This window comes from Pragia fontium DSM 5563 = ATCC 49100 (genome assembly GCF_900112475.1).
GTDB lineage: Bacteria > Pseudomonadota > Gammaproteobacteria > Enterobacterales > Enterobacteriaceae > Pragia > Pragia fontium.
In genome coordinates, this window is the sequence record NZ_FOLW01000001.1 from 57,672 (window position 1) to 115,342 (window position 57,671).

53 protein-coding genes and 1 pseudogene (2 of these 54 cut by a window edge) are annotated in these 57,671 nt (G+C 45.2%); 14 read left to right on the forward strand and 40 right to left on the reverse strand.

The window, feature by feature from the left end; genetic code table 11:
• Positions 1-60, reverse strand: partial view of a recombinase family protein gene (locus BMZ28_RS00275; RefSeq protein WP_047780243.1) — the 5' portion only. 504 nt of this gene lie to the left of the window's left edge; 60 of the gene's 564 nt are visible here — the first part of the coding sequence; it begins with the start codon at positions 58-60; its stop codon lies off the left edge, out of view.
• 82 nt (positions 61-142) lie between these two features.
• Between BMZ28_RS00275 and BMZ28_RS17270 the strand changes: the two genes are divergently transcribed.
• Positions 143-499 carry a hypothetical protein gene (locus tag BMZ28_RS17270; protein WP_136655861.1) on the forward strand — a complete coding sequence of 119 codons (357 nt, stop codon included), beginning with the start codon at positions 143-145 and terminating at the stop codon, positions 497-499.
• A 447-nt stretch (positions 500-946) separates the two neighbouring features.
• On the opposite strand, the gene BMZ28_RS00280 is transcribed toward BMZ28_RS17270, so the two are convergent.
• From BMZ28_RS00280 to BMZ28_RS00375, 20 genes and pseudogenes are all read right to left on the reverse strand, one after another.
• Complete coding sequence (locus tag BMZ28_RS00280) at positions 947-1,963, reverse strand: phage tail protein (RefSeq protein WP_074819984.1); 1,017 nt, start codon at positions 1,961-1,963, stop codon at positions 947-949.
• A gap of 126 nt (positions 1,964-2,089) precedes the next feature.
• On the reverse strand, positions 2,090-2,680 hold the full coding sequence (locus tag BMZ28_RS00285) for a tail fiber assembly protein (RefSeq protein ID WP_083399602.1): 591 nt from the start codon (positions 2,678-2,680) through the stop codon (positions 2,090-2,092).
• Positions 2,680-3,087, reverse strand: a pseudogene (locus tag BMZ28_RS17700) (phage tail protein); the annotation flags it as partial. The gene BMZ28_RS00285 and the pseudogene BMZ28_RS17700, both read right to left, overlap by 1 nt.
• A 245-nt stretch (positions 3,088-3,332) precedes the next feature.
• Positions 3,333-4,076: a baseplate wedge 1 family protein gene (locus tag BMZ28_RS00295; protein ID WP_074819988.1), complete on the reverse strand. Its 744-nt coding sequence runs from the start codon at positions 4,074-4,076 to the stop codon at positions 3,333-3,335.
• Positions 4,073-5,494, reverse strand: a complete 1,422-nt coding sequence (locus BMZ28_RS00300) for a baseplate J/gp47 family protein (RefSeq protein WP_074819990.1) — start codon at positions 5,492-5,494, stop codon at positions 4,073-4,075. Before BMZ28_RS00300 ends, BMZ28_RS00295 begins: the two co-directional genes overlap by 4 nt.
• Positions 5,494-5,847, reverse strand: a complete 354-nt coding sequence (locus BMZ28_RS00305; protein WP_047780239.1) for a contractile injection system sheath initiator — start codon at positions 5,845-5,847, stop codon at positions 5,494-5,496. Before BMZ28_RS00305 ends, BMZ28_RS00300 begins: the two co-directional genes overlap by 1 nt.
• A complete protein-coding gene (locus BMZ28_RS00310; protein ID WP_047780238.1) occupies positions 5,844-6,509 on the reverse strand; it encodes a Gp138 family membrane-puncturing spike protein in 666 nt (221 codons plus the stop codon). Before BMZ28_RS00310 ends, BMZ28_RS00305 begins: the two co-directional genes overlap by 4 nt.
• Positions 6,496-7,461 carry a phage protein gene (locus tag BMZ28_RS00315; protein WP_074819993.1) on the reverse strand — a complete coding sequence of 322 codons (966 nt, stop codon included), beginning with the start codon at positions 7,459-7,461 and terminating at the stop codon, positions 6,496-6,498. The genes BMZ28_RS00310 and BMZ28_RS00315 overlap by 14 nt, the downstream gene beginning before the upstream one ends.
• A gap of 46 nt (positions 7,462-7,507) precedes the next feature.
• Positions 7,508-7,828 (reverse strand): phage baseplate plug family protein, encoded by a 321-nt coding sequence (locus BMZ28_RS00320; protein WP_074819995.1) that lies wholly within the window; start codon positions 7,826-7,828, stop codon positions 7,508-7,510.
• Positions 7,829-7,869: 41 nt separating this feature from the next.
• A complete protein-coding gene (locus tag BMZ28_RS00325) occupies positions 7,870-8,538 on the reverse strand; it encodes a phage baseplate protein (protein WP_074819997.1) in 669 nt (222 codons plus the stop codon).
• Positions 8,538-10,322, reverse strand: a complete 1,785-nt coding sequence (locus BMZ28_RS00330; protein ID WP_074819999.1) for a phage tail family protein — start codon at positions 10,320-10,322, stop codon at positions 8,538-8,540. Before BMZ28_RS00330 ends, BMZ28_RS00325 begins: the two co-directional genes overlap by 1 nt.
• 193 nt (positions 10,323-10,515) lie before the next feature.
• On the reverse strand, positions 10,516-10,932 hold the full coding sequence (locus BMZ28_RS00335; RefSeq protein WP_083399604.1) for a phage tail assembly chaperone: 417 nt from the start codon (positions 10,930-10,932) through the stop codon (positions 10,516-10,518).
• A gap of 113 nt (positions 10,933-11,045) precedes the next feature.
• Positions 11,046-11,483, reverse strand: coding sequence for a phage structural protein (locus BMZ28_RS00340; protein WP_074820003.1), 438 nt, complete (start codon positions 11,481-11,483; stop codon positions 11,046-11,048).
• Positions 11,484-11,500: 17 nt separating this feature from the next.
• The gene (locus tag BMZ28_RS00345; protein ID WP_074820005.1) at positions 11,501-12,583 is read right to left on the reverse strand and encodes a DUF3383 family protein; all 1,083 of its coding nucleotides are present in this window, start codon (positions 12,581-12,583) and stop codon (positions 11,501-11,503) included.
• 4 nt (positions 12,584-12,587) lie between these two features.
• A complete protein-coding gene (locus BMZ28_RS00350) occupies positions 12,588-13,085 on the reverse strand; it encodes a phage neck terminator protein (protein WP_074820007.1) in 498 nt (165 codons plus the stop codon).
• Between the two features lie 361 nt (positions 13,086-13,446).
• The gene (gene lysC / locus BMZ28_RS00355; protein WP_428480387.1) at positions 13,447-13,725 is read right to left on the reverse strand and encodes an Rz1-like lysis system protein LysC; all 279 of its coding nucleotides are present in this window, start codon (positions 13,723-13,725) and stop codon (positions 13,447-13,449) included.
• Positions 13,631-14,032, reverse strand: a complete 402-nt coding sequence (locus BMZ28_RS00360; RefSeq protein WP_047780216.1) for a hypothetical protein — start codon at positions 14,030-14,032, stop codon at positions 13,631-13,633. The genes lysC and BMZ28_RS00360 overlap by 95 nt, the downstream gene beginning before the upstream one ends.
• The gene (locus BMZ28_RS00365; RefSeq protein WP_047780215.1) at positions 14,029-14,454 is read right to left on the reverse strand and encodes a lysozyme; all 426 of its coding nucleotides are present in this window, start codon (positions 14,452-14,454) and stop codon (positions 14,029-14,031) included. The genes BMZ28_RS00360 and BMZ28_RS00365 overlap by 4 nt, the downstream gene beginning before the upstream one ends.
• Positions 14,444-14,761, reverse strand: a complete 318-nt coding sequence (locus BMZ28_RS00370; protein WP_047780214.1) for a phage holin family protein — start codon at positions 14,759-14,761, stop codon at positions 14,444-14,446. The genes BMZ28_RS00365 and BMZ28_RS00370 overlap by 11 nt, the downstream gene beginning before the upstream one ends.
• 451 nt (positions 14,762-15,212) lie before the next feature.
• The gene (locus BMZ28_RS00375; protein WP_047780213.1) at positions 15,213-15,572 is read right to left on the reverse strand and encodes an antiterminator Q family protein; all 360 of its coding nucleotides are present in this window, start codon (positions 15,570-15,572) and stop codon (positions 15,213-15,215) included.
• 139 nt (positions 15,573-15,711) lie between these two features.
• On the opposite strand from BMZ28_RS00375, the gene BMZ28_RS00380 reads away from it, so the two are divergent.
• The 4 genes from BMZ28_RS00380 (at position 15,712) to emrB (ending at position 20,120) form a co-directional block, all read left to right on the forward strand.
• Positions 15,712-16,428 carry an XRE family transcriptional regulator gene (locus BMZ28_RS00380; protein WP_047780212.1) on the forward strand — a complete coding sequence of 239 codons (717 nt, stop codon included), beginning with the start codon at positions 15,712-15,714 and terminating at the stop codon, positions 16,426-16,428.
• A gap of 282 nt (positions 16,429-16,710) precedes the next feature.
• Positions 16,711-17,217: a transcriptional repressor MprA gene (mprA, locus tag BMZ28_RS00385; RefSeq protein WP_047780211.1), complete on the forward strand. Its 507-nt coding sequence runs from the start codon at positions 16,711-16,713 to the stop codon at positions 17,215-17,217.
• 178 nt (positions 17,218-17,395) lie between these two features.
• Positions 17,396-18,562 (forward strand): multidrug efflux MFS transporter periplasmic adaptor subunit EmrA, encoded by a 1,167-nt coding sequence (emrA, locus tag BMZ28_RS00390; RefSeq protein WP_047780210.1) that lies wholly within the window; start codon positions 17,396-17,398, stop codon positions 18,560-18,562.
• A gap of 7 nt (positions 18,563-18,569) precedes the next feature.
• Positions 18,570-20,120: a multidrug efflux MFS transporter permease subunit EmrB gene (emrB, locus tag BMZ28_RS00395; RefSeq protein ID WP_047780209.1), complete on the forward strand. Its 1,551-nt coding sequence runs from the start codon at positions 18,570-18,572 to the stop codon at positions 20,118-20,120.
• Between the two features lie 225 nt (positions 20,121-20,345).
• Here the strand turns inward: emrB and BMZ28_RS00400 are convergent, their stop codons facing one another.
• From BMZ28_RS00400 to BMZ28_RS00420, 5 genes are all read right to left on the reverse strand, one after another.
• Positions 20,346-21,485 (reverse strand): glycerate kinase, encoded by a 1,140-nt coding sequence (locus BMZ28_RS00400; protein WP_074820011.1) that lies wholly within the window; start codon positions 21,483-21,485, stop codon positions 20,346-20,348.
• Positions 21,486-21,574: 89 nt separating this feature from the next.
• Positions 21,575-22,459: a 2-hydroxy-3-oxopropionate reductase gene (gene garR / locus BMZ28_RS00405; RefSeq protein WP_074820014.1), complete on the reverse strand. Its 885-nt coding sequence runs from the start codon at positions 22,457-22,459 to the stop codon at positions 21,575-21,577.
• A gap of 98 nt (positions 22,460-22,557) precedes the next feature.
• On the reverse strand, positions 22,558-23,325 hold the full coding sequence (gene garL / locus BMZ28_RS00410) for a 2-dehydro-3-deoxyglucarate aldolase (RefSeq protein WP_047780206.1): 768 nt from the start codon (positions 23,323-23,325) through the stop codon (positions 22,558-22,560).
• Positions 23,326-23,428: 103 nt separating this feature from the next.
• Complete coding sequence (gudD, locus tag BMZ28_RS00415; protein WP_047780205.1) at positions 23,429-24,766, reverse strand: glucarate dehydratase; 1,338 nt, start codon at positions 24,764-24,766, stop codon at positions 23,429-23,431.
• Between the two features lie 114 nt (positions 24,767-24,880).
• Positions 24,881-26,221 carry an MFS transporter gene (locus BMZ28_RS00420; protein WP_047780204.1) on the reverse strand — a complete coding sequence of 447 codons (1,341 nt, stop codon included), beginning with the start codon at positions 26,219-26,221 and terminating at the stop codon, positions 24,881-24,883.
• 558 nt (positions 26,222-26,779) lie between these two features.
• Between BMZ28_RS00420 and garD the strand changes: the two genes are divergently transcribed.
• On the forward strand, positions 26,780-28,342 hold the full coding sequence (gene garD / locus BMZ28_RS00425) for a galactarate dehydratase (protein WP_074820017.1): 1,563 nt from the start codon (positions 26,780-26,782) through the stop codon (positions 28,340-28,342).
• Positions 28,343-28,437: 95 nt separating this feature from the next.
• Here garD and BMZ28_RS00430 read toward each other — a convergent pair whose 3' ends face one another.
• From BMZ28_RS00430 to dgt, 3 genes are all read right to left on the reverse strand, one after another.
• Positions 28,438-29,436, reverse strand: coding sequence for a reverse transcriptase family protein (locus BMZ28_RS00430; protein ID WP_074820020.1), 999 nt, complete (start codon positions 29,434-29,436; stop codon positions 28,438-28,440).
• A 323-nt stretch (positions 29,437-29,759) separates the two neighbouring features.
• Positions 29,760-30,914 carry a CdaR family transcriptional regulator gene (locus BMZ28_RS00435; protein ID WP_074820022.1) on the reverse strand — a complete coding sequence of 385 codons (1,155 nt, stop codon included), beginning with the start codon at positions 30,912-30,914 and terminating at the stop codon, positions 29,760-29,762.
• A 296-nt stretch (positions 30,915-31,210) separates the two neighbouring features.
• A complete protein-coding gene (gene dgt / locus BMZ28_RS00440; RefSeq protein WP_074820024.1) occupies positions 31,211-32,707 on the reverse strand; it encodes a dGTPase in 1,497 nt (498 codons plus the stop codon).
• 262 nt (positions 32,708-32,969) lie between these two features.
• Here dgt and mtnN point away from each other — a divergent pair, with 262 nt between their 5' ends.
• Genes mtnN through BMZ28_RS00455 form a run of 3 tightly spaced genes read left to right on the forward strand, consistent with a single transcriptional unit; the run spans position 32,970 to position 35,161 of the window.
• On the forward strand, positions 32,970-33,671 hold the full coding sequence (gene mtnN / locus BMZ28_RS00445; protein ID WP_047780199.1) for a 5'-methylthioadenosine/S-adenosylhomocysteine nucleosidase: 702 nt from the start codon (positions 32,970-32,972) through the stop codon (positions 33,669-33,671).
• 17 nt (positions 33,672-33,688) lie between these two features.
• On the forward strand, positions 33,689-34,525 hold the full coding sequence (btuF, locus tag BMZ28_RS00450; protein ID WP_074820582.1) for a vitamin B12 ABC transporter substrate-binding protein BtuF: 837 nt from the start codon (positions 33,689-33,691) through the stop codon (positions 34,523-34,525).
• A gap of 21 nt (positions 34,526-34,546) precedes the next feature.
• Entirely contained in the window at positions 34,547-35,161 is a 615-nt protein-coding gene (locus BMZ28_RS00455) for a TRIC cation channel family protein (protein ID WP_047780198.1), read from the forward strand.
• Positions 35,162-35,291: 130 nt separating this feature from the next.
• Here the strand turns inward: BMZ28_RS00455 and erpA are convergent, their stop codons facing one another.
• Entirely contained in the window at positions 35,292-35,636 is a 345-nt protein-coding gene (erpA, locus tag BMZ28_RS00460; RefSeq protein WP_074820028.1) for an iron-sulfur cluster insertion protein ErpA, read from the reverse strand.
• A 375-nt stretch (positions 35,637-36,011) separates the two neighbouring features.
• Between erpA and hemL the strand changes: the two genes are divergently transcribed.
• Together hemL and yddG are read left to right on the forward strand one after the other, a co-directional pair.
• On the forward strand, positions 36,012-37,295 hold the full coding sequence (gene hemL, locus BMZ28_RS00465) for a glutamate-1-semialdehyde 2,1-aminomutase (RefSeq protein WP_074820030.1): 1,284 nt from the start codon (positions 36,012-36,014) through the stop codon (positions 37,293-37,295).
• Positions 37,296-37,567: 272 nt separating this feature from the next.
• Positions 37,568-38,455 carry an aromatic amino acid DMT transporter YddG gene (yddG, locus tag BMZ28_RS00470; RefSeq protein ID WP_074820031.1) on the forward strand — a complete coding sequence of 296 codons (888 nt, stop codon included), beginning with the start codon at positions 37,568-37,570 and terminating at the stop codon, positions 38,453-38,455.
• Here the strand turns inward: yddG and yacL are convergent.
• The gene (gene yacL / locus BMZ28_RS00475) at positions 38,452-38,814 is read right to left on the reverse strand and encodes a protein YacL (protein WP_074820033.1); all 363 of its coding nucleotides are present in this window, start codon (positions 38,812-38,814) and stop codon (positions 38,452-38,454) included. The two genes, yddG and yacL, sit on opposite strands and share 4 nt — an antisense overlap.
• A gap of 211 nt (positions 38,815-39,025) precedes the next feature.
• Positions 39,026-41,626 carry a bifunctional aconitate hydratase 2/2-methylisocitrate dehydratase gene (gene acnB, locus BMZ28_RS00480; protein WP_047782516.1) on the reverse strand — a complete coding sequence of 867 codons (2,601 nt, stop codon included), beginning with the start codon at positions 41,624-41,626 and terminating at the stop codon, positions 39,026-39,028.
• A gap of 352 nt (positions 41,627-41,978) precedes the next feature.
• Between acnB and BMZ28_RS00485 the strand changes: the two genes are divergently transcribed.
• A complete protein-coding gene (locus tag BMZ28_RS00485) occupies positions 41,979-42,254 on the forward strand; it encodes a hypothetical protein (RefSeq protein WP_047780193.1) in 276 nt (91 codons plus the stop codon).
• Between the two features lie 334 nt (positions 42,255-42,588).
• Here BMZ28_RS00485 and BMZ28_RS00490 read toward each other — a convergent pair whose 3' ends face one another.
• The 7 genes from BMZ28_RS00490 to pdhR all read right to left on the reverse strand — a co-directional run bounded on the left by BMZ28_RS00490 (position 42,589) and on the right by pdhR (position 54,596).
• Positions 42,589-45,273, reverse strand: a complete 2,685-nt coding sequence (locus BMZ28_RS00490; RefSeq protein ID WP_047780192.1) for a beta-N-acetylhexosaminidase — start codon at positions 45,271-45,273, stop codon at positions 42,589-42,591.
• A 21-nt stretch (positions 45,274-45,294) separates the two neighbouring features.
• On the reverse strand, positions 45,295-45,624 hold the full coding sequence (chiQ, locus tag BMZ28_RS00495) for a ChiQ/YbfN family lipoprotein (RefSeq protein WP_074820035.1): 330 nt from the start codon (positions 45,622-45,624) through the stop codon (positions 45,295-45,297).
• A gap of 57 nt (positions 45,625-45,681) precedes the next feature.
• Entirely contained in the window at positions 45,682-47,076 is a 1,395-nt protein-coding gene (gene chiP / locus BMZ28_RS00500; RefSeq protein ID WP_373876075.1) for a chitoporin ChiP, read from the reverse strand.
• 486 nt (positions 47,077-47,562) lie between these two features.
• On the reverse strand, positions 47,563-48,987 hold the full coding sequence (gene lpdA / locus BMZ28_RS00505; protein WP_047780190.1) for a dihydrolipoyl dehydrogenase: 1,425 nt from the start codon (positions 48,985-48,987) through the stop codon (positions 47,563-47,565).
• A 180-nt stretch (positions 48,988-49,167) separates the two neighbouring features.
• Entirely contained in the window at positions 49,168-51,024 is a 1,857-nt protein-coding gene (gene aceF, locus BMZ28_RS00510) for a pyruvate dehydrogenase complex dihydrolipoyllysine-residue acetyltransferase (protein WP_074820037.1), read from the reverse strand.
• A 14-nt stretch (positions 51,025-51,038) separates the two neighbouring features.
• Complete coding sequence (gene aceE, locus BMZ28_RS00515) at positions 51,039-53,708, reverse strand: pyruvate dehydrogenase (acetyl-transferring), homodimeric type (protein ID WP_047780188.1); 2,670 nt, start codon at positions 53,706-53,708, stop codon at positions 51,039-51,041.
• Positions 53,709-53,831: 123 nt separating this feature from the next.
• Complete coding sequence (gene pdhR / locus BMZ28_RS00520) at positions 53,832-54,596, reverse strand: pyruvate dehydrogenase complex transcriptional repressor PdhR (protein WP_047780187.1); 765 nt, start codon at positions 54,594-54,596, stop codon at positions 53,832-53,834.
• 783 nt (positions 54,597-55,379) lie between these two features.
• On the opposite strand from pdhR, the gene BMZ28_RS00525 reads away from it, so the two are divergent.
• On the forward strand, positions 55,380-56,720 hold the full coding sequence (locus BMZ28_RS00525; RefSeq protein WP_047780186.1) for an amino acid permease: 1,341 nt from the start codon (positions 55,380-55,382) through the stop codon (positions 56,718-56,720).
• A gap of 67 nt (positions 56,721-56,787) precedes the next feature.
• Here BMZ28_RS00525 and ampD read toward each other — a convergent pair whose 3' ends face one another.
• A complete protein-coding gene (gene ampD / locus BMZ28_RS00530; RefSeq protein ID WP_074820039.1) occupies positions 56,788-57,330 on the reverse strand; it encodes a 1,6-anhydro-N-acetylmuramyl-L-alanine amidase AmpD in 543 nt (180 codons plus the stop codon).
• Positions 57,331-57,588: 258 nt separating this feature from the next.
• Here ampD and ppdD point away from each other — a divergent pair, with 258 nt between their 5' ends.
• Positions 57,589-57,671 carry the start of a prepilin peptidase-dependent pilin gene (ppdD, locus tag BMZ28_RS00535; protein ID WP_074820042.1) on the forward strand. The gene runs 367 nt beyond the window's last position, so only the first 83 of its 450 coding nucleotides appear in the window; it begins with the start codon at positions 57,589-57,591; the stop codon falls past the right edge of the window.

A 57,671-nucleotide genomic window follows, 5' to 3' on the forward strand; every position in this document is an offset into this window, starting at 1 on the left:
TTCTCGCTGTAAATCCGTCTGCTGGTCATTTGTTGACACTCTAACATAGCCAATTAACACCCTGTTTTCTCCCTTCTCTTTTTAGAGTAGATAGTCTCAAAGAACTATTGGGATAAATAGAGGGGCTCTTAAAAACCTTGGTTTGTTAGGATTACAAAAATCCCCTCGTTTCTTAATAAGTAGAGGCGAGAATGCCAACGGTTGGTATGAAATTTATAGTGATGGATTTAAACGAATTGGACAAATTTATGGTGATAATAATCCATTGATTGCATCAAATCCTGGATATGGTGCCAATGTTTCATATCCTATTCCATTAACAAGTCGAATCTTATCCATAACTACATCCATTAATGGCAGGCTAACTGGTGGGGCAGAAGTGCTTAATTATGCAGAACCACAACTATCTAGTATTACACTTGCAGCCGCGTCTTCACATGCAACAAAACTAGAACCGTTATCTCCAATAAAAGGTTCTTGGGTAGTTGAAGGATATTAATAGCACAATAATATACATGGTAAATGTTGGGTGCAGCTAAATTATATAAATATATTGACCTTACCCAAGATAAAAAAATTTTATTCTACGGATTAAGCGAGCGATATTTTTATTGCTCGCCTAATATTACTTTATCTACTCATTAAAAATAATGTCATATACATCATTTTTCTTACTATGTTCACTACTCAGAGAGTAGTGCAGCTGCCAATCGAAAAAAAATAGCTCATAACAGTGATTAGTTAATAATGAAAATAGGCCTTCCAAGTGAGTACTCAGACACATCTCTGATGCTAATTGTCTATCACTATGGAGAATCTGGTATTCTAAAAATTGCTTTTAGAAACATAATTAATTTTTAATTAAATAGATTAATGATCAAGCATAAGATCAAATTCGATTTTCTAAGAAATAAAGTTATTTAAACAATATTGCACCATTCTTTTATTATGCATATTCCCAAACAATAACACGACCTGGTTTACCAGAAACCCCAGCTTGAGCTGAAGAGTTTTGCAACATGTATACTGAATTCCCGGCAGCCCCTTTGTTACCTCCCATATGTGTAAATGGAGGATAACATAACATTGCGGCACCATAACCGAGAGATATTGCACATGTTACAGTTGTTGATGGTGTCATCGTCATTATCATCGTTCCATCTTTTACGGTTGGCTGTGGAGCCTCATGAGGGTTTGTTGCTGTCGCTCCAAATTGATTTTCTGGAGATAGTACTCTCCCCATAGGGGCACCGCGACCTCCTGGACATATTAAATTCGAACCAAAGTATGTTGTGCCACCATTTTCTCCCTGAGAATTCAAAACTCCAGCACCTCCGACACCAATTGTAATTTCTGTTGTTGAGGCATAATCAAATAATGCTTTTGCATACGCACCATTTGTACCACATCCTGAAATAGATAATTGACCCACCCCTGTAGCTCCAACCCCTCCAGAAGCCCCACCACCACCAATAGCCTCAACAATGATTTTGGTCGTTCCTTTCGTGGGGATGTAGATTCCTGACTCATTAAAAATTTGTATATTCAAAAAGCGCCCAAACTGCCATTCCAACAAACCAAGGTTTTTAAGAACCTGCTCCTTATCCGCTACATCCGATAAATTAGCACTTTTACTTAATGCTTGCTCCGCTACGCTTTGGCTAGCATTTAGGGCGATATTATGGGCAGATTTAACCGCTTTAGAGGTGGCCGCGATATATTCATCATCACTGTTGATGGCATTACTTAACTTAACAATACCCGATTCAATCAATGATGACTCAGGAGGAGTAAAGTATGCCTTTAATACATCATTATTAACCGATTTATCGAGAATTCCCTGACGAATTAACATTAGGTCATCTACCGCCAGTTCTGTGGCGGCGGGTAATTCTGATAGGGTAATTTTCTTTTCATTGAGCAGTGCTAATAGCGCCTGTTCCTGTTCAATCGTGAAAGCCATTTGGGTTTCCTTATAAATATAGCTCTGCTCGAAAAAATACAGAGCACTGCCAAAGGAATAGCAATATTCCTTAGCATCATCAAAAATTAAAAATAGGAGGTTTATAAAACGATTAAATAGAGGTGTTTAACAATCAGGTAGAGCTGGCCATTCGATATCCTGAGCGTTTTTCATATCAAGCTGATTTAATAACACCCGATATTTACGCCATGCCAGCAGTTTCAAATCATCCCCAGGTAAAGCTAGTTCCAGCTCAATGGCATCAGATAGCGTGGCAATCATCTCTTTGGCTTGTAATTCCAAGCGCTGTTTATCGGCTGTTACCTTATCCGTCTCAGCTTTCTGCTTAGCATCAAGATCCATTACCCATGCTGAACCATTCCACTTATCAAACGGCGTCTGTGGTTGAGACGGAGTAAGATTATCTGGCAGCGCCCCTGGTTCGGTAATGGTAACCTGCTCACCGGTTTCAGTAGAATAAACTAACGCCTCTCGGTGATCTTCCTGATATATCCAATCATCACCTTGACGGCAAACGACAAACCCTTGTTTTTCTGGTAGCGGTTTATCAAGATAGCTATAGGCCGGTAGCCCTACCCCTTGATTGAGGAACTCTTCAGATTCACTGATAAATTCACCGTTTTTTGGATCGACGTTATAAACCTGAACATAACCGTCGGAAATGGCAAAGCCATAATTATCTAAAGTTGTTTTCATTATGCTGCCCTGACAATATATAAAAATGCTACGTTACGTGGACGATTTTCATTTGCAGTTGGAACAACACGAGACGCATCAAATGATACTGTTGATAACTCAACACCAGCGCTCCCAACTCCTGATATTGTATTATCTAACACCCCACGGAATACACCGGAAGGAGATACTGCACTGCCTGATCGCAAAGTTCTTATTAGGCCTCCGGTAATATTTCTAATTGCATCCACTTGACTTGATAATAATGTTCTTCCTACATCCACCCCTCTCCCATCATCCCAACCACGAATAAACTCTCCGCGTAAATCGGGTAACGCGCCTGAGGGATAACCCATCGCCAGCTCCGGGTACTTTTCTTTATCAAATTTAGCACCGTTACATTTCAGATATCCCAGCGGCGGTTGTTCCATCGGACAGGCAATCGGCATCCAGGCAGGAATAACCCGGCTATTTAAGGTTTGGCTTTTTTCTTCTAGTGCCTGCGATCTACGATAAATATCACGAAATAGCCAGTTCAGATATTGAGCCGGTAATGGCATACCCGGCGCATCGCGGGTTTCTGGGGTAAAGCCGTTATGCATCACGGCTTCCGGCAACGGTGCAACGTTAAGCTGCCCGTCAGGAAAAACAATATGATTTTCTGCAAAAGTGGTCATTGAAAGACTCCTGGTAAGTGATATCCGTTATCGAATACCTGATAGGTGGTGCTTACGGATAAAACACCGACGCCGACGCTAATTTTTGTGCCATTAGCCGTTAACGGTGTTTTATCTGGTGCCATACCGGATAAGCGCGCGGAGCCAACAGGATTACTGCCACTAATAACCAGATGTTTATCATTAGTTAACAGCGAACTATTGCCGTTCTCCGTCATATCAACCCGCATATTCATCGGATTGGCCAAGCGTCCTGCCCTAAAAGGTTTCGCTCGCCCATAGCTCACCATCAGCGGTACATTTTCTATCGCCACTGGTGCTATATCCTGCAAAATGGCCTGACTACCTTCCGGGATCTGTCGACCATCGGTAAATAACATGGCACAGCTTGGATAGCTCTCCAGATATTGAACTTCCGTTGGTTTAGTTAGAAAGCGCACACCTTCAATTAAATCCTGCGGTCGCGCTCGGGATGTATTGCTTAAAATCCGCGACTTAATGGCGATGCGGTATTCGTCATCCCCTCGACTTAAGCGAGGAACACCCACAATATAACCGCAGCCATCAAGCTGAGCGCCAATGGCATTATCCACCCAACGCCCGTTTTTCAGATCGTTCAAATCGGTAGATATGGCCTCCAGTGGAGCCACCATAGATTCGGCTAACGCTTTTACTTTTGGCTTATCCTGAAATTGCCCTACCAACCGTGAAAGGGCGGTTTTTCTATAGGGAAATGTCATAGCCCAATTACCTCCAGCCGCGCTTCGTCAAACAAGGCCACGCTACGTTTATCAATGGCAATATTTTCTAACTGATAAACCGGCTCATCATCAGGGCCATCGGTAACTGCCGCTTCAATGGTAATTTCAGCTAATCCACTGGTATTGCTATAAATAGGGCCGAGCAGGCGCTGTAAAATAATATCGTCGCCAATCTTCAACGCTGAGCTATACCCCAATACCGCTTTTTTAATATTACTGATAACGTCCTGTGGCAGATTTTCTTCGTTATATAGCCCAGTGACGTTAATTTTGATCCAGGCTAGCTTCTGGTTAGGCCGTGAAAAACAAATTTGCTGACCATCGCCATTCTCATCTTTCACCAGCACGGCATGGGCACCATAAGTTTCAATACCTGCGGGTTTATGGCGCCATAACGCATCAGCAACACTTTGGTTATCGCCCCCCACCACCAGCGCTTCAAAAGCATGAGGTGGAATACCATCTTCAGAAATGGAACCGGTTCTATTTTCAAAAATATGAACTTCACTCACTCCGGTGACTTCCTGAATTAATCTGGCCCTAATTGCTTTTACCGTCGCAGAACCGGTAGCCTGGCGAGATTGTTCAAAGCGAATTCTCAGTTGTTCATCGCTTTCCCTCTCTCTGCCAACCACACCTTCCGTTAAGTTATAGACCGCATCCCAGCCACTGCGTGGTGTAACAATTTCCGTTAATGCCCCCAAGGGAAGAACATGACGTCCTTCCTGCATCGCCATAAATCTGGCTGGAGAACCAATACGCCCTAGCTTGAGGTGTTCACCGACCGACAATGCAAAAGGCGTCATACCATCAACAGAAAAAATGCGTAATGCCTTATCTTTTATCTCATAGGACAGAACCTTAGGATTCAGCTGATCAGCGATTTTTTGCATAATCTGCGCGGCACTCTCCCCCTTGTCGGAAATAGTGCTAAATAGAACACCATTGATATTGATGGAATATGGGGTGTTATCCCGCACATCAATTTCAACTGTCGTATCCACCGCATTCGCCCGACTAATCACCGTATCCAAAATGCTTTGATAACGTTGGTAGCCATCGGTTGCCTGCGCCCCACTTTTCAATAAAGTGGATTCTTTACCATAAACCGCAGCGATAACCTCCGTAGCGGAGGCGGCAAAGCGAGTAATCCCCACATAGGAAACGGCACCATCAAGGGACACGCCCTCAGCGCTAAAAGGATACATCGCATGATAGGTATCCTGAGCCTGTTCATAGATATTGGCCAATGCCTCGGCCCAAATGCCTTCCAACTGACCGATAACCGAATCAGGCTGGGTATTAATTGGCCCAAAACGGTTAATCAACAGTCGGTCATACTCTTTTTTAAGTTCGGCTAACCGTTTGATTGTGTAGCCATCTTTAGTTAAAGCCATTATTGATTACCTTTATATTTGACTAAGCCATAAGGGGTTTTAACAGCAAACTGCACGCTTAACTGCCGCGTTTGCCGATCAAAATCATAGTTAAATTGCTCAATCTCCAGCACACCGTCGACTTCATTAATGCTGTTTTTTAACGCAGCCAGTGCACCATTCAAGGTAATTTGTTTACCCAGAATTTGTTGCAGATAAGGCGTACCAAATTGAGTATTGAGAAACCACTCTCCCTTCCATAGCTTCAGCTTGATCTGTAGCTGCTGATGAACGCGTTCTGCACCATCAATCCACAGCAAATCATTACGCTGCAGATCGAGATCTCCCGTTGCATCGAGTTTTAAATCAATCATTTTGCGGGTCCTGTCGAAGGCCCATCGTGTTCCTGATGGGTATGTTGAGTTAATGAGATCCCGCTTCCCTGAACGTCACCGGTTGCTTTTACCGTGCCGTTGATAGTTGCCCCACCTTTTCCTGACATGCCCGACTGATAGCTAAGCTGCCCTTCGGTGGTTAATAACCCTTTATTCAGAGTTTCTGGCGTGGTGATCTCAACGCCGGCAGGGGCATTGATCAGCAGCTTGCCCTCTTCGGTCAGGGCGATATACGCCTCACCAAAATAGAGCTGCATCTGATCGTTCTCCGCTGCGCGATCTTTCGCTGCGCCAAAACCGCCTACAATGCAGTAAGCATCCGTCAGGGAGAATCGACGTTCATCATCACTGTCATCCGCCGCTTGCTGACAAAACACCAGCAGGCACTTATCTCCCGACCGAACCGGGCCCTTTACCCCTGCTACATCGCCAGCAAACCGTGGCCACATCACCGGCACGTTAGGTATCACCGGATAATCCAGTGAAGTCCCATCAACAAAACGCTGTTTAGGAATAGGTTTAACGCTGGCAATACCGGCATCGTAGCTTTCAATAATGCCATCCACCGCCGTATTGATCTGACTGGTCTCCGACTGAATCAGGGTTTGCAGTGCCTGCATCAGATTATTATTTTCCGCCACGCTTGCCTCCTTGAGGAATCGCCTTGAGTTCACACTCGGTAATCCACTCACCTTCGAAAGTATCACCGCTGTGAGTTACGACTTCGGCACGGAAGAATGCTCGAGGGCGCTCGCTACGTTCCTTATCAGCACTCGGATCGAGTAGCAACATGTCGCTTTCCAGACCGACATAGCAGCCCGGATACAGACGTGGTTGCAATAAACACTTCACGTTATATCCCTCGATCTGATACTGGCTCTTATCGCCAAGACTTTCAGAAAGAACTAACTTTGAAGGTGGAGACGATTCTCCCTGAGACTTATTTCTGGTCGAATCGATAATTCTGGTTGGTAGTCCAATTAATCCGTTATCTGGGGTTAAAACAACCAATTCATCCGTGATCGGATTATCTTTACTCAAGATTTGAATTTCGTTGTTTTGTATTGACCAGGTTAAACCAAGATATTGGCACACATCCTTCATCGCGACTTCAGCCTTACCACAGAAGGCAAATCCACGACGATAAGGTTTATCCATTATCTTTTCTGGCATGGGTTTTACCGGTAGGCCAAATGCTTTGGATATATCGGCCAGGATATCCAAGGCCGATGTATTTGGCGCATAACTCAGTGACAGCTTGGTTTGTCTCAAAGGTAATGCGCCATCGCGAACGGTAAGCTCAGTCAGCGTGTCATTACCTTCGCGAGTCGTCCACGCACTGACAACGGTTCCGGTAAAGATTGTTACAGCTCCAATATCATCTTCATAACCGGCCTTTAAGATGACATTATTATTTACACGTTCTACCAAACTACGCGTTTGGTTATTCATATTGTAAATTTTAAGCGCTAGTTTATTAGTGGTTTTGTCATTATCTTTTGAAATTTCAAAAGAAAAACGCAGATCGTTAATAATAACCGCTTTACCATTAGCTTCACCCACCACTAATTCTGCGACACGATTAAATAACATATCGCTCCCTTTTATTTAAATAAGGAAAAAAGTGTTTATCAGCAAATTAATATTTTGTGCGATAAAGCAATAAATGGTCATTGCCTAGCGAGTAAAAATCAGGACGTTCTTTCCCGCTATAATTATCCATAAAAATGAAATCGCCTTCTGGTGAAGATAATTGATACCGCTTAAGAAGAAAGGTATCTTTAACCATCTTAATCCCATCAATAATAGACTCGCCATTACGTTCGCTTAATGAAAAATACCAATATTGCCCGTATTCATTCCATGTTACTCTTAGTGTTAACGGTTTTTTATCCAGAGTAATATCCATTTGTTGATCGGCAATACCCGCATCCAGCGGTATTTTTAATACAGTTGCCATATAATTACCTATTAAACCTTACAATAGAAAATAGCTATTTTCTAAGTATTCACCTCTACCGACACATTCGTTTCAACCGTTGTCTCTTTATTTTCAATATGGGTAACTGTTTCGTCATTTGCGGTTGACGGGTGTATTGGCCCTTTATTATTTTTTGGAGACGACTTACGTGATGTCGCCGGAGAATCAGCCTGTTTAGGATTAATTCCAGCTTCTTCTGCATCAACAATGAGCGTAGATACTCGACGAATATGGGTAAAGGTCGCAGAAAACTCAATGGAATCCCCTTCCCCTGCTTTACGCGGAATGGATAATCGGGTTAGCACCATATCGGGGTAATTGCGGTATTTGGTATACACCATCACCGGTTGGCGATTTTCTAACAGCATCCTTAATTGATCGAACGCTTTTTGTATATTCGATTCTTTATTGAATAAATCAGACAGCGTTTCCAGAAAACGGCCACGCCAGCGTTCAATAGAAGAATTGCTGATGATCCCCGAGATTTCAAGCGAGTCCGGTTTTAGCTGTACATGGTCTGTAATAACCGCCCCAGTTTCCACTGGATTGGTTGTCACATCCGCCGTCCATGTATGGCTTTCACTGGTAACGACATCAAACTCCATGTTTGAATAGGCATTTTGAAACCGCACAACACCAGATGACTTATCATTTAAAAGTTTTGTTAATATCCCCCAAACACTACTCATTACATACCCCCATTAATCGTTGCAGTTAACTGTTTTTCGCCTTGCTTAGTGCCATCCAAAGCGGCCTGACGAATATCATTAATCTGCTGTTCAGGAGTTCCCGGTAATATATTGATTTGAAACTGAGGATTACTGTTAATCATGTAATTCATTGCATTAGCAGCACTGGCTGCCGCAGCCATTCCTGGGGTAACGGTTTGTGGATAAACATCAGAGTTATCCTTACCTGGGCCTTCTCCACTCCCTGGTGTTCCTTCATTCTCTTTTGATGCCTGATACTTTTTATAAGCATGGTAGCCTAATCGAATAGCGCCCTCAGCAGCCAGACTTGCCCAACCAATCGGTGTCGCCATCCGACCAACGCGTAAACCGACAGAAGCCACCCTACCCAACGTTCGGAGTACCTTCGGATTACTCAGCAGGCTTTTTCCTGCAGTAAACGTTGTTTTCATGGCTGACTTAATGCCACCAGGAACTTTACTCATCAGGCTTTTGCCAATGTTTAGCATTGGGCCAGCCATCTTAGTAAATAAGCTCCCACCTCTCTTAAGAATATCGCTACCTAAGCCAGAAGCTCTTCCAGCCAATGATTTAGCTGTGTTTTTACCTTTTGAGAGTAAATCTTTTCCTTTGGAAACCGCAGGTTTGAGAAAATTGCCCAATCGTCCAAATAACTGCTTTCCAACGTTAGCAACTGACTTAACTCTGTTTTTCCCTGAAGAGAGTAAATCTTTTCCTTTTGAAACCGCAGGCTTAATAAAATTGCCTAACCGGCTAAATAACTGTTTTCCAACGTTACCAACTGACTTAACTCTGTTTTTCCCTGAAGAGAGTAAGTCTTTTCCTTTTGAAACTGCGGGCTTAATAAAATTGCTTAACCGGCCAAATAGCTGTTTTCCAACGTTGGCAACTGATTTAACCCTATTTTTCCCTGAAGAAAGTAAATTCCTCGCCTTCTCCTTGCCTGAAGAAAGCAAATTTTTTGCCTTTTCTCGCCCAGAAGTAAACAGGTTTTTAGCTTTATCCTTCCCGGCTAAAAAAAGCGTTTTTACCTTATTACCACCAGAGGAAAGAAAATTCTTGGCTTTAGTGTATCCGCCTCTAATACCAGAGCCGACCTTACTCTTAACACTGCTCGCAATCTGTTTGACACCAGAAAAAAGACGCTTGGCTTGTCGAGTAATAGATCCGGCAGCTGACTTAAGAGCCTTACCAACAGCGCTACCAACCCCCTTGGCAAAAGAACCTATTCGAGAAAATACCTTTGAAAATGCTCCCCCCATTAACCTGAAGATTCTCTTCAGTTTACGAAACCCGCCTAATATATCGAGTATAGTGAGAAGGTCGGCAGCCAATTCAGTAAAAAACTTGATGGTGTCCCAGATATCTTTTTTATCACCACCACGCTCTCCATCATTTGGGCAAGAAGATTTCTCATTAGATTGAGAGGGCGCAACGTTTATCTTAATTGAAATATCATTTTTTATTCGTTCAGTAATATTCGAAATAAAAAAGAATTTTTTTACCGCTTGATTGATACTGGGAGCATTACGCGTTAATACCGCTGACGATACTTTACTTAATCCACTCAATAGATTGTTAACATTATTAGATATATGCCTAATATTTTTTTCAGCAATACTCTGATTAATATTAACCTGTACCCCTATTTTTTTAACCGTGTCTTCTATTTTTTCATTAACTTTATTAAGTGGTGGTAACGATGCTCTTAATCCATCTAATGAATTGGCTACTTGCATAGCCCCAATATTCTGATTACTCATGTTTGGTTCTCCAACTGCGCTTGTAACTGCATCGTTTCGCGCATATCCAACAGTGCATTGAGCTTTAATAAATCATCAGTATCGACTTCACCTTGTTTCACTTCTTGTAAAGTCACCAGGCGCGCCATAATTGGGCGCCAAATCCAAAGCTCCTGTTGTAGATCTTCTCTCAACGTTCCTGCACTATCGCTGGCTACTCGCTGGCCGCTTGCTCTATATCTTGATAACCAAAGTGGGTACTGGCGCGCTCGATAAAAGGGGCAAAATTCATCTTTAACACCTCCCAAACCAGAAGATAAAAATCGAGCAATGTATCAACGTTAAAGCACATATTCATATCAGTGATAGATGCGACTTTTCTTTTATCTTCAATAGAATAAACGGCTGAAGCCGCAAGAATTGGGAAAATCACTTTTTCATGTGCTTCTTCATCCAGCCCAGAAAAAAGCTCAAATAAATTAACATCATTCGCATTATCAGCCTGAGCAAATGCAGTTAATGCAGGTGCCGCTATATTTTTAATTTTCAATAAGAAACGACCAGCATCAAATGCATTCATCTTCTTTGCTGTATATTCTCTGTTGCCAATAATAAAAGTTTCAACTTGCATATCTATTCCTTATAAAAAGGGAAGCCGAAGCTTCCCGAATATGTCTGACTATTCAGCTAAAAAATAAAATTAATTTAACTTTGCGATAGTTTTTGATTAACTAATGAATAAAATTAGTTGCCGCCAACATAAATTTTTAAATCAGCACACTCAAATGCCCATAGGCGGTCGGAAACATCTTTACCAAAAGAGACATCAGGTACCGCTTTCAACCATGCGTGACCAGCGGAGCATAATGTGCGGCCATTTCCATCAGTCACACTGATCGGCAACACCGGAGAACCATCTTCATTAAAGTTGTCCACATAAAACAAATCTGAAAGTTCATCGTTAACTTTGCTGGTTTGCAATAATTTAATTTCGATCGAACCAGACTTATTCGCATTACGTACACGCGCCACACCACCATCAATACCGACTTTTGAAGTGTATAGACCTTCAGCACGTTTTACCGTAATTGCATCACCGTCACTAAAACCAGAAATAAGAACCGGGCCAACAGTAACAAAAACCTGATCGCCTTTATAAGTACCCGTTAATTCAGCAGCCATAATGATATTTTTCCTTATTATTGTAATTCATACGACAGATTGCCGTTGATATTGGTTAAGTGAATCGCACCGGCTAAACGGGCGGAGAAGGATAAATTCAAAATACGATCGGCTTTATCCTGGAAAGAGACATCAACACTACGTGGATAAGTCACCACAAAGCCCTTAACGTTGTTACCTTCAGCATCGATTTCATCCGGCGCAATACCTCCTACGCGCTGGCCTTCAATCAGGCAGCCGGTCAGGTTATTCACGATCAGAGCAATACCACCGTCGGTATAAGGAACTTTATTACGATTGATCATCATCGTACTCAGGCTGGTCTGAATAGCATCAGCTAACCAGTCGCGGAAGCGGATAACGTCAACCCATTCACCGCTAACTACTTTGCCTGGCGTGGTCAGATAAATTTGCGGAGCAAAACGTTCGAAGGTATTCCCGCCTTTCTTCAGAATGGTTTGCTGCTCAGTAGCACTCCAGTCAGAGGCTTGTACACCAGAAAGTTGTTTCAGTGCCCAGGTTTCACCACCCGGAGCAATGGTAAAGCAGCGTCCCATCCAAGCCATTTCCAGATACTGTTCTGCCGCATGTTTATCAACAATAACGGCGGTACGCAGGTAATTTTTCGCCGCCAGTTGAGACAGAGTATCTTCTTTGCTGCTGGCATCAGTTACCGCTGCTTCTGCGCAGGAAGTGAAGAACATTTTAGTTTGAGTTTCAGCCCACTCAGCCGCCGCCATTTGCAGTGCAGCCGTTCGTTCAGTCAAGGCAAAACCGTACCAGTTGGCATCTTCAGCCTGAATCGCCGTTAGCTGAGCAGCCAGCGTAGTAGCAACAACTTTACCTTCTGTATCAGCTTCCAGACGACCCACCTTACACATTTGCGGACGTGGAGTCTGACTAAATACCGCGCTCAGCGCTTTCAGCACATCGGCTGGCAGGCCATCTTCTTGAGCTGCGTTATAGTCAAAATAAACGCGAACGCGCTCGGTAAACGTTGTTAGCGGAGCAATAATCATTGGCACGCCAAACACGCCGCGCGGTACACTGGTAGTGCTTAATGCAATATTTACGTTCACAATCTGATTCAGAGAACCCATTGTTTTACCTCGTTAAGTTAAAAATAGTTTTGCTACCATCAGAGGTAGCCTGAACATTATCAATGACGCTTACAGCGTCTTTAATAATCACGGAATAGTGGATAAAAAAGCTCAGATAGGTTTCTGAATTCGGTGTCCATTGGGCATCCTCTTTCATTTCTGTTTTTAATTGAGCGCTTCCCTCTATTCCAATTTGTGCCAGTTGAAACTTCTCCGACACAGATACTTTTCGCAGCCCATCGTTGATTTTGCTTAATTGCTCAACTACATCACCGCCGTAATAGTGAATAGCAATTTCAGCCCGACGCTGGCCACGAACGATCAAATAACCGTCATCACTGACGTTTCGATCAACTTCATCACTCATCCCCAGCGCAGTACAGGAAACCGTACTTAACTCGGCATAAGGTTCCTGCGGTACCGTTTCCCCTTTGATAATCAGGTTGGAGTCCAGCAGGGGTTGCAGCAGACTTTTCAGCTGCTGTTCAATGATTGTTGCCATAAAAACCTCAAAATAGCGGTTCAATGAATATGAGAAACAAAAAAGCCCCGCAAAGCGGGGCTTAAATAGGGAAATAGATAAACGAATCGTCAATTAACAACTTTTAGTGCTCAAGAACTCAGCTGTGATTGATCATCATTAAACACTATTAATCCATAACTAACGCCCACAAACCACAAACCACAAACCACAAAGTAGTGAGCATCAAATAAAATCAATAAACCAGATAGTTAGCCAATAAAACGCAAAAGGCCCGCATTCAAATGCAGGCCTTTTGTTATGCTTTGTTTGGATACAATCTTGTGACTTTATGGGAGTTACTATACCTGATAATCAGATAAAAACAACCCCTTTTAGTTGTTTATTTAACTTTTAATTGTTTTTCTTTATTCTTGTTGTTATTTGGCGATAAAATTTCGTTATCAAACGAAGTATAAGACTCAACCACCTTCCTCACCCCCTCTAATTGCCCATTACACCGTTCAATCACCGCCAGCAGTTCAGCGACATATCCAGGATAATCACCGTAATAGCGGACCTGATAGTCAGGTGCCTGGCACGGGCGGAACAGCATTTTTGGCACCGGCAGCGGTGGCGTTGACCTCGGCGACTCGTTCGCGCAGCCGCTGAGTGACAGCATCAGGAACGGGCTCAGCAACGCAAGGACTCGCCAGTTGGCTTTGAGCCAATGCTCGCTGCAACGCCACAGTGCGTTTTTCGCTCTCTTGTTTTTGCTCTGCAACATCATCCATTACCTCCTGGATTTGCCTATACTGGGCCCTGATCTTGGCTGAATAAGCCCGTTCCTCTGCTAACGCCACCACTGCCTGTTGCTTCTCATTTCTTAACTGGCTCAGTTGATTACCAAGCCAGCGGGCATAAAGCAGCAGCAAAACGATGCATACACCGGTTAAAGCGGTAGTCATCATTCGTGCAGAAAATGTCATGATTCAAACATCCGTTTTTCTAAACGGCGACGCCGTTCTAAACCGGCAAACCGTTTACCGTTGGCATAAACCCAGCGACCAAACTCATCGGCAGCACCGTTGTAATCCCGCTGATTTAATTTGCGTAACAACGTCGAAGTACTTAACGCTCGAGCGCCACAGTTAAAAGCAAAAGAAACCAGTGCATCGAACTGCCCTTGGGTTAGTGGAACCTTAACAATCCGTAACACATCCTGTTCAACGCGTACCAAATCCGCTTTAAGATAACGTTCCGCCTGCATGGCACTAATTTGATCGTTTGGCTTAACCCCAGAGGTATGGCCATAGCCAATCGTCCAAACTTTTGCCGGACAGAGATAAGCTTTTAACTGGCAAGATTCGAAGGATTTAATGTGCTCTACGCCACTTTGGCTAGTTATCATCACGTCCTCCATCTATACGCTTCAAAAAACGCTTTTCCAGAATCTTAATAAATTCAGCACCGGACCATCCCGCCAAGCCAGCAATACCGCCAGCAAGTTCTGCTGCCCAGTGATAATAGCTGGCAGCCAGTAGCACTAACGCTCCGGCAAAAATGGCCACCGTCGCCTGCAATAGCAGAATCGACCAGCGAAACTCTTCACCGTTCAGGATGCGGTAAGCGTAACTGGCGATGGCGCCCAGTAATGTCATGACCAATACCAGGATATAGCTCAGAGAAAGGTAGTTTTGAGGTTCTTTCATCGGCATGTATATTTTCCAATTAAGTTATACAAGAGAAATAAAAAAGCCCCGCAAAGCGGGGCTAAAGTGACACATTGATACGTAATTCTATTGCTAAATAATGATATTCCTGGGTTTAACAACTTTAATCAGAAAGTACCCGGTCTACCGTCGGTAGCAATAACATCATTCTCCCTTTAGTCTCTCCTGAAAATGGAGAGCTACGTATCAAATAAAGTCACAAAACCAGAGCGTTAGAGCTAAAAAACAAAAAGCCCGCATTCATCATGCAGGCTTTTTATCTAATGGCTTGTCTGGATACAACTTTGCGACTTTATACTGCTTACTATACCTGATAATCAGATTAATTCAACACCTTTTTGGTGTTTTTACAACTTTATTTATCACGTTGTATTTAAACAAAACATGCCGCACAAAGGCGGCATGGAGAGGCAAAAAAACAAAAAATCATTTTGGACTAAACAGCAACTTCCTCACCAGATCGAACAAAAATCTGCCCGGCAATAAACGCTTCTGCCACTCTTAAAATACCCGCAACATAACTCTGAGCCTTCCCCAACTGCTTAGCTAGTTTAGATTGGCTAATCCGGTAAACATAGTGTGCAATCACTAGCTTATAAGCCAATTGGTCAAAATGCCGCAGCCCCGCAACCGCAGAATCAACGACCATTCCTTGGTTATCATCAGTACGCAAAAATGATGAACTACTATCCGGTAACACCGCCTGAAAAGTGACATTAACTTTTGAATATTCGGTACCGACATTACAGCGCGCCCAGTTACCCCACATCTCTAAAGTTGTCTTAATATTATTCATTTATCCCCCCGGACAATAACAACAAATGGTTGTGGTAGTATAGTAGTTGAAAATTAATGGTTGATCAACACATATTAGTTGTTATAGTGGTGATATCTTTAGTTGTCATTTATATACCTTATACATCAAGAGAATCACTATGCAGACGTTAGCAGAACGCGTCGCTAAGCGACGTGAACAATTAGGCTTAAGTCAGAAAACGCTGGCTGAAAAAATCAACGTCAGCCAGCAATCGATCAATAAAATTGAATCAGGACAGACCCGCTCACCACGTAATCTGGATAAACTGGCCGAGGCATTAGATGTTAGCCCTCAGTGGCTATTATTCGGTGATGAGCCCTCAGTGGTTAAGCAGGTCGATGTCTATGATAGTGAAATTAAAGCCAGTAGCCTGCGGGTAGAAGAATGGGAATCGATGAATCATGATAAAGATGAATTTGTTGAAGTCACCGTTCTCAACGTTGAAGCAGCCTGCGGTGATGGCGCGATGCCAGATAATGAACATGAAGTTTATGCACTGCCCTTTCGCCGCTATACGCTACGCCGGATGGGGGTCAATGCGCGTAACGCTCGGGTAGTGAGAGTCATTGGCAATAGCATGGCGCCAATGCTGCGCAGTGGCGATGTGGTGGGAATAGATACGGCCAACAACTCAACGATTATTGACGGCGATCTATATGCCATTCGTGATGGTAATCTTATCCGGGTAAAACAACTCATTCCCCGTCCTGATGGTGGCGTGATTATAAAAAGCTTTAATAGTACCGATTACCCTGATGAGCATCTAACTCGGGAAGAGATTGAACAACGCATTCATATTATTGGGCGCGTATTCTGGTCATCCACTCTTTGGTAAGCCAATCAGCCTAAATCTAATATTAAATGCCTGTACAGACCACATTTCTGGCAGGCTACATTCTCGCTAGCCCCTTCCCTGCACCCTGCATGACTATTGACTTACTCATAATGAGTTACCTTGATAGTTATTATCATGATGAAAAAATATTGTTAAAACCTAGTTAAATACAGTTAATTGATAAGAATAAATAAATAATTTCTCACATTAAATCTCAAAATATTTACTTATAGGTATTATCAACGCTATCATTACCCCATGCTAATAAGGAGATGCTAGCACATGGAAAGTTCATTTTCGCCTACCGAAAGTATTTTAAACCAATATTCATCAATACAAGATGAGTTTCCTTACCAGGAAATTCAATTAACACGTTTGAGTATGCACACTCATAGCAAACTCTTAGAATTTCGTAATAAGAATTTTAAGGCTCAGGGTATTAATGAAACGCTTTTTATGGCGTTAATTATATTAAACGTACAAAAAAACAAATCTATTCAACCATCTGAGTTAAGTTTAGCCTTAGGCTCATCCAGAACCAATGCAACGCGCATTGCAGACGATCTGGAGAAAAAAGGTTGGATCGTACGTAAAGAAAGCGGTAAAGATCGCCGTTGCTTGCATTTGTTTCTTACACCAGCCGGTGAAGAATTTCTCAGTGGTCTTTTTCCTCAGCAACACGCTAATCTACTAAAGATTTGGTCAGTATTTACTGAAGAAGAGCGCCAACAGTTAGAAATGCTAAACCGCAAATTACTCACCCGTCTGGAAGACATCGATCCCGCCTAAATGTCGCGCTGTAATTTAGCTATATATGCGATACCATTGCATACCGCTAAATTACAGCAGTTTATCTCTGCACAATTTCATAAAATACCCATACACTATAACGCTGAATTTCAGATCAGCTAAATGGTCTGTTTCCCCCATTTAGACACAACTTAATTTGATTTGAAGGTGAAACCGAATGTCCGCGGAAAACATGTCCCCGCAACCAAAAAGTAAAAAGCAAACACGCAAAATGGCTCTCACAATAGCCGCTGTGCTATTCATTCTGCTCGGAACCGGCTATGCCATTTATTGGTTTGTTGCCCTTCGTCATCATCAAACCACGGATGATGCTTATGTTGCCGGTAACCAAATTCAAATTATGGCGCAGATCTCCGGTAACGTAACGACGATTCACGTCGATAATACTGACTTGGTTAAGCAGGGAGAGGTATTGCTAACGCTGGATCCAACTGATGCCCAGCAGGCCTTTGAAAGAGCTAAAACCTCATTAGCCAATAGCGTACGCCAAACTCATCAGTTGATTATTAATAATCGTCAGCTACAGGCTAATATCGAACTGAAAAAAACCGCGCTCAGTCAGGCTCAAGCTGACTTAACCCGCCGCGAAGCACTCGGTAAAGCAGCAGTTATTGGTAAAGAAGAGTTACAGCATGCCCGCGATGCGGCAGCCAGTGCCAAAGCTGAACTTGAAGTTGCGTTACAGCAATACAATTCAAACAACGCGCTGGTGCTAAATACACCCGTTGAACAGCATCCATCGGTTTTACACGCATCCTCACAATTGCGTGATGCTTGGCTAACCTTACAACGTACTAAGGTTGTGGCGCCTATTACTGGCTATATTTCCCGGCGTAGTGTGCAGGTTGGCTCACAAATCGCAGTGGGTACTCCTCTTATGGTGATTGTACCTGCCGATCAAATTTGGGTTGATGCTAACTTTAAAGAAACCCAGTTGGCTAACATGAGAATAGGTCAGCCGGTTACCATTATCAGCGACTTCTACGGTGATGATGTGGAATTTAATGGTACCGTCGCCGGCTTGGATATGGGAACCGGCAGCGCGTTTTCCTTGTTACCCGCTCAGAATGCAACTGGTAACTGGATTAAAGTGGTTCAACGTCTTCCAGTGCGTATCGAACTGGATCCGCAACAGGTTGCCCAACATCCTCTGCGTATCGGCTTATCCATGGATGTCACGGTGAATACTTCCGACAAAAATGGTCTGGTTCTGGCTGAAAAACCTCGGCAAGGGGTCGCTTATCAAACCGATGCGCTAACTTATGATCTGACGCCGGTTAATCATTTAATTGCCGATATTATTCAGGCTAACTCCGGTAACTGATGCTGAAATGACTGCACCATTAAAACCCCTTGAGGGCGCGAAATTAGGCTGGATTACGCTGGCGCTGGCTTTAGCAACGTTTATGCAAATTCTGGACTCCACTATTGCAAACGTAGCGATACCAACTATTTCCGGCGATCTAGGCTCATCGCTGTCTCAAGGTACCTGGGTTATCACCTCTTTTGGGGTGGCAAATGCGATCTCGATTCCATTAACAGGTTGGTTAGCTAAGCGCGTGGGCGAAGTCCGCCTGTTTATGATATCCACCACGCTGTTTGTCATCGCATCATGGCTATGCGGTATGTCACATAGTTTGGAGATGCTGATATTTTCCCGCGTTATTCAGGGATTGGTTGCCGGTCCTATTATGCCGCTCTCCCAAAGCCTGTTGTTGAACAACTACCCGCCCTTAAAACGAAGTATGGCACTGGCTCTGTGGTCAATGACGGTAACCGTTGCGCCAATTTTCGGTCCGATTCTGGGGGGCTGGATCAGCGATAACTATCACTGGGGCTGGATTTTCTATATTAACGTTCCAGTGGGTATTGCGGTTGTTGTTATTACTTGGGCCATTCTCAAAGATCGTGAAACTGAAACAGAAATCCGGCCTATTGATACCATTGGCCTGGTGCTGCTGGTGGTTGGTATCGGCTGCTTCCAAATGCTGTTGGACAGAGGGAAAGAGCTCGACTGGTTCCACTCCACCGAGATTATTGTGCTCTCGGTTGTTGCAGTAATTGCTATCACCTTCCTGATTATCTGGGAGTTAACCGACGATAACCCGATTATCGATTTATCGCTGTTTAAATCACGCAACTTTACCATTGGTTGTTTGTGTATCAGCCTGGCCTTTATGCTGTATATCGGGTCAATTGTCTTGCAACCTCAGCTCTTACAAGTGGTATTTAACTATACCGCTACTTGGGCAGGGCTAGCAGCGGCACCAATAGGCTTTATTCCACTGTTGTTGGCACCAGTTATCGGTAAATATGGTCCTAAAATTGACTTACGCCGTCTGGTTACCTTTAGCTTTGTAGTTTATGCCGTCTGTTTTTACTGGCGCGCCTACACTTTTGAACCGGCGATGGATTTCTCTGCCGTGGCTTGGCCGCAATTTATTCAGGGCTTCGCCGTGGCCTGCTTCTTTATGCCGCTAACCACCATCACACTATCCGACGTGGAACCCTCTAAAATTGCTGCGGCTTCCAGCCTATCAAACTTTTTGAGAACGCTGGCTGGTTCGGTAGGAACCTCAATTACCACCACCTCATGGTCACAGCGTGAAGCGTTACACCATACTCGGCTTACTGAGGCTATTAATCCTTATAATCCGCTGACGCAACAAACCTATGATTCAATGGGTAAAATGGGCATGTCGCAAGAACAAATATCGGCGTATCTCAATAACCAAATCACCAATCAAGGACTGATTATGTCGGCCAATGAATTCTTCTGGATATGCGGTGGGATTTTTCTGGTTCTGGTTATGCTGGTGTGGTTCGCTAAACCACCATTTATTATCGGCGGCGGCGCACACCATAGCGGTGGTGAACATTAGTTATACGTTGATTAATATGAGCTAACTGTAACTTATCCGGCTGTAAAAATTAGTGCGAATATCAATATGATGCTCAGTTAGAATGCTTAATTGGAAGGAAAGAATGGCGTAAGGGTCGTAGCAGCTTTAGCTGCCGGAGTGCCCGTAGCCATTCCAGGCACGATACACTCCGTCGCTAAGTACTTAGGGGGTTAAGGTTTTATCATTAACTGGAATATCTAAGCGCTATTTATCTAATCCTAGTTTATACACCATTGCGATATTTCGGGCGGTCATTCTTACGTTATCCGCCGCCTGCATTAGCGCATCATCCAAAGAACATATCTTATATAACACGCTGAACACCGCATCTAAGCCATGTTGATAGACGATATCGACATCGCTGCTTAGGCTTCCGGCAATAGCAATCACTGGTTTATGATAAGCTTTCGCCACCCGCGCTACACCGATAGGGACTTTGCCATTCACCGTTTGGCTATCAATCCGCCCTTCACCAGTGATGACTAAATCGGCATCTTTTACTACTGCATCCAGCCCGACTGCTTCAGTCACAATATCAATACCTGGCCGCAAATCAGCCCCGCAGAAAGCCAATAATGCGGCTCCCATTCCGCCGGCAGCACCTGAACCGGGAACGTCATTTACATCCAGTCCCAAATCGCGTTTGATAATACTGGCATAATGCAACAGATTGGCATCCAACTGTTCAATCATCTCCGGCGTGGCGCCTTTCTGTGGACCAAAAATGGCTGAAGCACCATGCTCACCGGTGAGCGGATTCGTTACGTCGCAAGCGACTTCAAATCGACATTCTTTAATCCGCTTATCCATTGTGCTGATATCAATGCGCCGCAGCTTCGATAGCGCTCCACCACCAAAGCCTATTGACTGACCATTTTCATCCAGCAGTTTGGCACCCAACGCCTGTACCATCCCTGCGCCACCATCATTCGTTGCGCTGCCACCGATGCCAATAATGCAATGTTTTACCCCCCGATTAAGGGCTTCGACAATCAACTCCCCTGTGCCGTAGGATGTCGTCGTCATCGGATTACGTTTATTGACGGGTACTCGCTCTAAGCCACTGGCAGCAGCCATTTCAATAATGGCGTAACGTTCATCACCAGATAACCCCAAAAAAGCCGAACCTTGCTCACCTAATGGATCGGTCACATCGAGCGTAATCATTTTTCCTGATGTAGCGGCTACCATCGCTTCTACTGTCCCCTCTCCCCCATCTGCTACAGGCAACTTGACGTATTCAGCATCAGGGAAAACTTCACGGAATCCTGCTTCAATCTGAACGGCAACATCCAGTGCACTAAGACTTTCTTTGTAGGAATCCGGTGCGATGACTATTTTCATAACCTATCCATATAAAAGATTATTAAATGACCAACGATAAAACGTTATGTCTGCCCGCCGTTCACCATAGGGACGGCGGGATGCTGCAATTAACGGCTCACTTCAACTTTAGCTAACTTCTCGTAGTAACGGGCTAATGCACAGTGATCCAAGGTGCCCATATCGTCAGCTTTTAGCGCCTGCATCATCTCCATCACGGCGGCGGTTAACGGGAGCTGAGCGCCCACGCCGTGCGAGGTATCCAATGCGTTAGCCAAATCTTTAATATGCAAATCGATACGAAAACCCGGCTTGAAGTTACGATCCATCACCATTGGCGCTTTAGCATCCAAAACGGTACTGCCAGCCAGTCCACCGCGAATTGCCTGATAAACCAGATCCGGATTAACCCCAGCTTTAGTCGCTAATACCAGCGCTTCTGACATAGCGGCAATATTCAGCGCGACAATTACCTGATTAGCCAACTTGGTCACGTTACCTGCGCCAATATCTCCGGTATGCACCACAGAACCCGCCATCGCTTTCATGATGTCAAAATGACTATCGAATATGGCCTTGTCGCCCCCCACCATCACCGATAATGTACCGTCAATCGCTTTAGGTTCACCGCCGCTAACCGGCGCATCCAGCATGTTTACACCTTTTTCTACCAGCGCCGCGGAAATTTCCCGGCTGGCCAGAGGAGCAATAGAACTCATATCGATCACAACGGCACCTTTTTTGGCCCCCTCGATAACGCCGTTCTCTCCCAAAACGACCTCTTTTACCTGCGGGGAATTAGGCAACATCGTGATAATCACATCACTAAGCTCCGCAACTGCTTTCGGCGTTGCCGCTGATGTCGCACCAGCAGCGACAATTTCTGCTACTGCATCAGTATTACGATCCATCACCACCAGAGAATAGCCTGCTTTCAGCAGATTTTTACTCATGGGCTTGCCCATAATCCCCAAACCAATAAATCCAATTTTCATGACACATTCCTCATTGTCTGTATACCAGCCCACTATCATAAGTAGGAGAAAAAATTATTAGCGCACTGCCCAATTAATGGATTAATCCGCTTTATCAATTACTTATATTTGTCACACAGCGCCTGAGTTGCACCGCGAAAAATGCCTAAATCACTACCGACGGCAACAAAGGTTGCGCCCCATTCCAGATAGCGACGAGCATCTGCTTCAACCGGGGCCAAAATACCGCATGCTTTACCATGGGCTTTAGCCCGCTCAAAAATATGGCGAATCACTTGCTGAACTTCCGGATGACCAGCCTGACCTAAATATCCCAACGCAGCAGACAGGTCGCTCGGCCCAACAAATATCCCATCAACACCGTCAACGGCAGCGATGGCATCCAGATTATCTACGCCTTTCTGGCTTTCGATCTGCACCATTACGCTGATACTGTCGTTAATTTTGCTGAAATAATCAGCAACGGTGCCGTAGCCATTACTACGGTGAGAAACCGATACTCCGCGAATACCCTGCGGGGGATAACGTGTAGACGCAACGGCCTGTAATGCCTCTTCCTCTGACTCCACAAACGGGATCAGCAGGTTATAAAATCCGATATCCAACAAACGCTTAATGGTCACCGGGTCATTGGACTGAGGGCGCACGACAGCCGCACTCTCGCTACCTTTTAACGCCATCAGCTGTGGAATAAAGGTGTTTACGTCATTCGGTGCATGTTCACCATCGAGCAATAGCCAGTCAAAACCGGCATACCCTAACACTTCGGTGGTAATTGGGCTGGCCAAAGCAGCCCAGCAACCAATCAACCTTTTACCATCACGAAGATCCTGACGAAACTGGTTAGGAATATTGTATTTAGACATCATGAATCCTTGTATTTTTACCGCATAGCCACACGCTATGATTAAGTAATGCTTCTTAAGTGATACGTTGTCAGCCGCGCGGATAGCACGGCCAAATCGTGAATTAACGCACCAAACAAGGACGTTTGTTATCAAAAGTCCAATCAGGGATCAGATACTGCATTCCCATCGCGTCGTTACGCGCTCCAAGCCCCATGCTTTTGTATAACTCATGAGCTTTAAGCACTTGATCCATATCGATCTCAACCCCTAACCCCGGTTTCTTCGGTACCTGAACCATGCCACCTTCGATTTTCAGCGGCTCTTTGGTAATACGTTGATTACCTTCCTGCCAAATCCAGTGAGTATCAATTGCAGTAATCTTGCCCGGCGCAGCCGCAGCCACCTGAGTAAACATCGCCAGAGAAATATCAAAATGGTTATTGGAGTGAGAACCCCAAGTCAGTCCCCATTCATGACACATTTGCGCAACACGCACTGAACCTTGCATAGTCCAGAAATGCGGATCGGCCAGAGGAATATCTACTGAATGAAGCTGAATGGTATGTCCCATCTGACGCCAGTCAGTGGCGATCATATTAGTGGCAGTGAGCAAACCAGTAGCACGACGGAATTCCGCCATAATTTCACGACCAGAATAGCCCGCTTCAGCACCGCATGGATCTTCTGCATAGGCCAAAGAGCCCTTGAGATATTTGCCAATATTAATTGCTTCATCTAACGACCATGCACCGTTCGGATCCAGTGTGATACGCGCCTGAGGGAAACGTTGTGCCAACGACACAATCGATTCGGCCTCTTCTTCACCAGCCAACACACCGCCCTTCAGTTTAAAGTCGTTAAAGCCATACTTTTCATAGGCAGCTTCCGCTAAACGCACGACGCTATCCGGGGTTAAGGCTTCTTCATGGCGTAAACGGTACCAGTCGCAACGTTCATTAGGCTGGCTCTGATAAGGCAAATCCGTTTTGTTGCGATCGCCGATAAAGAACAGATACCCCAGCATTTCAACCTCATCACGCTGCTGGCCATCACCTAATAAAGAGGCCACCGTAACCCCCAGATGCTGCCCTAACAGATCGAGCATTGAGGCCTCAATCGCCGTGACCACATGGATAGTCGTACGCAGGTCAAATGTTTGAGTGCCACGCCCACCGGCATCGCGGTCGGAGAATTGATCGCGCACGCTATTCATCACATTTTTATATTCGCCGAGGGTTTTACCCAGAATCAGCGGCTTCGCATCTTCCAGCGTCTGACGGATGCGCTCACCGCCCGGCACTTCACCGACGCCAGTGTTACCCGCGTTATCTTTCATAATAACGATGTTACGGGTGAAATAAGGAGCGTGAGCCCCACTTAGGTTTAATAACATGCTGTCGTGTCCGGCAACCGGAATCACCTGCATTTCAGTAATTATTGGGGATGCTGACGAACTCATAGTAAATCCACCTTAGTTATCTTTAATTAATTGGATAATGTTATTCGGTTAAACGTTAATTAACGCACTATCGCCGGAGGTATCTTGCATAGGCATGGCCTGATACCTCAAAGATTACAGTTTCAGCTCAACGCGTTGAATCTTACCGACCACAAATAGATAGCTGACAACCGCGATCACCGCGTGAATACCGACATACACCAATGCGCCGTTAAATGAACCTGTGGTGTGAACGATATAGCCGATAGCGATAGGCGTAACAATGCCTGAGATATTGCCGCACATATTGAATAAGCCACCGCTTAATCCGCTGATCTCTTTTGGCGCAGTATCTGCCATCACCGCCCAGCCCAGCGCACCAACTCCCTTGCCGAAGAAGGCTAAAGCCATAAAGCCAACCACCAGCATTTCTGATTCCACGTAGTTACAGAAAATCATCGAAATAGACAGCAGCATGCCCAACACAATCGGCGTTTTTCTTGCCAAAGTAATGGAACCCGTACGTTTCATTAGCCAGTCAGAGATAATGCCGCCCAAAATACCGCCGGCAAAACCGCACAACGCCGGAACCGAAGCGACAAAACCTGCTTTCAGAATTGACATACCGCGTGCCTGGACCAGATAAACCGGGAACCAAGTAATAAAGAAGTAGGTTAATGCGTTGATACAGTACTGACCGATATAAATACCAACCAGCATACGGGAACTTAATAACTGCTTGATATAGTGGAATTTAGGACCTGAACTACCATCTTGACCTTTGCCCTGCTGATCCATATTGGTCAGCGCACCACCGCGTTCAATATGGTCAATTTCGCCCTGATTGATTTTCGGGTGATCTTTCGGATTATGGATGACCTTCAGCCAAACAAAACTAACAATGATGCCCAATCCACCCATAAAGTAGAATACAAACTGCCATCCTAAGGTATAGGTTAACCAGCCCATAATTGGCGCAAAAATAACGGTAGCAAAATATTGTGCCGAGTTAAAAATCGCTACTGCTGTACCACGTTCCTGTGCAGGAAACCATGCGGCAACAATTCGACTATTTCCCGGAAATGAAGGTGACTCAGCCAAACCAACCAGAAAACGTAAAGAGAAAAGCAGTACCAGAGCCCACATACCGCTTAAGAAGCCAATTGCGCCTTGTAACAGGGTAAAGGTTGACCAAATAAAAATACTCCAGAAATAAACGCGCTTGGAGCCAAATCTATCCAATAGCCATCCGCCCGGCAGTTGCCCTAGCACGTAGGCCCATGAGAATGCAGAGAACACATACCCCATACCGATAGCATCCAACCCCAGTGAAGTTGACATCGGGGCACCAGCAATCGATAACGTTGCCCGATCGCCGTAGTTAATCGCGGTAACCACGAACAGCATGACAACAATCCAAAAGCGGACATGAGTGGGTTTTTCACCGCCCCTTGCCGCCGACTTTATAGACTCCATAGTATTCTCCTAGAGATAAAGTTATTGATTTAACTTATCCATCTTTTTTAATATTGTTAGTGATAATAATTCGGATAAAAAAGTCTTCTTTCTGCCTAATAAAAATAGGCCGTCAGTTTTATTTCCCTGTATAAGAAATAACAAAATATAAAATTAATAATTCGCTGTTCCGCTGGAAAGATACTAATAGGAGAGAATGGTTTAAAGCATTGGGCAGATGCCCAACAATTTATGTAGCCCAGAACATTTTTCGCATAAAAAACAAACAAAAAAAACAATAAAACACAATTAAATCATTGAGTTGAAAATATTAAAAACCGATATCCCCTTTCCAATAAATAGTCTGAAAAATTGATACCTATCACAGATTAAGAGCGAGTTAGGCGGAATTTAAAATCGCCTTAAAAATAGATATTGTTATTACCTAAGATAGTCAGTAAAAATAGAAATAAGACATAGCTAAAAATAGCAGAATTAAATAATTCACTCCGCCGCCACGATAGATAGTCACCCATAAATGATACCCGTTAAAATTTTTTAACATTGAAGGTATTTATCATGCAGAAAGATAACAATCTTACTACTCCGCTTTATATAAAAGTCGATGAACAAGACAATGTCGCCATTGTGGTCAATGACAACGGTCTAGCCGCCGGTACTCGTTTTAGCTGCGGTTTAGTCCTGACAGAACATATTCCACAGGGACATAAAGTTGCCCTAATCCCTATTCAACAAAACCAAGCTATTGTGCGCTACGGTGAAATTATCGGTTATGCGCTACGTGATATTGCCCAAGGAAGCTGGATTGATGAATCGCTGGTGGCTTTACCTGAAGCGCCTGCGTTGGATACCCTACCTCTGGCGACCAAGACTCCTGCACCGCTACCTTCGCTGGAAGGGTATACCTTTGATGGTTACCGCAATGCCGACGGTAGTGTAGGAACTAAAAACCTGCTGGGGATTACCACCAGTGTACAGTGTGTGGCAGGTGTCGTTGACTATGTCGTCAAGCTAATTGAGCGAGATTTACTCCCTAAATACCCTAACGTCGATGGCGTTGTCGGCCTAAACCACCTGTATGGCTGCGGTGTGGCAATTAACGCCCCAGCCGCGGTGATCCCTATCCGTACCATTCATAACCTGGCGCTGAACCCCAACTTTGGCGGTGAAGTGATGGTTATTGGCCTCGGTTGTGAAAAGCTTCAGCCGGAAAGACTGCTTGAAGGCACCCCTGACGTTGAAAAGATCATCATGACTGATAGTCCGATTATTCGTCTGCAGGATGAACAACACGTTGGCTTTGGCGCCATGGTGGCCGAAATTATGTCGGTCGCGGAAAAACATTTACAGCGTTTGAATAAACGGCAACGGGAAACCTGCCCAGCCTCAGAGCTGGTGGTAGGAATGCAGTGCGGCGGCAGTGACGCGTTTTCTGGCGTAACGGCTAATCCTGCGGTTGGCTTTGCCTCTGACCTACTGGTGCGCTGTGGTGCCACAGTGATGTTCTCCGAAGTCACCGAAGTCCGAGATGCCGTTCATTTACTCACGCCACGGGTTATTAATCCGCAGGTTGGTAAAGACTTACTGCGCGAAATGGCCTGGTACGATAATTACCTGAATAGCGGCGAAACAGACCGCAGTGCCAATCCATCACCCGGTAACAAGAAAGGAGGTTTGGCTAACGTGGTGGAAAAAGCGTTGGGTTCAATTGCTAAATCTGGGAAAAGTGCCATTGTCGAGGTTCTTTCACCGGGACAACGCCCAACCAAACGCGGTCTGATTTATGCCGCAACGCCCGCCAGTGACTTCGTCTGCGGTACCCAGCAATTAGCCTCCGGCATTACACTACAAGTTTTCACTTCGGGTCGAGGCACGCCTTACGGACTGGCGGCCGTGCCGGTGATAAAAATGTCAACCCGCAGCGCCTTAGCTAAACGCTGGTTCGATCTGGTGGATATCGATGCAGGCACCATTGCAACCGGGGAAGCCAGCATTGAACAAGTAGGATGGGAACTATTTCATCTACTGCTGGAAGTTGCCAGCGGTCGTAAGAAACCTTGGTCAGATCATTGGGGGTTACATAACGCATTAGCGGTGTTTAATCCCGCACCGGTGACTTGATAAAGTAAACACTTACATTGCAAAAGGTTAAGGGTGAGTACCTCACTCTTAATCCACCGATTACGGCTAAGTTAAACCGAAATAACCAATAGAAATTATTCTGCCCGATGAGTCCGAATCAGCTGTTTTATTAGAGATTGGGCTTGCAAAAAGTAAGCATCTTGGGGATTAACCTGCACAATAAAATTGGCTTTTCCCAATAGAGACTGAAGGTAGCTCTCAACGTCTTCCTGCTTAGCGATAAGACCGTTATTGATTTGAGTTAAATGTGACAACACACCAAATTTCTGGCAAAAGTAAAGTTCCTGCCGCAGTTGTTTACGATATTCTCTGGATACCTGTAGTTTTTCATTCACCACAATGCCGGTTACCAATTGTCGGGTATGACAGGTAAATAGCTTTGTTTTATGCTGGTTTAATGAAAAGCCCATTTCCTGTAAAAATGCCCGAACCTTATTTTTTAGCTGTTTAGCCTCAAAGTCGCCAGAAAAGGTCATGTCATCACAATACCGGGTATAAACAATTTTTCTTTCCTGACACCACTTTCCTATGTAGTTATCGAACGGCGTCATAACAATATTTGAAATGGCAGGTGACGTTGGTGCCCCTTGGGGTAGAGCATCGTTATAACAGCATAGATTGGTTAATAATGTACCAACGGATGGAGGAAAGTAGAGAGACGGAAAGACACTGCGACAAACCATCATAAATGTAATGCTGCCAAAGAAATCAACAATATCTAGCTTAAGTATCTGTCGTTGACCAAGGTGAGCTTGCGCATTAGCGACGATATCCGTTCCCTGACGATAAGCGGTGGCATGTGCTGACAGGGGAACATCCTGCAATAGATTGCGAAGAATGTTTTTTTGAATTTTCTTCAGCAGCTTATCCGGCACCAGTAAATGCCGCTGGGTGCCATCTCGCTTTAACAAGGTAGTCTGTTGATAATGGTTGTTGATATTACGGCTAACGGCATAAAGCGAAGCGATATACTTTTCATCGCTCCAATCAGTGTTGCCCAACAGCCGCAGGGAGACGAGAAACTGCTTGATTTGCGCCGTGGTACAATATTTCCATACGTCCGTATCAGGCATATGCTCCTTTTTTATCTCCGTCCATTGGTACCATAGTCAATATAAAATTAGGGATAGAGACAATACTATAAAACGATACCGTAAGCTGCGGAGACGTACTCAGCCGGAGGTCAACCGAAGGCGTCGCACACAAAGTGTGCTGAGGTACTTTGCAGCAGCTTATGGTCTGGCATAACTTAGCTATATCGATTATCCGGTGACGACTCGCCAACGGATCCAGATAATTCTATCTGAATAAGCTATTGCCTCTATCACAGGTATTCTAATCACGTTATATCAACAACTGCAATGCACTAAGTAACAACACGTTAAGTAACAAACGATTATTCTTCATCTAACTGTAATGCGATATACAGTTGCATATGGTCGTCAAATTTTTTCAAATTTAATCCGGTAATTTGCGAGATTCGATTTAATCGGTAGTCCAGCGTATTACGATGAATATACAGAGACTTTACCGTCGCTCCAGGATGCATATTGTGCTTAAACCATGCCTGTAATGTTCTACGCAGCAATCCGTTATTATCCATCGCTTTTAGTTTCGTCAATGGCCGATTGAGTTCATTCACTTGCCAGCCGCCGCGTAAGCTATCCAGCAACACCGGTAACATAAGATCCTGATAATAATAGCTGCTCTGGTTGGGCATACGCTGCTTACCCACGGTCATTGCTGCTTTTGCCGTACTGTATGAACGTGCAACACAACCGGGATCGGAGAAATGGTTGCCCAGCGATACTCTGACGTTAAGCTGGCTATTTTCAGAAATGCGCAGTAGCAGATTATCGACCCGTTTACGATGTTCTTCCGCATCCCAGCGACCATGGCTGTTCAATGCAGGTTGCAATACCACCATTTCATTGAGCGAAACAATCGCAATCAAGTTTTCCCGATCCGGTATAGTCAGCAAACTTTGCAGTTGCTGTAAGTCTTTCATGGAAACATCCGCCCCTTGACGGCGGCTATCCAGTTCAATCAAAGTGACCACTCTCGGCTGACTGAGGTCTATTCCTAATCGCTGTGCCCACTCCATTAATGATGAGGGTAACTCATCATTACGGATCAAATTCAGCACCAGCGCTTCACGCATCCGGCTATCCTGAGCCAGCATATTCAGCAGTCGGGCCTGCTCCAACATCATTTCTGCGGCCATACCGACCAACTGTCCGTGTTGCCGTAACAGATCGGGATCTCCCGTTAAACCAATAACGCCAACAACCTCGCCTTCTACCCGCAGAGGCAAATTAATCCCCGGACGAACTCCTTGCAAACTGATCGCCACGGCATCATTAATTTCTACCACGCGACCCTGAGATAGCGCCAATAAGGCACCTTCATGTAGCTCACCAATTCGCTTATTATCACCGCTACCGATAATCATACCGTTCGCATCCATTACATTGATATTGCTATCAATAATTTTCATGGTGCGGTTAACAATGTCTTGAGCGAGTTTGGCATCAAGATGGTAAAAAGGCATGGCAACATCCCGGGAATAATGCGAATTAGCCAAGATTAATGGTAGTGATTGCCGTATGCATTGTGCAATTGCCCAAACTTGAGTTTTATTTATCCAAATTGAGGCAACAATCACATTTATCTATTACCGTCAATCTGCTCTCTATTTAGAAGGTTTTGTTATTCATTAAAATAAGAAAGATATTACTGTAATGCAGATAAGTGAAATAAACCGGTGAGATAAAAACAGGTATCGCTATGCTTTTCGTTAAAATAACCAAAAGCATAGCGACTAGAAAGGCGTTACTCTGTAGCCAACTACTCTGCCGCCATTAGCTTACGATACTCATCATAAGCATAAAGATCGGTCATACCGCTGATATAGTCCTGAATAAGTCTGGCGCGATAATACAGCTCTCTAATCTCTTGTTGTGATTCAGGCAAATGCCCCAGCTTGCTGATGGCTTCCTGATAAGCTAAACAATGTTTAGTCGACAACTTGTGGAATAAGCGCGTTTCAATTAAATAACGGCGATGGGCATTTTCTCGAACTAATTGCGTAAAATCCGCCATAGGCATATCCAGTAGCGGACTATAAATATCCAATAGCCCACTGATCACCCGATAGCCTTGTAACTCTAATTGTTCCACTTCTTCGTGATTGAAAACATATTTCAACGCAACATCTTTGAAAGCGCTGAGCAATTTAAACGCCTCATCACCATCTTCCAGCAGAGCTTGATTAAAACTACCGTCGAAAATAGCGGGTAAATTATTGATAAAGCGTAGAGCCGCCCGTGGCACCAGTTTGCCTACGGTATAAACCCGCAGATACATAAAGAACTGATCTTCACGATGACGATATCCGCTGCCCTGCTCCATTTTCCGTACCGCGTTACCAATGGTTTTATCAAACAGATCGCCATCAGACACCTCACCCCAGGCATTTTTCAAACGGTCGTGAAGCTGCTCAATGGTTAAAATGCGTTTTTCCACAGCATCTTCAAGATCGGCAATACAGTAAGAAATATCATCTGCGGCTTCCATAATATAGGTCAGTGGATACCGACTAAATTCCTTCATATCCAGCTTACTGCGCAGATCGTTAATAAAAGCTTCCTCTGCCAGATAGTAACCCGGTTTTTTCATCAGGTAGCTGCGATCCGCCGGTATATCCTCTGTCCAGTATGCTGGCCGGGTATACTTCAAAATACAGGCAACTTGAGAATAGGTTAAATTAAGCTTCAACAGCGTATGGACCAAACGAATAGCCTGAGCATTCCCTTCAAAATTACTTAAGTCCTGACAAATACGCACCCTGAGAACGTTTAATTCCGGCTGCTCATCTTGCAGGCGTAAACAGGGATAATGACACAGCTTCCCAGCACCGGGATTCAACCTCTTACTAAACCAGTTGTTAATAGCCGCTTCACCGAAATGACCAAAAGGTGGATTACCTACGTCATGCATCAGGCAAGCCATTTCAACAATGCTTTCAAAGGAGTCTAACGTTTTATCCAAACCAAGCTGTTCAATTCGCCCTTCTTTTTTGAGCTGATTGAAAATTTCTTTAGCAATATGACGACCAACCTGCTGCACTTCCATCGAATGAGTCAAACGACTACGTACCGCAGCATTGCGCTCCAATGGGAATACCTGAGTCTTTTGCTGGAGCCGGCGAATAGCAGCAGAATTGATGATACGCCCGCGATCGCTCTCAAACTGACGCGTAATCTCGTATTCCCCTTCCGGAGCTGGTGACGAGCCAAAAGGACGCTGAACAATGATTCTTTTGCTAAAATCAATTCCGGACATAACCTTTTCCCATTCTGCTTACGATTACCGCTGTCACATTCAGTTTCCAGCAGCCTGCCTGTTTTCAACCTATCTCGATGAAAAATTACGTGGTTTTTTCCATCTTAATAAAATATTTTCCAAGTTAATCATACATTATCCGCTCACGGATTAAAGATTAATCAAATGATGCAAAAATCTGTGTTGTAGAAGAGACTCATTCCGTCCATTAGCATGATAGACTACGCGCCAATTTATGTACCTAACCTGACGGATTATTACGATGAAAATAGGCATTATCGGCGCAATGGAGCAGGAAGTTACTCTACTTCGTGATCAAATCGACAATTGTGAAACCTTTAAACGCGCTGGCTGCGAAATCTATACCGGCCGCCTTAACGGCATTGAAGTCGCTCTGCTCAAATCAGGTATCGGTAAAGTTTCAGCGGCTATGGGCACCACTCTACTGTTGGAAATCTGTCGCCCTGACCTGATTATCAATACCGGTTCTGCTGGTGGCCTGGCCCCGTCACTCAACGTTGGCGATATTGTGGTATCCGATGAAGTACGCTATCACGATGCTGATGTCACCGCATTCGGCTATGAGCCAGGTCAAATGGCTGGCTGTCCGGCAGCTTTTCCTGCCGATAAAGATTTAATCGCACTGGCAGAACACTGTATCAGTCAATGCAACCTTCATGCGGTCAGAGGTCTGATTTGCAGCGGAGACGCCTTTATCAACGGGGCTGAACCACTGGCACGTATTCGAGCCAATTTCCCTAATGTTGCCGCCGTCGAAATGGAAGCAGCCGCTATCGGTCACGTTTGCCATCAGTTTGGTACACCGTTTGTAGTGGTGCGCGCAATTTCTGACGTTGCCGATCGGGAATCTCATTTGAGTTTCGATGAATTTCTTACTCTAGCGGCTAAACAATCATCTTTAATGGTCAGCACTATGCTAAAAACACTGGCAGAAAAACAATAATGCTGCTGCGGACCTTCATGAAAAAAACAGTAACGGCGCTGTGGCTGTTACTGTCAGTCTCTTCGCTATATCTGTATAGCGGCGCGGCGATATCCGCGGTTGCTGAACGAGTGATCAGTTTATCCCCCCATACCACTGAGCTGGCTTATGCCGCAGGTATGGGCGACAAACTGATTGCCGCCAGCGCGTATTCCGATTATCCACCGGAAGCGAAAAAGCTGGAGCAAGTGGCCTCATGGCAAGGCATCAATCTTGAGCGGGTTATCGCGTTAAAACCAGATTTAGTCTTAGCCTGGCGGGGAGGCAATCCGCAAAAAATGCTGGATCAGCTGACCAATTTTGGTATTAAAGTGCTCTATTCCGATCCGCAGAATATTCAGGGAATCGCTGACAACTTGAATCTGTTGGCTGAATATAGCCCGAATCCGGCACAGGCTCATCAAGCCGCCGCCCGTTTGCTAGATGAACAGCAATCCTTAAAGCAGCGCTATCAGCAACAAAGTAAGCCACCGGTCGGAGCCTTCTTACAATTTAGCCATCAGCCATTATTCACGACCTCCGGCAGTACGCTACAAAGTGAAATTGTTACCCTATGCGGCGGCAGAAATATTTTTGCCGATAGCCCGGTGCCCTGGCCACAGGTAAGCAGAGAGCAGGTACTTACTCGCAAGCCTCAGGTGATTATTATTTCTGGTGAAGAAGCGCAAGCAAAAAACGTCAGAGACTTCTGGCACGGACAGTTAGATGTTCCTATTATCACGGTACCTGAAAACTGGTTTAACCGTAGTGGCCCAAGAATTATGCTGGCTGCTGAAGTCATCTGTAAAAAATTATCTGAAATTTCATCTAGTTAATAGGATTTGGAGCACGGGTAAATGTTAGTCTATTGGCTGGATATTCTTGGAACTGCCGTTTTTGCTATCTCCGGTGTGCTATTAGCCGGAAAACTACGTATGGATCCCTTTGGCGTACTGGTATTAGGGGTTGTCACCGCGGTTGGTGGAGGCACCATCCGCGATATGGCACTGGCTAACGGCCCCGTATTTTGGGTCAAAGACCCGACCGATTTAGTGGTCGCGCTGGTCACCTGCGTCGCTACCATTGCCGTGGTACGCCACCCTCGCAGCCTGCCAAAATGGATTTTACCGGTACTGGATGCTATCGGCTTGGCGGTATTCGTCGGTATTGGGGTAAACAAAGCGTTTCTTGCCGGAACCGGTCCATTAGTCGCCACCTGCATGGGCGTCCTTACCGGTGTCGGTGGGGGAATTATTCGTGATGTGTTAGCTCGTGAGATCCCAATGATACTGCGTACCGAAGTGTATGCTACTGCCTGTATTATCGGCGGTTCGGTTCATGCCGCATCACATTATTTCTTTAATTTGGGGTTAGAAGAGTCAGGAATGCTGGGAATGGTGATTACGCTGACCATCCGTTTGGCCGCTATACGCTGGAACCTGAAGTTACCTACCTTTAGTTTGGAGAAATAACCGATATCTGGCGCGGACGAATCGCTTGAAGGGTGAGACACATAAATGTGTCTCATAACTGCCCGTAGCCATTCCAGACCCTACGCCCACGGGCACAAACATCTCTTTCTTACCAAATAACCACAACAACTTACACGCTAAATGAAGAGCCACATCCGCAGGTACTTTTGGCATTTGGATTCTGGATAATAAAGCGTGAACCTTCTAATCCTTCGGTATAGTCTACCGCACCGCCGATTAAGTATTGCAGACTCATCGGATCAACCACCAGCGACACGCCCTGCTTCTCTATCAGCATATCGCCATCATTCACTTTATCATCAAACGTGAAGCCATACTGGAAACCACTGCACCCACCACCGGTGATATACACACGTAGCTTCAGGTCAGGATTACTTTCATCAGCAATCAGTTCCTTCACTTTATTGGCCGCCGCCTCGGTAAACTCCAGCGGCAAAGCAGTTGAATCACTCATTCATTGTCTCCAGCTTATTTTTCAGATCTGGTTTCAGGTCTGCTACTCTGGCAAAACCCGTAATCCTATAATTATCTAATAGTTGACTAAAACGTTCAAGTATTATACCGCACTTTGCTACAATACTCAGGACTAATTTAGCGTGTAAAGTACGCTGATAAACGCCATTTTACAACACATCACCGACGGCACCTTAATCAAACCATCGTCTATTGTTCTTAGGTTGCTTTTATTATCCCCCATATCAACGCTATCTCATCCTTCGCTGAACAGAAAAGTTTGGTAAACAATCTAAAGCTGATATTTATCCCTACTTCTTTTACAATAGTTGAAAGTTCTATTCCCTCTCCAGAATAACAAGGCAGGAGCCGATTCATGAGTAAATCAGAAAGTTTGTATGCACAAGCACAGCAAGTGATTCCGGGTGGTGTTAACTCGCCGGTTCGCGCATTCACTGGGGTGGGCGGCGTACCGCTATTTGTTGAACGCGCTGACGGAGCCTACCTGTACGATGCAGACGATAAAGCCTATATCGACTACGTGGGCTCATGGGGCCCGATGATTCTGGGTCACAATAATGATGTGATTCGTGATGCGGTAATTGAGGCGGTACAGCGTGGCTTAAGTTTCGGCGCGCCAACCGAAATGGAAGTTGAAATGGCTACTCTGGTCACCGAACTGGTTCCCTCTATGGATATGGTCCGTATGGTGAACTCCGGTACCGAAGCCACCATGAGCGCAATTCGTCTAGCGCGTGGTTTTACCGGCCGTGACAAAATTATCAAGTTTGAAGGCTGCTACCATGGTCACGCAGACTGCCTATTGGTAAAAGCGGGTTCCGGCGCTTTAACCTTGGGCCAACCTAATTCACCCGGTGTACCCGCTGATTTCGCTAAACACACCCTGACCTGTACCTATAATGATTTGAATACCGTACGTCAGGCGTTTGAGCAAAACCTTAATGATATCGCCTGTATTATCGTTGAGCCCGTTGCCGGTAATATGAACTGTATTCCACCATCTGCGGATTTTCTCCCTGGTTTACGTCAGCTTTGTGATGAATATGGCGCACTGCTGATCATTGATGAAGTGATGACCGGTTTCCGTGTCGCCTTGGGTGGCGCTCAGGCCTATTATAATGTGACGCCTGATTTGACCTGTTTAGGGAAAATCATCGGTGGCGGTATGCCCGTTGGCGCTTTCGGCGGTCGTCGGGATGTAATGGCGGCACTCGCGCCAACTGGACCGGTTTATCAAGCCGGTACCTTATCCGGTAACCCAATTGCTATGGCTGCCGGTTATGCTTGCCTGAGTCAATTGACCGATGTTGGTGTTTACTCACAGTTGGCAGAGAGAACCAAACAGCTAGCAGAAGGCCTGCTAAACGCCGCCCAAAGACAAGGAATTCCGCTGGTAATGAACTATGTGGGCGGCATGTTCGGTATCTTCTTTACCGATGCTGACAGCGTGACCTGCTATCAAGATGTTGTACAGTGCGATGTTGAACGCTTTAAGAAATTCTTCCACTTGATGTTGGAAGAAGGCGTTTATTTAGCACCATCCGCTTTTGAAGCAGGTTTTATGTCACTGGCTCACTCAAAAGAAGATATTCAGCGCACCATCGATGCCGCTGAACGTAGCTTTGCTAAGCTAGCGTAATCGTCAATGAAAAACCGGCTACCTTGAAGATGTAGCCGGTTTTTATTCACCGACCATCCCGATACTTATCTTATTCATCCAATCACCAACAGCAAATTTCACCCCCTTAGCCAAAAAGACCAGAACCAAAGTGGGGTAAAAGCCTATTTATCTGGATTAATTTCCAACTTTTCCATATTAGAAAAGCTTTAACTCATTGAACAATATTCAAGATTCTAAAGTCTTAAGATAGTGTTAAACTCTGGCTTAACCTTTGTCAGTGTAATTATTCAATGACCAGAATCGGAACGTTGTCAGGCATCATTGCCATTTTATTGTGGAGTATGAGCGTCGCCCTTACCCGCAGTATTTCAGAAGTGTTGGGCCCCTTCGGCGCCGGTGCAGCGATTTACAGCGTGAGCGGCATATTAGTTTTATGCGTAACAGGCCTACCCAAATTACAGGAACAGCGCCCGGCGTATATTTGGGGCTGCGGCTCGCTGTTTGTCATTTATATGGTGTGCTTTGCGCTGGCTATCGGTATGGCGACCGACCGGGCTCAGGCGCTGGAAATAGGGTTAATCAACTATCTGTGGCCCAGTCTAACGCTGGCCTTGGCGCTACCATTACTCAATATTAAAGCACGCTGGTGGCTATGGCCGGGCATTATTTTGGCCTTTGCAGGCGTCGTTTGGGTGGTTAGCGGAGGGGCGTTAAACCTCTCTGAATTTGTGACTCATGCCGGACAAAATCCCCTCGCTTATCTACTTGCAGCGACGGCGGCAATTTCATGGGCTCTTTATTCAAATCTGGTCAGAATTTACTGCCGCGGTAAGGGTGCACTCCCCCTATTCCTCTTGGTCACCTCAGCCTGCTTATGGCTAATGACTGCGCTGTTTTCCCATATGCCGGATACGCTACCGTCATCGAATACGCTATTAGAATTACTGCTGATGGGAGCCACTACGGCGGTTGCCTATGTCTGCTGGGATAAAGCCATGCGACAAGGTAATGTTACGCTGGTGGCTGCGCTATCCTATTTTACCCCGTTGTTCTCTATTTTAATGGCTAGCCTATGGCTCAGCACTTGGCCGGGGAGCGCATTCTGGTCAGGTGTTGCGCTAGTTATCATTGGCTCTTTACTGTGTTGGTCTGCCAGCCCAAAAGCCAACAGTAATTAACGTTCCGCTAAAAAACGACGATATGCCTGTAATACACTCAGAAAATCTTCTACACCACATAGAGACAGGCTTTCTTCATCGTAATAAAACATCCCCTCCTCCATTTCATCACCTTCCAGATCCATCTGATTGGCACGAACAATCACTTCTTCGCCATCCAACCATAACGTATATTCATGTCCAATCTTTTGCCATTGCCGTTCACTGCCCTGAACGTGTTTTATCGCCTGTTCCACTTCATCCAACAGCGCCAGATCATTTTTAACCTCTTCATTGAGCCAATGACCTACGGCTTCATGCCCCATCGAAAAACTGGCAAATACCTGACCGGTAACGTCAGTTCTGAATTCATAGTCCATATTACGCTCCTGTCATAATGTAACGTCTACCCACGCACAGCATTGTCCATGCGCTTACCCTGACACATGATAAGCACTTCTTACCCCACCAGACTATCTTATTTTTTTGTTTATGCTGACGTGAATAAAAAAACCACGCCAATTGGCGTGGTTAACTTGATGACAAAATTATCAATTGCTAAGCAACAGGATAAGATTGCCTTTCAACCATTCAAACGGCGGACTGGAAAATCACGCCTTCCGCTTTCTTGGTATACTCATTCAACCGATCGAAATTAAGATAACGATAGGTATCATCAGCGGTTTTATCCACCTCAACCATATAAGCCAGATACTCTTCCGTTGTTGGTAAACGACCAAGTATAGCCGCTACTGCCGCCAGTTCAGCCGAAGCCAGATAAACATTGGCACCATTACCTAAACGGTTAGGGAAGTTACGCGTCGAGGTTGAAACCACCGTGGCACCTTCATTAACCCGAGCCTGATTACCCATACACAATGAACAGCCCGGCATTTCAATACGTGCCCCGCTCTGTCCAAAAATGCTGTAATAACCTTCTTCACTGAGCTGAGTTGCATCCATCTTGGTTGGTGGCGTTACCCACAAGCGAGTTGGTAACTTACCTTTGAAGTTTTCCAGCAGTTTACCTGCCGCACGGAAATGGCCGATATTGGTCATACAGGAACCAATAAATACTTCATCGATCTTGTCTCCGGTGACATCCGACAGTAAACGGGCATCGTCCGGATCGTTTGGCGCACACAGAATTGGCTGTTTAATCTGATTCAGATCGATATCCAGTACTGCAGCATATTCTGCATCGGAATCGGCTTCCATCAGCTGTGGATTCGCCAACCAAGCTTGCATATCATTTATGCGGCGCTCAAGAGTACGAGCATCACCATAACCTTCGGCAATCATCCACTTCAGCATCACGATATTAGAGCGCAGATACTCTGCCACCGGTTCTTTATTCAGCTTAATGGTACAAGCTGCCGCAGAGCGTTCCGCTGAAGCATCCGCCAGTTCAAACGCCTGCTCCGCTTTCAGATCCGGTAAACCTTCAATCTCCAGAATTCGACCGGAGAAAATGTTCTTCTTGCCGGTCTTCTCAACGGTGAGTAAACCCTGCTGAATCGCATAGTAAGGGATGGCATGAACCAGATCGCGTAAGGTAATCCCCGGTTGCATTTTACCGCTAAAACGAACCAATACTGACTCTGGCATATCCAGAGGCATCACCCCGGTCGCAGCAGCAAAGGCAACCAGACCTGAGCCGGCCGGGAAGGAAATACCAATCGGGAAACGGGTATGGGAATCCGCGCCAGTACCAACGGTATCCGGTAACAGCATACGGTTCAGCCATGAGTGGATAATACCGTCACCCGGACGCAGAGAAACGCCGCCGCGGTTCATCATAAAATCAGGCAGGGAATGATGCATCTGCACGTCTACCGGCTTTGGATAGGCCGCAGTGTGACAGAAGGACTGCATCACCAAATCTGCTGAAAATCCCAGACAGGCTAAGTCTTTCAGTTCATCACGCGTCATACCGCCGGTGGTATCCTGAGAACCAACCGAGGTCATTTTTGGCTCACAATATTCACCAGGGCGTACACCTTTCACGCCACAGGCTTTACCTACCATCTTCTGCGCCAGCGTATAACCTTTGCTAGAAGCATGGGCAGACTGAGCCTGAACAAAGATATCGCTGGCGGCTAAACCGAGTGATTCTCTGGCCTTTGAGGTTAAACCACGACCAATAATTAATGGAATACGGCCACCGGCACGCACTTCATCCATCAATACATCGGTCTTCAATGAGAAGGTTGCCAGCAGTTCATTATTGTCATGACGACGGATCTCACCCTTTCTCGGGTAAATATCAATCACATCGCCGGTATTCAATTTAGAAACATCGACATCTTCAATGGGTAAGGCACCCGCATCTTCCATAGTATTAAAGAAGATAGGTGCAATTTTGCCACCCAGAACCACGCCACCGCTACGCTTATTCGGCACGTAAGGGATATCGTTGCCCATAAACCATAACACGGAGTTAGTGGCTGATTTACGTGATGAACCCGTACCGACCACATCCCCCACATAAACCAGAGGGAAGCCTTGCTGTTTCAGCTCCTCCAGTTTTTTGATCGGTCCGATTTGACCAGGCTGATCGGGAACAATCCCATCGCGAGGGTTCTTCAGCATCGCCATCGCATGTAAAGGAATATCAGGACGTGACCAGGCATCTGGTGCCGGCGACAGGTCATCGGTATTGGTTTCACCGCTGACTTTAAATACCGTCATGGTGAGCTTATCGGCCAGCGCAGGGCGAGACAAGAACCAGTCTGCATTAGCCCATGATTGCATGACCTGCTGAGCATACTTGTTGCCCGCTTTGGCTTTCGCTTCCACATCATAGAAGCTATCGAACATCAACAACGTATGAGATAGCTCTTTAACCGCAATAGGTGCCAGCTTTTCATTATCCAGCGCATCAATCATTGGTTGAATGTTATAGCCGCCCTGCATAGTACCTAGTAATTCCAAGGCTTTTTCCGCGGAGACTAACGGCGATTTGGCCTCGCCACTCACCAAGGCGGCAAGAAAGCCGGCCTTAACATAAGCAGCTTCATCTACACCCGGCGGGACACGGTTAATCAGAAGATCGAGAAGAAACGCATCTTCTCCGGCCGGTGGATTCTTTAATAATGTCACCAAACCCGCCATCTGTTCTGCATTTAATGGTTTTGGCACGATACCTTCGGCGCTACGTTCGGCAACGTGTTTACGGTATTCCTCTAGCACGACGACTTCCCCCACGATCATTGTTATATTTAAGCAGCCAAACTTATGGCCTTGATCGCCATAACCTTGCTTATCTGCGGTATATTCGGACTGAGAGTAAATTGCATCAGAGCGCTGATTTAACCTAGCGATATACGGAGATTTTGTTAGTTCAATCACATAAAGTCTATATACACTTTATGGTCTTTATGACGCAAATAGACTCGCTGTTTTGACTATATTATCAGAGCCCATCTCACATAGCATTTTATTACATTTTGATTACAATTTTGCAATAAAAACAGCGTTCGTTTTTAGCCTATAAATCAGTTATATTAGAAGGCTATCACATCATTCATGCAAGGATGCCAGAATGAAGCATAAAAAACGCTCAAATACCTATTGCATTATCTTTACCGTTATCTCTGCTCTCGCTTTATTGCTGGTTAACCATATTGTTAGCTACGACTTTCACCCTGATATCTATCCGCACGTTACCGATAACAGTATGACAGAGCTGGAATGGGATCCCTTTATTTCATCATTAAAGTTTGGTTTGAAATATATCCTGTTAGCGCTATTTCCTATCTCTATCGCTTTTTGTACTCTGCTATTTATCGGCTTTCGTGATGAAAATAGTCAAGGCTAGCGGGCAAAACTCACCTTTCCCCTGCGGTTTCAGCGCCCATAAATAAAAAAACCTCTGGTAAAAATACCAGAGGCTGTTCCCGTCAGGATTAGAGTACGATAAACCACAGTATCCAATATAAATCAGTAAACTATGCTCCGCTTGATACTCACCTCCCTAACGCATAATACCCATAAAACGGAGTAAAACAGGGTATCCGGAAACCAATCACAACTCCAACAGAGAACAACGATAGACAAATTATGACATGGACGCAGAGTGTAACGATCTGTTTGCAATATCATTATGTCCCCTGTTCCGGCGCAATAAATCGGCCGGAACAGGAATGGTAATGCTATTTCACACTTACCGGTTCTGCCCGGCTAAAACGCTTACCATCATGGCTTTGGCTACGAACCCAAACTTCGCCTTTCACAGCAGGCTTAGCTTTATCATCGTAACGTTTCCAGCTCTTACCACCGTCAGCCGAGTATTCAATAATCATGCCCGGCAGAGCAATGTTGGCTTCCAGCTTGCCATCCACCACTTTAGCTCCAGGAACAGGTAAGCGATAAGCAACGCCGGCTTTATCCAGCTTCGCGAGTTCGCGCTGGCCAACGATATTGGCGAACAATACCCAATCTTTGTTCAGAGCAGTTTGATCAACAAACTTCGTCTCTCCACCTTTAAACTCTTTCCCTTTCTGGTAGTCCAGTTCCCAGGCCGCACGGTGCCACGCGCGTTCTGCCAGCGGTAATATACGAGGGTAAAGCATATATTCCATCTGATCGTCGGTACGTATCGTTTCGCTCCAGGCTTGTCCGGATAAACCATACGATCCCGGCCATTCTTTATCGCTCTTAGCGCTAAAGGCGTTGCCATCACGGTCAACGGAAGTCTCAGCGTTTTGCGGCAGGTTATTTGGTGCAAAGGCAAAGACTTTACGCTCATCGCTGAAGCGAGTTCCCCAATAGTAACCGCGCTCTTGAGGATTCACCTCATAAGGGAAATCAAAATAGACATAATCCGGGTTGGAGATAATGACCTGATAACCTTTATTGGCCCAGTCATTGGCGGAGTCAAATCCACCCCAGTACAGGGTATCCCAGAAGTTCACGCTCACATTCTTGGTAGCAAAGGCTTTGGCGTCTTTGGCATCTTTCAATCCATCCTGCCATGCTTGCATTTTTTCAATGCCGTGAGCATTAACTAACTTACTCACTTCTAATGCAAAGTGGCTTGGTAAATGCTCAAAATCTTCCACTTTGCCATCTTTAATCATCGTCTGACATACCTGAGACTTAGCCCAAGGTTTGTCCTCTTTGCTCTGATCAATGGTGCCTTTAAAGGCTTCTTTCTTCTCAGCGTTGATATCCTGATAACCCGCACCTAAGCGGATATTTTTCGCTTCATCACCACCGAAATGCCAGGTCGTTAGCGGCTGACCAGCTTCTTTGTGCATAGTAGCAATTTCGCCTATCACTTTATCAACAAAGCGCTTAGACGAGTCCAGACATGGGTTCAGATAGCTATGACGATCGTAGAATTGAACCGAGGTCGTCACTGAATTATCTGTTGGATCCAACAGACGGTATTCATTGGCTTCTTTTTCCTTACCCTCTTTATGCAAGCGATCGTAACGTGCCTCCATCGATACTACAGCAGCGCGGGCATGGGCAGGAATATCGATTTCAGGAATCACTTCAATTTGACGCGCATTGGCGTATTTAACAATCTCAATATAGTCAGCACGACTGAAGTGGCCAGAGCCATTATTATTGCTATCCGGGCCTGAACCTAACTGTGGTAGCAAACAACTTTTCTCAGTTAAATCATGACAGCGCTTGCTGCCGACGTCTGTCAGCTCAGGTAGCCCCGGAATCTCAATGCGCCAACCTTCATCATCACTAAGATGGAAGTGGAATTTATTTAGCTTATAGGCCGACATTTGATCCAATAAACGCAGTACCGCTGCCTTAGAATGGAAGTTACGCCCAACGTCAAGGAAGATAGCGCGGTACTCAAAGCGCGGCGCATCTTTTGCATCTAATGTAGCAATTTTCTTGCTGCCATCAGCTGGTAATAGGGAAAGCATTGATTGCAGGCCGTAGAAAATACCGCTTTGATCGTAGGCCGTAATTTCAGCCCCTTTCTCACCGATGTTCAGCTCATATGCGCCTGATGCGGCCATTGGCCCTTTGAAAGCCTCTTTTGAAACGGTAGCTTTAATTGGATAGCCTGATGCGTTTGAAGCAACACCTAAAGCTTTAAAGTGTTTCAATACCGCTTCAGTAGCCGCTTTATCCAAGTCTTTGGCTTCCAGAGAGATGCCTTTACTCAGATCAACATCTTGCTCATGTACCGTCACTTCCATCGGAGTAGGAATGATTTGTCCGCGTAACTCTGTGGCCGGTAGCACGTTTACATCAGCATTCTTGGCAAAACGGTTTTCCGTATTCATCAAAATGTTGTGATCGTCTTTGGTGCGTTTCCAGGTATCACCAAAGTTATTGCCGGCTAATGGCCCGCTGAATTTGCTCAAATCTTCAGTATCAGTACTGGTAATTACTTTAGCTTTAGCCCCTTCAGAAGCCGCGTACCAACGCGGCATCACGTCAGTTTTGAAGATTTGCCAGTATTCAACAATAATCGGAATTTCAACCGCTTTATTGGCCGGGAATGAAGTGAATTTATCCGTTGGTTCCAGCTTATGTAAATCACCGGTCACGTGAGTAATTTTAAATTGGTCATTATCAACGCGTAAGATCTGACGGATACTGTGGAAATAGATAGCCCAGTCTTTACCTTTCACTTCCGCTGATGGGTTAGTTAAAGTGATGGTGACTTTATTACAGGATGCCCAGTCAGCACCCAACGCACTGCAATCGACGCCGTGATCGGCGGCCTGATTGTCGACGATTTGGTAATTAACTTTAAAATGGCTGAGTTGATCGACGGTTTTCTGATCGGCATTAGCGGCACCTATAAAGCTACAGCTGGCAGCTAATGCGGCAATGGTACTGAGTTTAAACTTTTGCATGCTTAACTTGCTCCATTTCAATTATTCATTATTCGCACGAATTTCTTGCCATATTTTTCCGCACTGCTTGGCATAAGCCTGACCGTTCCCAGTCTCTGCGGCCTGAATACAATTTTGATAATCCAGTACGCGGACTGTCTCTTTTTCAGCAAATGCTTGATGCTTTTCGTCCTGCTTCAGCACCGCTAAAATAGACTGACAGGCCTGAACCTTTTCGACTGCCCCTTCTGCGGTTTTAATGCAATTACTGTAGGCCTGCTTCAAATCTGATTCTTCTTGGGTATTTTCTGACTGAGATGCGCAAGCACTTAAACCAACGGTCATAGCAACAATAAGTAATAGCTTTTTCATACAGCAACTCCTGTTAAAAAGCCCCACTTAGCTATGGCTAAATGGGGCATAGAAACATTAGAAAATAGTAAACGGTGCAATCACCATAAATTTAACATCGCGCTCATCCTGGAAGACGTTGCCGTAACCGCCGCCCCAGCTAGGATTATTTGAGTGATTGTCGTATTGAGTGAAGTGCAGTTTAAATAACGTCCCTTTTGCCCGCCCTTCCTGTATGGTGTACAACGCATCTAAGCTGTAAGCACTCTCTTTCAAGCGTTGGCTTTGATCGTATATCGGGTTGGTACTCGGTTTTGCATCCCAGGCATAGACGTAAGAACCACCAACCGCCCATCCCGGCAGATCCCACTTACTTAAGTCATACATTACACCGCCAAATACGGCTTTTTCGCCGTTGGCGTTAAAGTCTGAGCGGTTATCCCACCAGATATCTAAACGACCGTTAGATGAGGCATAGGTAGGCGTCATACGCTGCAGGAAGAAACCTTGATTACCTTCCGCCTTGATCCAAGTACCTTCCAGACGGAAATCAAACTGGTCAACTTTGTAGCCCATGGTTAATGCCTGAGTCCAAGCTAAGCCATCATAAATATCGTTAACGCCACCGCCGCTGACCTTATCTTCGGTACCGTAGAACTGGTAGCTGGTGGTCATCGGATGACCCGCCACGTCAAACTTATAAGAACCTTTAGCAAAATACTGATTCACATAACCTTGTGCCTGACCAAAGGCGCCTTCCAGCACAAAATCGTTTTTAAAATCATACTTCGCACCGAGAGAGTGCAAATAATCAACTTTGGTCTTTTTATCGTTTTGATAGAAATTATCAGTTTGCGTATGCCATGGAGCCTTATATTCATTGGCCCACATATAAGAGAAGCTCAGCGCACCTGCGCTACCGTAGTCAAAATTAGCGCCAGCTTCGGCACCTTGATATGTACCCGGTAATAAACTCCAGTGTGGCGCTAATAGCGTCTGCCCCGTTGGCTGAATGTAACCTGCTCTTGCCCAAACCGGGCCATACTTAAATTTAGCTGCCGCTCTATACAGGCTGATTCCGCTCTTATCCCCGGAATAATCTTCTTCATAGGTTCTGTTTTTGGAAGAGAAGGCAATTTCGTTCGGGTGACCACTATCATGAGCCTCACCCATTTCAATAGCGGTAAACACCCCAAGATCAAGACCAAACATATCGGCAGCATAACCGGAGTTAAAATCCAGATTGGCGTTCCAGGTAGAATGAGACAGGTTGGTTTCATAGTGACCAGTAGAGATATCTTTACGATCGCGCTCGCGTTGCCAATAGTAAATGCCACCGGTCAAGGTAGAATCCTCAATAAATCCCTTACCTTCTTCCGCTGAAGCAGCTGGGGCAAAGAACTGACCGGAAGCCATTGTGGCACCGGCGATAACATATGCTAAATATTTTCTTTTAAAAAAATTCTTCACCATCATCCTAGCCGCCTCCAAGATAATACTTCGTTAAGTAAACCCATTCTGAAATCCTTACTGAGTGGGTTTTTGTAATGTTTAGTCAGTTTAAGCATATTTTTCGCGTCGCGAATTATCAAATCAAAAATTAACTAAATGTTAAAATTTTGACCTATGGCACAAAATGATAAAAAATAGCCATAATGTGACGCCTTGGCTTATCTTTTTTTAATTTATTGTTTTTTATTTAATTTATTTTTTATCTACAACGCATCGAAATCATTAAAAAACAACATTGTTATCACAAAGATAATTTTCAATTAAAAATAATTACGGAACCCGGCATCATATTTTTCATTGCAAAAAATGATACTGTCATATCTTTTTAACAATAAACAACAGAAAGGGAATTAAATAGGATAGGAATAGTAGAAATATATGACGTAAATTTTCGACATAAAAAAACCGCCGAAGCGGTTTTTTTTATTCATCTAGCACAACAGGCTATTATTTTTTCTTAGCTTTTGCGTTTGGTAGGTCAGTAATAGTACCTTCATAAACCTCAGCAGCTAAACCAACTGATTCATGCAACGTTGGGTGCGCATGGATAGTCAGTGCAATATCTTCCGCATCACAGCCCATTTCGATTGCCAGGCCAATTTCACCCAGCAACTCACCGCCGTTAGTACCAACAATGGCACCACCGATAATACGGTGAGATTCTTTATCAAAAATAAGCTTAGTCATACCATCTGAACAGTCAGAAGCAATAGCACGACCGGAGGCCGCCCATGGGAAAGTGGATACTTCATAGTTAATCCCTTTCTCTTTCGCTTCTTTCTCGGTTAAACCAACCCATGCAACTTCAGGTTCAGTATAAGCAATGGATGGGATCACTTTCGGATCAAAATAGTGTTTCTTACCAGAAATAACTTCGGCAGCAACGTGACCTTCATGAACGCCTTTATGCGCCAACATCGGTTGACCAACAACGTCACCAATAGCATAGATATGCGGTACATTGGTACGCATTTGCTTATCAACATGGATAAAGCCACGGTCATCAACTTCAACGCCAGCCTTACCTGCTTCCAATAGCTTACCGTTAGGTGTGCGACCGATAGCAACCAGAACGGCATCATAACACTGAGGCTCAGCCGGTGCTTTTTTACCTTCCATCGTGACATAGATACCGTCTTCTTTCGCTTCAACGGCAGTCACTTTGGTTTCCAGCATCAGATTAAACTGCTTACTAATGCGTTTAGTGAAAACTTTCACTATGTCTTTATCCGCAGCAGGGATCACCTGATCGAACATTTCTACTACGTCAATTTGTGAACCCAGAGCATGGTAAACGGTACCCATTTCCAGTCCGATAATACCACCACCCATCACCAACAGACGCTTAGGCACACTTTTCAGCTCTAATGCATCAGTAGAATCCCAAATGCGTGGGTCTTCATGAGGAATAAACGGCAATTGAATAGGACGAGAACCGGCAGCGATAATCGCATTATCAAAATTAATATTCGTTATGCCGTTTTCGCCTTCTACCGCAATGGTGTTTGGACCGACAAATTTGCCGTAACCATTAACCACCTGAACCTTACGCATCTTAGCCATACCAGCCAGACCGCCGGTCAGTTGATCGATAACTTTTTCTTTCCAAACGCGGACTTTATCAATATCGGTTTTTGGCTCACCAAAAACAATACCGTGTACCGCTAAGGCTTTAGCCTCTTCAATCACTTTAGCAACGTGAAGCAGTGCTTTTGAAGGAATACAACCTACGTTTAAACACACACCGCCTAACGTGGAATAGCGCTCAACAATAACGGTATCCAGACCTAAGTCCGCACAGCGGAAAGCTGCTGAATAACCCGCGGGACCTGCCCCAAGTACCACAACCTGAGTTTTTATATCAGTACTCATCTATGACCTCTTAATTATTTTCCCGGGCAACCGGCGTTGGTTTCGTTTCATCATAGCTTGCTTTGCCGGAACCTCTACAACCACTTTAGTTTACAGAAACATAACAATTCTGCAAACCGGAGTGTCGATAATTCTGAGCTAGGCAACAATTAAAAGGCCGGCTCACCGCCGGCCCTCAAATTACATCACTAAACGGCGGATGTCGGACATCGCGTTATTAATGAAGCTGATAAAGCGAGCACCATCAGCACCGTCGATCACGCGGTGATCGTAAGAGAGTGCCAGTGGTAACATCAGACGCGGAGCAAACTCTTTACCATTCCAAACTGGCTTCATAGACGATTTAGATACGCCCAGAATAGCCACTTCAGGGGCATTAACGATTGGTGTAAATGCCGTACCACCAATACCACCCAGGCTAGAAATCGTGAAACAACCACCCTGCATATCAGAGGCCGTCAGTTTACCTGCACGTGCTTTCTTGGAGATTTCAGCCAGCTCAAGAGACAGCTCAACAATCCCTTTCTTGTTCACGTCACGGAACACCGGTACAACCAAGCCATTTGGCGTATCCACAGCAACACCAACGTTGATGTATTTCTTCAGCGTTAGTTTTTGACCGTCTTCAGACAGTGAACTGTTAAAGCGAGGCATTTCTTCCAGCGCTTTTGCCACAGCCTTCATGATAAACACCAGCGGGGTGATTTTAAGGTCTGATTTTTTCTTCGCTGCTTCAGCGTTCTGCTGTTTGCGGAATGCTTCTACATCAGTGATATCGGTTTCATCAAACTGCGTAACGTGCGGGATCATCACCCAGTTACGATGCAGGTTAGCACCAGAGATCTTCTGGATACGGCCCAGTTCAACTTCTTCAACTTCACCGAACTTACTGAAATCAACCTTCGGCCAAGGCAGCAGACCTGGCATAGAACCGCCAGCACCGGCAGCTGCACCAGATTCAACGCGCTTAACCGCATCTTTCACATAAGCCTGAACGTCTTCTTTCAGAATACGGCCTTTACGACCCGTACCTTTAACTTTTGCCAGGTTAACACCGAATTCACGCGCAATACGACGAATAACCGGCGTTGCGTGCACGTAGGCATCGTTCTCAGTAAACTCATTGCTACCGGCAGAAGCTGGGGCAGCAGGTTTAGCCGCTGCAACTGGCGCGGCAGCCGGAGCTGGTGCACTTGCTGCCGCAGGGGCCGCGCCAGCCACTTCAAACACCATAATCAGTGAACCGGTAGACACTTTACTGCCTACCTGAATTTTGATTTCTTTTACGATACCGGCAAATGGCGCTGGCACTTCCATTGAAGCTTTATCGCCTTCAACGGTGATCAGTGATTGTTCAGCCTCAACTTTATCGCCGACTTTCACCATCACTTCAGTGACTTCAACTTCATCACCACCGATATCCGGTACTTGAACATCTTTAGCCGCTGATGCTGCCGGAGCTGATGGTGCCGCAACAGGTGCACTCGCCGCAGCAGGCACTGCGCCCGCCACTTCGAATACCATAATCAGTGAACCGGTAGACACTTTGCTACCAACCTGAATTTTGATCTCTTTTACCGTGCCGGCAAACGGTGCTGGCACTTCCATTGAGGCTTTATCGCCTTCAACAGTAATCAGTGACTGCTCCGCTGTAACGGTATCGCCAACCTTGACCAAAATTTCAGTCACTTCCACTTCATCGCCGCCGATATCAGGAACTTGAACATCTTTGGCAGCAGAAGCCGCTGGCGCGCTGGCTACTGGAGCCGCCGCTGGAGCTTCTGCTTTTGGTGCAGCCGCAGCCGCATCAGCTTCGAAAATCATAATCAGTGAACCAGTAGACACTTTGCTACCGACCTGAATTTTAATTTCTTTTACTACACCGGCCTGCGGTGAAGGTACTTCCATCGAAGCTTTGTCGCCTTCAACGGTGATCAGTGACTGTTCAGCTTCAACTTTGTCACCTGGTTTCACCAGAAGCTCGGTTACTTCTACTTCGTCAGCACCAATATCCGGCACTTTGATTTCAATAGTCATTTAATCTTTACCTCTTATGCCAGACGTGGGTTAACTTTGTCTGCATCGATACCAAATTTGGTAATCGCTTCAGCCACAACGCTGGTATTCACTTCACCACGTTTAGCCAATTCACCCAGAGCAGCAACCACAACATAAGATGCGTCTACTTCAAAGTGGTGGCGCAGGTTTTCACGACTGTCGGAACGACCGAAGCCATCCGTACCCAGTACGCGGAAATCGCTGGCTGGAATAAAGTTACGAATTTGTTCTGCAAACAGCTTCATATAGTCGGTAGAAGCAACCGCTGGTGCATCATTCATCACCTGAGCAACATATGGCACACGCGGAGTTTCTTGCGGATGCAGCATGTTCCAACGCTCACAATCCTGACCATCACGAGCCAGTTCAGTGAATGACGTTACGCTATAAACGTCAGAAGTAATGCCGTAGTCATTTGCCAGAATCTGAGCCGCTTCACGTACGTGAGGCAGAATAGAACCAGAGCCCATTAACTGAACATGGCCTTTACCGTCTTTACCCTTCACCGTTTCCAGCTTATAGATACCCTTACGGATACCCTCTTCAACGCCCTGAGGCATGGCTGGCATATGATAGTTTTCGTTCAGCGTAGTGATGTAGTAGTAAACGTTTTCCTGATTACCGTACATGCGCTGTAAACCGTCATGCATGATGACCGCGACTTCATAAGCGTAAGTTGGGTCATAAGAGATACAGTTAGGGATGGTTAGCGCCTGAATATGGCTATGACCATCTTCGTGCTGTAAACCTTCACCGTTCAGCGTCGTACGACCAGAAGTACCACCAACCAAGAAGCCACGCGCTTGTTGGTCACCTGCCATCCAGCACAGGTCGCCAATACGTTGGAAACCAAACATGGAGTAGTAGATGTAGAACGGAATCATTGGTAAATCGTTGGTGCTGTAAGATGTGGCAGCAGCCAACCATGATGCGCCAGCACCCAGTTCGTTAATACCTTCTTGCAGAATCTGACCTTTCTCATCTTCTTTATAGTAGGCAACTTGCTCACGATCCTGAGGAACGTACTGCTGGCCTTTAGGACTATAAATACCGATTTGACGGAACAGACCTTCCATACCGAAAGTACGCGCTTCATCAGCCAGAATTGGTACTAAACGAGGCCCGATAGAGGCATCTTTCAGCATCACGTTCAATGCACGAACGAAAGCAATAGTGGTAGAAATTTCTTTGTTTTGCTCTTCCAGCAAACCTTTGAAATCATCCAGTGCAGGAATCGTCAGCGCTTCGGTAAATGCTGGTAAGCGAGTTGGTACATAACCCTGCAGCGCTTCACGACGCTCATGCAGATATTTGTACTCTTCAGAATCTTTTTCCAGCGTCAGGAATGGCAGTTTTTCGATGTCTGCATCGGCCACAGGCACATTGAAGCGGTCGCGGAACTGACGAACCCCTTCCATATTCATTTTCTTAACCTGGTGCGCAATGTTTTTACCTTCCGCAGTCTCACCCATACCATAACCTTTGATGGTGTGAGCCAGAATAACGGTTGGTTTGTCCTGAGTTTCCTGCGCTCTCTGCAGTGCTGCATAAACTTTTCTTGGGTCATGACCACCACGGTTTAATGCCCAGATTTCATCGTCAGTCATATCTTTGACTAATGCAGCTGTTTCTGGGTATTTACCGAAGAAGTGTTCACGAACGTAAGCACCGTTCTTAGACTTAAATGTCTGGTAGTCACCGTCGACGGTTTCGTTCATTAACTGAATCAGTTTACCACTGGTGTCTTTACGCAGCAGCTCATCCCAACGGTTGCCCCACATAACCTTGATAACATCCCAGCCAGCACCGCTGAAAATGCCTTCCAGTTCATTGATGATTTTACCGTTACCGGTTACAGGACCATCTAAACGCTGTAGGTTACAGTTGATGATGAAGACCAGGTTATCCAGTTTTTCACGGGTAGCAATGGTAATTGCACCTTTAGATTCTGGCTCATCCATCTCACCGTCACCAAGGAACGCGTAAACGGTTTGTGCAGAAGTATCTTTCAGGCCACGGTGATGCAGATATTTCAGGAAGCGAGCCTGATAAATCGCACTGATTGGACCCAGACCCATGGAAACGGTCGGGAACTGCCAGAATTCAGGCATCAGTTTAGGGTGCGGATAAGAAGACAGTCCTTTACCGTGAACTTCCTGACGGAAGTTATTCATCTGCTCTTCAGTCAGACGGCCTTCAAGGAAGGCACGGGCATAGATTCCTGGGGAAATGTGACCTTGGAAATACACCAAGTCACCGCCGTCTTTCGCATTACGAGCACGGAAGAAGTGGTTAAAACACACTTCATAGATGGTCGCAGATGACTGGAAAGAGGCCATGTGACCGCCCAGTTCCAAGTCTTTCTTGGAAGCGCGCAGTACGGTCATGATAGAGTTCCAACGGATAATAGAACGAATACGGCGCTCTAAATCGAGGTTACCCGGATACGCAGGTTCATCAGCCAGTGCAATGGTATTAATATAATCGCTGGTAGATGATGCACCTGACGGTAAATTAACGCCGGCCTTACGTGCAGACGCCATAACCTGATCAATCAGATATTGAGCACGCTCAACGCCTTCTTCACGGATGACCGATTCGATCGCCTGCAACCAATCGCGGGTTTCAATCGGATCCACGTCTTGATTTACAATTTCCGACATGGTTGTTTCCTTATTCTTTCTTTACGTTAGTTATTTAAAGCCTGTCCTAATAACGTCTTACTCCAGAACTGACGCAAAACATTATTAAGACAGGCTCGGTGTTGTAGTGAGCTGTAACAGCCCTTAATCCTTCCGTTGCTGTAACAAGCGCAGCGATCGCTCGCGACGGGTGTGTTCTCTATCGAGATCCAGCAACACTTCCTCAATAAAGGCTAAATGACGATGCGAAGCTTCACGTGCTTTTTCTGGTTCACGTGCAACAATCGCTTCGAATATGCTAGCCCTATGGTTACTCACTCTTTCCAGCATTTCTCGGCGAGAATAGAGTAAATCGAAATTCTGACGCACGTTTTGTTCCAACAGCGGAGTCATACAACGCAGTAAATGGAGCAGTACTACATTATGACTCGCTTCGGTAACGGCCGTTTGATATTGCATTACCGCTTCGGCTTCATTCTGTTTATCGCCGGAAGCCTGAGCGACTTCAATTTGTTTATGATGGGCACGAATACGCTGAAAGTCTTCATCAGTACCGCGCACAGCAGCATAATAAGCGGCAATTCCTTCCAGAGCATGACGCGTTTCTAATAGGTCGAACTGAGATTCAGGATGCTCCGCCAACAGTTCGCTTAACGGATCGCTGAGGCTTTGCCAGAGGTTGGTTTGTACAAAAGTCCCTCCCCCCTGACGACGTAACAGTAAGCCTTTTGCTTCTAAACGCTGAATAGCTTCGCGTAATGAAGGACGTGAAACATCAAATTTTTTGGCTAGCTCACGCTCCGGCAGAAGTTTCTCTCCTGGACGAAGGGTTCCTTCAAGAATCAGCGTTTCGAGCTGTTGCTCAATAACGTCAGATAACTTGGGTTGGCGAACCTTGTTGTAAACCATAATGCTTCTCAAAACGCTCTGGAGTCAATTGGTAATACCAATATCAAATATGTGACGCTAAAGTAACAAAATATTCACCTTATGTCCACATGGCCGTTAATCAAAATCACGCAACGCCAATGACCACCGCGCTCTCCATAAAATATCGTTAACATTCAAATCATCACTGAAATAAAAACGATTCAGCTAACCATTGGATATTTAACCTTTATGAAACGAATAAAAAATAAAACTGAAGCGAATCAGCAAACCAATTGATAAATTATTATATATAATTTAAGCATTTAAATTCACTTTATTTGAATAGTCGAAATGGATGAAAGTGAGCTATCGGTTCCAATTTTTTTCTTAAAAATCTGTGGAAATGCCTAATGTGCAGTGGGAAATCACCTCTCACACAAAACATCCGGTTCAAAAATAAATTTATCCGCATCCCGCTAATGGAAAAAACATCGCCGATGAGTTAGGAACAATCAGTGCTGCACTAAAGTAATAATTTGAAAAGTAATGTTTTTTATAATCGCCGTTGCCGTTTGATTACATTAAAAAAAAAGGAAAAAAGCTTGAACTAAAGAAAATTAATGCAAACCTTGCTATTTACCACTATTCTTGCCGCTTCGGTAGATGGCATCAAAAATCTTTTTATTGATAGCTGTAAATTTTTTAATACACACAGCTAACCGCTATTTTCTACCTGACCAGAAACACCGAACAAAATAATGCTATTGCCATACTTTCAAAGCAATAAAAAGCCTGACAACAGTCTGTGAGGAATGAACAACAATGAGTGATGAGCTCAAACGCGGTCTTAAAAATCGCCATATCCAATTAATTGCACTCGGCGGCGCCGTTGGTACCGGCCTGTTTCTTGGCAGCGCGCAAACCATTAGCATGGCGGGGCCCTCAGTCATATTGGGCTACGCTATCGGCGGTATCATTGCTTTTTTGATCATGCGCCAGCTTGGTGAAATGATCACTGAAGAACCGGTTGCCGGCACGTTCAGCCACTTCTCCTATAAATACTGGGGGCCTTTTGCCGGTTTCCTGTCTGGCTGGAACTACTGGATGCTCTTCGTTCTGGTCAGTATGGCTGAACTAACGGCCGTTGGCCTCTATGTTCACTATTGGTGGCCTGACATCCCAACTTGGGTTTCCGCAGCATTCTTCTTTGTATTAATCAATGCCATTAACCTAACCAACGTCAAAATCTATGGTGAACTAGAGTTCTGGTTTGCCATTATCAAAGTCGCAGCCATTATTGGCATGATCGCCTTTGGTTCCTATCTGTTAATCACCGGTACCGGTGGCCCGGACGCCAGTATTGATAACCTTTGGTCTCAAGGCGGATTTATGCCGTTTGGAACCGAGGGCTTAATTATGGCTACCGCGATTATTATGTTTTCATTCGGTGGTCTGGAACTGATCGGTATTACCGCAGCAGAAGCGGACAATCCGGAAAAAACCATTCCTAAAGCCATTAATCAGGTCCTCTATCGCATCCTGATTTTCTATATTGGTTCTCTGGTAGTGCTGCTATCCCTTTATCCATGGACTAAAGTTGTCGAAGGCGGCAGCCCATTTGTGATGATATTCCATGACTTAAACAGTACTGTTGTTGCTACCGCGCTCAACATCGTGGTGCTAACCGCCGCCTTATCAGTATATAACAGCTGCGTATACAGTAATAGCCGTATGCTTTATGGTCTGGCACTGCAAAAAAATGCCCCTGCATCGTTGGCTAAGACCAATAGCCGCGGCGTACCGGTGAATGCGATCATTTTCTCAAGCACCGTAGCGGCCATTGGCATCGTAATTAACTATTTAATTCCTAAAGAAGCCATCAACATTCTGATGTCGCTGGTGGTATCCAGTATTGTCATTAACTGGGCGATGATTAGCCTGTCGCATTTAAAATTTCGCGCAGCTAAAGACCGTGAAGGAGTTACCCCCAAGTTTAAGTCGATTCTCTACCCATTCAGTAACTATCTATGTTTACTGTTTTTAGCAGGTGTACTGGTCATTATGTATTTAACTCCCGGCATCCGTATTTCTGTTCTCCTGATCCCGGTATGGTTGGTTATTCTGGGAATTGGCTACGCCATTACGCGTAACACCATAAAGTAATTAGCCTGATGTGAAATGCCCGTTTGGATTACCTGACGGGCATTTTTTTATCCAAATATGATCGCCGTCATCCGGCAATCAATGCCTTATACCGTTTCCAATCAAAGTGCGGTCCCGGATCGGTCTTGCGGCCCGGGGCAATATCGCTATGACCCGTGATCTGCTCCGAGGTAATCGGATAATGATCCATCAATAGCCGGGTCACCTGATTCAGGCTCTGATACTGTTGTGGCGTAAAATCCAAGTCGTCCGTTCCCTCCATCTCAATACCGATTGAGAAATCATTACAACGCTCACGCCCTTGAAACAGAGAAACGCCGGCATGCCAGGCCCGTTTATCGAACGGGACATATTGAATAATTTCACCATCACGACGGATTAAACAGTGAGCGGATACCCGCAAATGACAAATCTCAGCAAAATACGGATGTTCATTGGCGTCCAAGGTGCCAGTAAACAACTGATCGATGTAGGGACCACCAAACTGAGCCGGTGGCAGGCTAATATTATGAATCACCAGCAAAGAGGGAATTTCCCCCGCTGGTCTCTCATCAAAATGAGGCGATGGCACACGCTTCACACCATCAATCCACCCTTGAACTAATTCCATCCAATGCCTCTGCGTATTCAACAACAATTGCCATGATTATAAGGCGGGCCATGGTATCTGCGTAATGGTTTATCCAATGTCATCATACTATCTTGGATCATTGCTAAGCATCTCGCACTCCCTGAGTAATGATCCCAACGGCCAGAAAATAACTGCGCCCCTATTCCCAAAACTCTGGATTAAATATTTTGTTTTTTATCTGGATACTTAAGCTGCTGAACATCGTATTACCTCGCCATACCATCAGGAACCAATACTATGAATCAGCAAGCAGGATTTACCCTTTTTGAACTAATGATTGCCATTACTATCATTGCCATTCTCAGTGCCGTAGGACTGCC

Bases quoted from the DNA above. Each gene is read 5' to 3' on its own strand.
- BMZ28_RS00280 (WP_074819984.1), bottom strand. From the start codon at position 1,963: ATGGCTTTCACGATTGAACAGGAACAGGCGCTATTAGCACTGCTCAAT.
- BMZ28_RS00285 (WP_083399602.1), bottom strand. From the start codon at position 2,680: ATGAAAACAACTTTAGATAATTATGGCTTTGCCATTTCCGACGGTTAT.
- BMZ28_RS00295 (WP_074819988.1), bottom strand. From the start codon at position 4,076: ATGACATTTCCCTATAGAAAAACCGCCCTTTCACGGTTGGTAGGGCAA.
- BMZ28_RS00300 (WP_074819990.1), bottom strand. From the start codon at position 5,494: ATGGCTTTAACTAAAGATGGCTACACAATCAAACGGTTAGCCGAACTT.
- BMZ28_RS00305 (WP_047780239.1), bottom strand. From the start codon at position 5,847: ATGATTGATTTAAAACTCGATGCAACGGGAGATCTCGATCTGCAGCGT.
- BMZ28_RS00315 (WP_074819993.1), bottom strand. From the start codon at position 7,461: ATGTTATTTAATCGTGTCGCAGAATTAGTGGTGGGTGAAGCTAATGGT.
- BMZ28_RS00320 (WP_074819995.1), bottom strand. From the start codon at position 7,828: ATGGCAACTGTATTAAAAATACCGCTGGATGCGGGTATTGCCGATCAA.
- BMZ28_RS00325 (WP_074819997.1), bottom strand. From the start codon at position 8,538: ATGAGTAGTGTTTGGGGGATATTAACAAAACTTTTAAATGATAAGTCA.
- BMZ28_RS00330 (WP_074819999.1), bottom strand. From the start codon at position 10,322: ATGAGTAATCAGAATATTGGGGCTATGCAAGTAGCCAATTCATTAGAT.
- BMZ28_RS00335 (WP_083399604.1), bottom strand. From the start codon at position 10,932: ATGCAAGTTGAAACTTTTATTATTGGCAACAGAGAATATACAGCAAAG.
- BMZ28_RS00340 (WP_074820003.1), bottom strand. From the start codon at position 11,483: ATGGCTGCTGAATTAACGGGTACTTATAAAGGCGATCAGGTTTTTGTT.
- BMZ28_RS00345 (WP_074820005.1), bottom strand. From the start codon at position 12,583: ATGGGTTCTCTGAATCAGATTGTGAACGTAAATATTGCATTAAGCACT.
- BMZ28_RS00350 (WP_074820007.1), bottom strand. From the start codon at position 13,085: ATGGCAACAATCATTGAACAGCAGCTGAAAAGTCTGCTGCAACCCCTG.
- lysC (WP_428480387.1), bottom strand. From the start codon at position 13,725: ATGCTGTCACTCAGCGGCTGCGCGAACGAGTCGCCGAGGTCAACGCCA.
- BMZ28_RS00360 (WP_047780216.1), bottom strand. From the start codon at position 14,032: ATGACATTTTCTGCACGAATGATGACTACCGCTTTAACCGGTGTATGC.
- BMZ28_RS00365 (WP_047780215.1), bottom strand. From the start codon at position 14,454: ATGATAACTAGCCAAAGTGGCGTAGAGCACATTAAATCCTTCGAATCT.
- BMZ28_RS00370 (WP_047780214.1), bottom strand. From the start codon at position 14,761: ATGCCGATGAAAGAACCTCAAAACTACCTTTCTCTGAGCTATATCCTG.
- BMZ28_RS00375 (WP_047780213.1), bottom strand. From the start codon at position 15,572: ATGAATAATATTAAGACAACTTTAGAGATGTGGGGTAACTGGGCGCGC.
- BMZ28_RS00380 (WP_047780212.1), top strand. From the start codon at position 15,712: ATGCAGACGTTAGCAGAACGCGTCGCTAAGCGACGTGAACAATTAGGC.
- mprA (WP_047780211.1), top strand. From the start codon at position 16,711: ATGGAAAGTTCATTTTCGCCTACCGAAAGTATTTTAAACCAATATTCA.
- emrA (WP_047780210.1), top strand. From the start codon at position 17,396: ATGTCCGCGGAAAACATGTCCCCGCAACCAAAAAGTAAAAAGCAAACA.
- emrB (WP_047780209.1), top strand. From the start codon at position 18,570: ATGACTGCACCATTAAAACCCCTTGAGGGCGCGAAATTAGGCTGGATT.
- BMZ28_RS00400 (WP_074820011.1), bottom strand. From the start codon at position 21,485: ATGAAAATAGTCATCGCACCGGATTCCTACAAAGAAAGTCTTAGTGCA.
- garR (WP_074820014.1), bottom strand. From the start codon at position 22,459: ATGAAAATTGGATTTATTGGTTTGGGGATTATGGGCAAGCCCATGAGT.
- garL (WP_047780206.1), bottom strand. From the start codon at position 23,325: ATGTCTAAATACAATATTCCTAACCAGTTTCGTCAGGATCTTCGTGAT.
- gudD (WP_047780205.1), bottom strand. From the start codon at position 24,766: ATGAGTTCGTCAGCATCCCCAATAATTACTGAAATGCAGGTGATTCCG.
- BMZ28_RS00420 (WP_047780204.1), bottom strand. From the start codon at position 26,221: ATGGAGTCTATAAAGTCGGCGGCAAGGGGCGGTGAAAAACCCACTCAT.
- garD (WP_074820017.1), top strand. From the start codon at position 26,780: ATGCAGAAAGATAACAATCTTACTACTCCGCTTTATATAAAAGTCGAT.
- BMZ28_RS00430 (WP_074820020.1), bottom strand. From the start codon at position 29,436: ATGCCTGATACGGACGTATGGAAATATTGTACCACGGCGCAAATCAAG.
- BMZ28_RS00435 (WP_074820022.1), bottom strand. From the start codon at position 30,914: ATGCCTTTTTACCATCTTGATGCCAAACTCGCTCAAGACATTGTTAAC.
- dgt (WP_074820024.1), bottom strand. From the start codon at position 32,707: ATGTCCGGAATTGATTTTAGCAAAAGAATCATTGTTCAGCGTCCTTTT.
- mtnN (WP_047780199.1), top strand. From the start codon at position 32,970: ATGAAAATAGGCATTATCGGCGCAATGGAGCAGGAAGTTACTCTACTT.
- btuF (WP_074820582.1), top strand. From the start codon at position 33,689: ATGAAAAAAACAGTAACGGCGCTGTGGCTGTTACTGTCAGTCTCTTCG.
- BMZ28_RS00455 (WP_047780198.1), top strand. From the start codon at position 34,547: ATGTTAGTCTATTGGCTGGATATTCTTGGAACTGCCGTTTTTGCTATC.
- erpA (WP_074820028.1), bottom strand. From the start codon at position 35,636: ATGAGTGATTCAACTGCTTTGCCGCTGGAGTTTACCGAGGCGGCGGCC.
- hemL (WP_074820030.1), top strand. From the start codon at position 36,012: ATGAGTAAATCAGAAAGTTTGTATGCACAAGCACAGCAAGTGATTCCG.
- yddG (WP_074820031.1), top strand. From the start codon at position 37,568: ATGACCAGAATCGGAACGTTGTCAGGCATCATTGCCATTTTATTGTGG.
- yacL (WP_074820033.1), bottom strand. From the start codon at position 38,814: ATGGACTATGAATTCAGAACTGACGTTACCGGTCAGGTATTTGCCAGT.
- BMZ28_RS00485 (WP_047780193.1), top strand. From the start codon at position 41,979: ATGAAGCATAAAAAACGCTCAAATACCTATTGCATTATCTTTACCGTT.
- BMZ28_RS00490 (WP_047780192.1), bottom strand. From the start codon at position 45,273: ATGCAAAAGTTTAAACTCAGTACCATTGCCGCATTAGCTGCCAGCTGT.
- chiQ (WP_074820035.1), bottom strand. From the start codon at position 45,624: ATGAAAAAGCTATTACTTATTGTTGCTATGACCGTTGGTTTAAGTGCT.
- chiP (WP_373876075.1), bottom strand. From the start codon at position 47,076: ATGGTGAAGAATTTTTTTAAAAGAAAATATTTAGCATATGTTATCGCC.
- lpdA (WP_047780190.1), bottom strand. From the start codon at position 48,987: ATGAGTACTGATATAAAAACTCAGGTTGTGGTACTTGGGGCAGGTCCC.
- aceF (WP_074820037.1), bottom strand. From the start codon at position 51,024: ATGACTATTGAAATCAAAGTGCCGGATATTGGTGCTGACGAAGTAGAA.
- aceE (WP_047780188.1), bottom strand. From the start codon at position 53,708: ATGTCGGAAATTGTAAATCAAGACGTGGATCCGATTGAAACCCGCGAT.
- pdhR (WP_047780187.1), bottom strand. From the start codon at position 54,596: ATGGTTTACAACAAGGTTCGCCAACCCAAGTTATCTGACGTTATTGAG.
- BMZ28_RS00525 (WP_047780186.1), top strand. From the start codon at position 55,380: ATGAGTGATGAGCTCAAACGCGGTCTTAAAAATCGCCATATCCAATTA.
- ampD (WP_074820039.1), bottom strand. From the start codon at position 57,330: ATGGAATTAGTTCAAGGGTGGATTGATGGTGTGAAGCGTGTGCCATCG.